Consider the following 42,226-nt stretch of genomic DNA (forward strand, 5'->3'; position numbering starts at 1 on the left):
ATAGATTTTTCTTTTTTTTTTAAAATTTAATATTCTCATGAAGGTATTTTATGAAAAATATTGAATATTTAAACTAATATATATAAATCATGATTCATAGGAGGAAAGCGCATGAGCCAAGAATTAATTTTACCGAAACGATTATTGATGGGTCCAGGACCTAGTGATGTTCATCCGCATGTTTTAAAAGCAATGGCAACCCCATTATTAGGACATTTGGACCCGACCTTTCTTAATATTATGAATGAAACCATGGAATTGATTCGCTATGTTTACGAAACAAAAAATCAAGTAACGATTGCGATGTCAGGTACTGGCAGTGCTGGTATGGAAACGGTATTTGTGAATCTGATTGAACCAGGAGACAAGGTCATTATTGGGGTTAATGGTTTATTTGGTCAGCGGATGGTTGATGTTGCAAAAAGAGCAGGGGCTGAAGTGATTCAAGTTCATGCAGAATGGGGAAGAATTATTAATCCAGCTGATATAGAAAAAGCTTTAAAGAATTATTCCCCTGTAAAAGCAGTAGCGGTGGTACACGCAGAAACATCTACAGGTGCAAACCAACCATTAGAAGAAATAGCAAAACTAGCGAAAGAATATGATGCTTTAATGATTGTTGACGCTGTTACTTCACTAGGTGGAACGAAAGTTGGGGTAGATAAGATTGGGATTGATGCGGTCTATAGCGGTACGCAAAAATGTCTTAGTGCTCCCCCAGGACTATCCCCAGTCAGTTTAAGTGATAAAGCGGTTGAAGTTCTAAAAAGCAGGAAAACAAAAGTACAAAGCTGGTACCTTGATTTGTCAATGATCCAGGCTTATTGGGGACAAGAACGTTTTTATCATCATACGGCACCGATCTCGATGATTTATGCACTTCATGAGGCATTAAGATTGATTAAAGAAGAAGGCTTAGAAGCTACCTTTAAACGTCATGAACAAAACGGACGTGCTTTGCAAGCGGGAATTGAGGCGATGGGATTGGAGTTATTTGCGCAAGAAGGTTATCGCTTACCTATGCTCACCTCAGTCAATATTCCCGATGGTGCTGATGATATGAAAGTACGCAATTTATTACTCGAGCGTTATGGGCTTGAAATCGGAGGAGGTTTAGGACCCACAAAGAATAAAATTTGGCGTGTAGGCCTCATGGGATATTCTTCTCAAAGAAGTAATGTCATTCAGTTCTTAACGGCATTGGAGTCAATCTTATCCGAGTTAAAAATTAAGATCAATGAAGGGGAAGCTGTAAAAGTTGCCGAGAATTACTTAAATAATCATGAATAGTATCGCTTCACCATAGAGTAAAAAACAGGTTTGAGCCCTAATTTTTGCAATGCTTGAATTACAGGTTGAGTAAATCTCAAAACATTAAGGTAGGTCATTAATATTTCCTCTCCTTACACACCTTTACTTCTTTGCATACTTTAAAAATAAATTAGAAACGCTATTAAAAAGAAAAGAGGTGAGTAAAAATGAATTTTCATAGAGCAGAGGAAATTCTTCAAGCGGAAGAAACGATAGAGGTCTTTTATGATGATCAATCTGTTTGGATTAATAGCCTTGATTCTCAAACAGGAACTGCTGAAGTAACAGATATGGATAATCATCGTTTAAAGGTTCCTGTTGATGAACTTACTGAGGGTAAAGTGATATCGTAAGAAACTGAGAAAACCATCAAAGTATCAAAAAACCATGAACAAGGGTGAACATTTCCTATCGGTCATGGTTTTTTCATTCTATGATATATTATCAAATTATTTTTTTTATCTGCTTATCAGATACTTGCAAGAGATCAGATACAATCGACAAGTCACCAATTGGATAAATGTGAACACCTTGAACGATCCCCTTTATCTCCTCAATTAATTTTTGTGCTATCTCTATTCCTGCCTTTCTACCCCCCTGTTCTACTTTGGCAATCATCTCCGATGAAATATGGATACCTGGTACTTTTTCATTTAGATAATAAGCCATTTTCACACTCTTTATAGGAAGAATGCCAAAAATGACATGAACTGGTAGGTCTCTTATTTTCTCTAAAAATCGTTCTACTTGGGAAAGTTCATAAACAGGCTGAGTTTGAACAAATTCCACTCCAGACTCAATCTTTCTTTTTAGTTTTTCCACTTCAAGCTCTAGGTCATCATTACCAGGGTTTGCAGCACCGCCGATAAAGAAATCAGTTGCGCTGTTTAAAGGATTGCCTGATAAGTCCTTTCCTTGGTTGAGTTGATAGGCAATGTTGGCTAATCCTGTCGAGTCGACTTCAAAGACTCCTTTTGCTTGTGGGTGATCTCCTCTAGCTGGTGAATCTCCTGTTAAGGTGAGGATGTTTCTAACACCTAAAGCTGCAGCACCTAATAGTTCTGATTGCAGTCCTATGATATTGCGGTCACGACAAGTTAAATGGAATATCGCCTCTATCCCCATATCCTGTTGAATCACATGTGCTAAAGCAATGGGACTCATTCGTAGTGTAGCCATGGGGCTATCTGCAATATTTACCGCATCCACAATCCCCCTCAAAAAGGTAGCCTTCTCTAAAACAGGCATTGGATTTGCTCCTTTGGGCGGTTCTAATTCTACTGTGGTGACAAATTTCCCTAACGTTAATTTTTCTTTTAATCCATGAATTTGATAGATACTCATTATGATCTTCCCCCTAGCTTTATTCCTTCTTCTTCCACCCTTTCTTCATGATGACAACTTAATGCAGGATAATAGATCATTTTTGTGCGATGGTTTACGTTTTGTTTCAATGCTAAAATTTGTTCCTCATTCCCCTTTACCAGATGGCCTACCAAAAATCCCTTTTGTACAGAGATGGTTTCTCTTTTTATCATTTCTAATTCAAATTGGTGTAGCTTTACTTGCCAAAACATTTGATCTGCACTAGTCATTGGATGATGTTGCTCATGAATGATTAACCAAAATGGATTTTCTATTGATTCTGTAACCGTGGCCGTTGTTTCTATTTCCTTTTTATGGTGATAGGAATAGGTTGGATGTTGAAGAACGTCTACTAAATCCTCTACAATTGCACTAGCTGTAGGAAGAGAGCCTGCTCCTGGACCTTGTAAAAATAAGCGGCCAACAACATCAGTTTCAATGATGATCGCATTATCTACCCCTTCAACACTATACAATGGATTAGACTCTGCTAAACAGGTTGGTTCTACTCGGACATTCCAGCCTGTATCTGACTTATAAAGTGATGCAACTAGTTTCATTCGTAAGCCTAGTTCTTCAACAAGAGCCAATTGTTCCAGCGTAACCTCCGAGACACCAATCTTTTTCACTGAAGTCCAGTTTGGTCGTTCAGGAAAGATGATGTCACTTAAAACCATTAATTTATAAAAAGTATCCCAGCCCTCAATATCATTTGTAGGATCTGCTTCTGCAAAACCTGCAGCTTGTGCTTCCTTTAACGCCTGTTTGAAGGAAATTCGTTTTTTCCTCATTTGACTCAGAATATAATTCGAAGTCCCGTTTATAATCCCTTGGATTTTTGTAATTTGATTCACTTGAAGCAATTGTTTAATCGTCCGAATAATAGGAATTCCACCAGCTACACTAGCTTCAAAGGCTAACATTACCCCATATTGTTTCGCGATTTCCTTTAATTCAGCTCCATTAAATGCCATTAATTCTTTATTTGCTGTAATCACATGACAACCTTTTGAGAGTGCCTGAATGATATATTGATAGGCAGGATCTCTTCCCCCTATCATTTCAATGACTACGTCTAATTTAGGTAATTGTAAAATATCCTGATAATTCGTTGTAACGAGAATAGAATCCCTCATCTCCAAAACTCGTTTCTTCTCTATATCCTGAATCAAAATCGCAACGACTTCAACAGACTTGCCTAAGATATGTTGTAATTGTTTTTGATGGGAAATGATCGTTTGATATACACCAGTTCCCACCGTACCCAAACCTAGTAAGGCTACCTTAATCGATTCCATATAAACCCTCCTTTACAATCGATCCCCATTTATCAAATTCGACTAAAAAACCATCATGGCCATAAATCGTATCGATCTCATAAAAATTTGCATGACCTCCTAATTGACGATAGGCCTCTGTTAGCTCCTTTAAACTTTCTGGCGGATAAAGCAAATCCCCTTTATAGGCAATTGCGATCATAGGGACTTTTAATAATTTCAAGGCTTCTTTCCATCCTCCACGGCCACGACCGATGTCATGACTATCCATCGCCTTAAGTAAATATAGATAGCTATTGGCATCAAAACGTTTTGTTAATTTATCTCCTTGATAACTAAGATAAGATTCTATTTCAAACGTAATTTCATCGTGGGAATTCCCCCACTCATTACGAAGGCTCCTCTGAAAACGTTGATTATACAACTCTTGTGAACGATAAGTAATCATTCCTAACATACGTGCAAGACTTAATCCATGATCAGGTTTATCTTCCAATGGATAATTTCCATGATTCCATTTAGGGTCATAAATAATAGCAAAGCGGGACATAGCATTAAAAGCGATGGCATAGTCACTTAAATAAGAAGTCGCAGCAAGGGGAAATAGCTTATCCATAAAGGTAGGGTAAAGAATTCCCCATTCCAAAACTTGCATTCCACCTAATGACCCTCCAATCACTGCATGCACATGATCAATACCCATTTTCCTTAATGCTTTGTATTGAGCATGAACCATATCCCTGATGGTAACAAAGGGAAATGAAGCACGATAAATCTCTTTATTGTCAGGGTTTATACTTAAAGGACCTGTTGTACCATTACATCCACCAATCACGTTTGTCGTAATCACTTGATACTCATTCGTATCAATCCATTGATAGGGGCCAATCATCCCAGACCACCAACCAGATGTCCCATCATTTCCATAAGCAAATTGATTTCCTGTCAAACCATGACACACTAATATAACAGGTGCACCAATGGAGCCTACCCTCTCATAAGCTATATGAGCTTGTGGTAAAATCGTTCCAGATTCAAGCATTAAATCTCCAATTTCTATTTTTCCATACTCATAATGAAGATTGATCTCTGCCACCGCCATCCTTACTCCTCCTCTTCATCCATTCAAATCCCCTAAAAAAGTAAAATCCCCTTCCTAAGAAGAGGGATTAAAAAACCATCTCTTCAAGAAGAGATGGTGATCGCCGCTCTTCTTATCTATCAGAACATGAATGTTCTGCAGGAATTGGCACCGCGTTTTATTTAAACCGGTTGCCGGGCTTCATAGGGCCAGTCCCTCCGCCTCTCTGGATAAGAATTTCCTTTATTAAATTAAATGATTAATACAAGAATACAATGCATTAAAACAGATTGTCAAGGGATTTTTTTTAAATGATTCCTTTGTTTTAATCACCTATTCTGCACAGGTTAAATATATTGTTATGGAAGCCTATATATGCGGGGTGAATCAATGGCTGTAATAAAAGCTAATTCAAAAGACGTGAAACTGTTGGCTAGATTAATGAGGGCTGAAGCTGAAGGTGAAGGGAAGCTTGGCATGCTAATGGTCGGTAATGTTGGAGTTAACCGTGTACGTGCTAGTTGTTTAGACTTTAAAAACATTCGGACAGTTAAGCAGATGGTTTTTCAATCTCCTGGTGGATTTGAAGCGGTTCAAAAATCTTATTTCTATCAAAGAGCCAGAACACAGGATATCCACCTAGCAAGAAAAGTGATTAGAGGTAATAAATACCATCCAGCCACTCGAGCATTATGGTTTTTTGAACCACTAGGTCCGTGCCCAAGAACATGGTATAACCAACCCAATGCGGGGCGCTATAAAGACCATTGTTTTTTTCACCCTACTTACAGTAATTGCCCTTCCGTTTACCGAACTTATTAAAGAGGAGTTGAATTTCGATGTATCCTTACAATCCATACTATTATGATTCATATTTAATCAATCCCTATGATATGAATATGCCCGATTACATGCAACCAATGGTACCACAACAACCAATGGTACCAATTCCACCATCACCTGAAACAGGAATCGATGTGCCTGGTCTTTTACCAGCAGAACAATCTTATATTGAAAATATTTTAAGACTTAATTTGGGAAAAATTGCAACGATTTATATGACTTTTGAAAACAATAAAGAATGGAATGCCAAAGTATTTAAAGGTAGTGTGGAAGCTGCAGGTCGCGATCATATTATTATTAGCGATCCACAAACTGGAAGACGTTATCTTTTATTGATGGTTAATCTTGATTATATCACTTTCGATGAAGAACTAAACTATGTTCCTCCAACTGTCAGATTATAGCCTTTTAAAACAGAAGGGACACCTTTAACGTGTTCCTTTTATTTTTGCATCGGCTCTAGTTCTCTTGCAATTTCTTCTTTCTCTTTTTTGGATAAGATAAGGCTAACCATTGAACTTCCATTTATTATAAAAAACAAGCCCCATATCGCTACAGGGCTCATGTGCTCAAAATTTGTTTTTACTGTAATTTGGCTAACACTTCTTGCTCTACATATTCCTTAATTTCTTCAGCTGTTTCCATTTGTAATACTTTTTGTGCCACATTTTTCATTTCAGACACATTCAACTTACGGATCAGGGATCGTGCAGGTAGGACGGAAGAAGCACTCATGCTAAATTCATCTAAGCCCATTCCTAAAAGAATTGGAATCGCTGTAAGATGCCCTGCCATTTCTCCACACATTCCAGCCCATTTACCTTCTTTATGAGCAGCTTGAATCACCATATGGATCAAACGTAATACAGCAGGGTTGAATGGTTGATACAAATAGGAGACTTGTTCGTTCATTCGATCCGCTGCCATCGTGTATTGAATCAAATCATTGGTTCCAATACTAAAGAAATCCACTTCTTTAGCTAATTGATCTGCGATAATGGCGGCTGCAGGAATCTCAATCATCATTCCTACTTCCATTTCTGGATTAAAAGGAACCTTTTCATTGATTAATTCTTGTTTTACTTCTTCTAAAACCTGATTGGCTTGGCGAAGCTCTTGAAGTGAAGCAATCATGGGATACATCAATTTAATATTGCCAAATACACTTGCCCGAAGAATTGCCCTAAGTTGGGTTTTGAAAATATCGGTTCGGTCCAAGCATAAGCGGATCGCCCGATAACCCAAAAACGGATTCATTTCCTTTGGTAGGTTAAGATAAGGTAACTCCTTATCCCCGCCAATATCTAAGGATCTGATCACAACAGGGCTTTCTTGACTAAACATTTCAGCTACAGTTTTATAAGCTGCAAACTGTTCTTCTTCAGAGGGTAAATCACTTCTACCCATGTAGAGGAATTCGGTACGAAATAAACCAATCCCTTCTGCTCCATTTTCTAAAGCGCCTTTACCATCTTGAGGGTTGCCGATATTTGCTACGATTTCAACTTGATGTCCGTCTGCAGTAATCGAAGCCTCATTTTTTAAGGTTTTTAGTTCAGCTAAATGCGCTTCATACTGTTCTTTTTTTGTTCTGTATTCCATAACCAGATCATTTTCAGGATTGATATAAACGATTCCCTCATTTCCATCAATAATGACATAATCCTCTTGATTGGTCTTTTCAAGAATATCCTTTAATCCTACTACAGCTGGAATCTCCATCGATCTTGCCATAATTGCTGAGTGAGAGGTTCTTCCTCCAATATTCGTAGCAAAGCCTGCTACCATTTCACGATTTAATTGGGCAGTATCTGATGGTGTTAAGTCATGAGCAATCAAGATGACCGGCTCTGCAAACTCATCTAAAGACATTTCTTTAATCCCTAATAACCGTTTTAAGACCCTACTGCTTACATCACGAATATCTGCAGCACGCTCTCTCATATATTCGTTATCCATACTTTCAAAGATCATAATAAATTGATCTGTAATCTCTTGTAATGCTGCTTCTGCATTGATTAAATCGGTCTTAATTTTGTCTTTTACAGCACCAATATACTCTGGGTCTTGTAGCACAAGAATATGCGCTGAAAAAATTTCTGCTTCCTTTTCCCCTAATTTTTGCAGCGCCTTTTTCTTAATTAGTTCCAATTCGTCAATCGCTAGTTTTACTTTTTCTTCAAAACGGTTGATTTCTTGCTCCACTTGCTCTGCTTGAAGGGAATGCTTCTTTACTTCAATCTTGTCTTCTTTCAAAAGAAAGGCTGGCCCCATCGCAATACCTGAGGATGCTGCAATGCCTGTCCAATTCATTTATACAAACCCCCTTATCCCATGATTAAAAGAAAAATGATTACTCAAGGACAGATTCTAGAATCTCACCAATTGCATTTAGTGCCTCTTCTTCTTTTTCTCCACTGGTTACCACGGTTACTTGGTCTCCTTGTCTAATTCCTAAGGACATCACGCCCATAATACTTTTTGCATTTACGGTTTTATCCCCTTTAACTAAGGTGATTTCTCCAGGGAATGAACTTGCTTTTTGTACTAATAATGTAGCTGGTCTTGCATGAAGACCAGCTGGGTTTTTGATTGTAAATACTTTTTCCATAATGAAATTCCCCCTATTTAATCATCTATCTAAATAAAACTTTAATCTTTCTTATCGATGATTGCAACCTCTGTTTCCTTGGCAACAGCTTTTCCCTTATTCACCTTTAATACCTGGTTCTCTTGTAAATTTGTGAAAACAATTGGTGTAATCGTTGAAGTTGCATGTTTTTCAATATACGACAGGTCAACCTTTAATAATGACGTACCTACTTCAACTTCATCCCCTTCATTTACTAATAATTCAAATCCTTTTCCCTCAAGTTTCACGGTATCGATTCCCACATGAATCAAAACTTCTAATCCACTATGAGAGACTAAACCAATCGCATGTTTGGTTGGGAATGCATTTACCACTTTTCCTTTAATCGGTGAAACGATTTCCCCTTTTTCCGGTTTCATAGCGAAGCCATCCCCCATCATTTTCCCTGCAAAAACTTGATCAGGCACTTCAGTGATGTCAATCACTTCACCTGTTAGAGGAGCAACGATAAATTCAACACCATCGACTACTGTTTCAATATCACTTGTTGTAGATGGAGCTGCTTTCACATCCTTAATCTCCTCAGGACTTTTTCCATTGATGACAGCTTTGATTTGCTCTTTTAATTGATCTGATTTTGGGCCAAAGATGGCTTGAATATTATTTCCTACTTCTAGAACACCTGCAGCACCAAGCTGTTTAAGGAGATCTTTATTTACTTTACTGATATCATGAACAGATACCCGTAAGCGTGTAATACATGCATCTAAATTAGCTATATTTTCTTTTCCTCCAAGTCCTTTCAAAACACCTACGGCTAAATTACCAGCCTTTTCAGTGCCTTGAACTTGTTCCTCATCTAATTCGCGACCAGGCGTTCTTAAATTCCAAATGCGAATCGCAAAGCGGAAGCCGAAGTAGTATATAACAGAAAATACTAAACCAACAGGAATAACTAACCACCAATTTGTTCGGTTAGGTAATACACCAAATAAAATATAGTCAATCACTCCACCTGAGAAGGTCATCCCAATCTTTACATTTAAAATATGCATAATCATAAATGACAAACCAGCAAAAACTGCATGAACTGCAAATAATGCAGGAGCCACAAAAAGAAAAGTAAACTCAATTGGCTCTGTAATCCCTGTTAAAAAAGAGGTTAAAGCTGCAGAAGCTAAAATTCCTCCAACTAATTTGCGTTTTTCAGGACGAGCTTCATGATACATCGCTAACGCAGCAGCAGGAAGTCCAAACATCATAAATGGGAATTTTCCTGTCATAAAAGTACCTGCCGTTAATGGAACCCCATCCTTTAACTGAGCAAAGAAGATCGATTGGTCACCACGAATCACTTGACCCGCTTTATTCACATATTCACCAAATTCAAACCAGAAAGGTGAGTAGAAAATGTGATGCAAACCAAATGGAATGAGCGAACGTTCAATTAAGCCAAAGATAAAGGCAGCTAAGGTTCTATTCGTATCAATCATGCTATAAGAAAATGTATTTAATGCATGTTGAATGGGCGGCCAGATAAAAATCATCAGAATCCCTAATAGAAGTGCTGATCCAGCGGTTACGATCGGTACAAAACGCTTACCAGCAAAGAACCCTAAAAACTGTGGCAACTCGATATTGTAATACTTTTTGTACAGATAGGAAGCTAAAATACCAACAATGATCCCCCCAAACACCCCTGTTTGTAAGGTTGGGATTCCCACAACCATGGCATAGGACTTATCTGCAGCAACCATATCTGGCGTTACACCTAAGATGACACCCATCGTAATATTCATGATTAAGAAACCAATGATTGCGGCAAGTCCTGCTACCCCTTCACCTCCAGCTAATCCTACGGCAACTCCTACCGCAAACAACAACGATAAATTTCCAAAGATGATTCCCCCAGCTTCTTCCATCACTTTTGCAACTAATTGAAATGTCGGATTCGATAAAAAAGTAAGCCTTTGCACTAATGCTGGGTTTTGGAATGCATTACCAAAAGCAAGCAATATTCCCGCTGCAGGCAGGATGGCAACTGGAAGCATCAGCGATTTTCCTACTTGTTGTAGGATACCAAATATTTTTTTAAACATAAAATCAACCTCCAATAGTAATTTAAACACAAAAAAGACATGAGAAATTACCAACTTATACAACTTAGGATGTCGCATAAATCGGAAATTTACTCATGCCTGATCGAATCAGTTACACGATTCTTTACTTTGTATTCATTTTCTGATAGATTCGCTCAATATGTAGCGTAAGATAACTTACTTCTGCTTCTGGTATCTGTGCCTTTAATTCATTCTGCATGATTTTAACGAGTTGCCAACTAAGATTATAGCATATGGGATATTCTTTCCGCAATAAGGTAGTTAATGGATGATCTTGGTCAAGAAATTGGTTTCTCTCTGTCCTCTCAATCGCAAAACGAAGATGAGTGATTAATCTTGCATAATCTATGGAATCTCGATCAATTTTAATTTCCAATTCGTTTTCTATCACTTGTATCAATTTACCAATAAGGGAAGAAAATTGGTTCATCTTGGAAACGCTTTGCTTTGTTTTTGCACTGTGCAAATGGAGGGTAATAAACCCGATCTCATCATCAGGAATTTCCATTTTTAAAAGTTTACTTAACATGTTCACTCCATCTTGAGCCAAAGCATATTCCTCAGGATAAAGGCTACGAACTTCATGTAAAAATGGATTTTGGATTTGTATCCCTTGTTTTAAACGTTTAATCGCAAACGAAATATGATCAATAAAAGAGACAAGAAATTGTTCAGTAAGCTTAACTTCTAATCGGTCCTCTATATATTGAATATAATCGTTAATGGCATGGATAATCTCTTCTTCAGTTTCGGTAAAAATCCGTAACATCGTTTCTCGATTGTTATCGGAAGAGAGAACAAATATTTTTTCTATTGATGAGTCGTAGGGAATCCATTCTCCCTTTTTTCTATTAAAACCAATCCCTTTACCTAGGAGGACAACCTCTTTCTGAAATTCATCTACTGCTAAAACCGTATTATTATTTAATGTTCGTTTAACCAGATAACTTTTTCCTTCATTCATGAGATTCATCCTTGTCTTCGTGCTATATAATAAATATACATGATATGAAAACGTTTTACCAGAAAGAAAAAGCTATCCTCATCATTTATCGGATAGCAATGTTCCATATAGCAATTAAACTGCAGTTGGATGGTTTGCTTTGAACGAGTTATTCTCCATGTTTGCCTCGTTTGCTTTGTTTTCCTCTTTACGTTGGTTCGTGTATCGAACCCAAAAGATCACTACGATAAAATATCCTAAATACGCTAATAACTCTTCAATCGATGGGTGGTGGGAATAACCAAACATGGCTTTCATAAAGATTCCTACTTGGCCACTGATTAGTGGTTGTTTTCCTGTGTCTCTAATATACTGTGCGGCATCGATTGGATGTTCAGGCATGAAGCCAATAATATTATATACTTCAGGCATTGCACTACCCATGATTCCTAAATCTTGCATCATGCCAATACCTTGGACTAACAATCCAGCAGCAATCATCATAATCAATATACCAGTAATTTTGAAAAAGGTTTTTAATGGGAAACGGACAAGTCCTTTAAACATTAAATAAGCAATGACCGCAGAAAGAATTAAACCAAACAAGGCGCCTTTACTTTCAATGGCTCTAGTAATATCTCCCCCTGTTATAGCTGCAAAGAAGAAGACTGTTTCTACTCCCTCACGGAGAACAACTAAATAAGCATGTGTCACCATGCCAATGACACTACCAGTTGTGACGATTTGCGAAAGTTTATCTTGTGTCTTAGTATGCACGTCTCTATTGTTTTCATTCATCCAAAAAATCATTTGCGTTAAAAGAACGCTTGAGACTAACATAATTCCTAACTTCATATAATTTTGACTTCCCATTGATGTAAATCCAGTCAAAACTACCTGAAAGATTAATGCCATTAATAAGCTTGAAATAACTGCGCCAAATGCACCAGTCCAAACCCATTTATTATATTTTGCTCGGTCCATTTTTTTTAAATAAGTAATGATGATCCCTATAATGAGAAAAGCTTCTAACCCTTCCCTAAAGGTGATTAAAAATGCCTGAAAATCCATTCTCCTTTTCCCCCTTAAGACAATCTAATAGATTCGTTCCCATCATAAGTATATGGCTATTTTCACTATTATGATATTGTTATCTTTATTATGACGATAATGATAATCATTATCATTTGTAAATATTTTATTGCAAATCATTCTCATTGTCAATGCTTTAATTTTTCATATAACTCTGGCAATGCTTCATATAAGACGATCTGATAGTAAGTAGGATAAAGAAATGAATCTGCTTCGGTTTGAAAAACAGGTTTTAAATAAGGTGCGTACTTTCCCTTCTGTTCTCCGAAACCATCTAAAACAGCATTCGTCACCAAAATACGCCGATTCTCCCCATAAATAAGGATTTGATTTTCAAAATCTGCTGGATTCCTTAAACGAATGGTTTGAAAATCAGGATATAAATATTGAATCACCCTTTGCTCTTCCCAGGTAAAAATCGTTGTTTGTTCAGGATGATAGGATTGGTTGATTTGATTCGCCAGTTGTACCATCGGCGGTTTTTCAACTGCATACTGTTCTACTAATGGAATCGATGTAATCATCGTAACGAAAGCTAATCCTAAAAATATCAGTTTAGAAAGCCGACCTATTTTCCCTAGACTCCATACAAAACCTATCAATATGAATGGGATCAAGATTGCAACATGCCGCGGTTTATCTAAATTTTGCCCAATAAAAGCCCAAAGAATATAAGGGATTGTACTAAGTAAATAGAGTAGGCAACGGTAGGATTTCATCGATTGAAAGTGAAAGTATTTTGGAAAAAGCCGAATCTTTTTACTTACTTTTAAAAAGTGATAAACGATCCATAGCAATCCTCCAAATAGAAAAAAGGAAATAATCCAACTTTTCCCCCCAAGGCTTACCCAAATCAGTTTGATAATGCTTTCAACTCGATCTAGATAACGTGGGCTAGTTAATACAGTTCCTCCCCAATCGGTAAAATGTCCAGAAGTAAAAGCAATTCCTAACCTCAAGTAAGGAAGAAGTCCCCCTTCTGTATAAGCCACTGGAAAAAACCATAATGCTAATCCGAAAAAAAGTGATAAGGCCATCAATACAGTATGCCTTAATAAAGTTCTCCATTTGATCCTTTGTTGAAGATCAAAGCTAGACATGAGAAGTGGTAGCAAAAGGACTGCGACAAAAGGAAAATAAGAGATTCTTACGCCCATGGCTAATCCATAAACAAATGAAGCGATGATTCCTGTACGCAGATACTCGGATTGAGTTAAGGATTGATTGAAGGTACGGGAGATAATCCACAATACGACCCAAATCATCATCATCCCCAAACTATCTGACATCGGTTGTTCAGCCATTAGCCATAGCAGTGGATTAACGGCAGAAAGGATTGTAGTAAAAAGAGCGATCTTTTTCCCTAGCCAATTCTTTATCGTGAAATAGATAAGAGGTATCATGATGATTCCAGCGATAGCACTTACCAGACTTAGTGAAATAATGGGTTCACTCACCAACTTGTTCATCCATTTTGTAGGTAAAAGGTATAAAGGGTACCCTGGAAAATGAGGCTGCATGTTGTAGATATCATATCTAACAACACCTAACGCAAAATCGACCGTATCCCAACTATCAGGATAGCGGCCGATATAAAGCAAACGGGGGATTGCAATAACACCCAAAGCAAAAAAGATCAACCATTTTTCCCCTTTTATCATTTAGTTCGTTTTTTCCCTTTCCTTGTAAAAAGGAGTAGAGCTCCTACAATCACGAATAAAATAATTAACAATGGAACCCAGTTAGCCCATGTTGTCGTGCCACCCTTTACCTCAATATCTGTTTGTCCAGTTCCCTTTGTATGTCCTTGATATCCTGCTTCTGTTTGGAAAAAATCCTTAATCTCATTTAAAATCAGATCCCGATTGGAATCAAACTTTGCCCGATCTGATGAAACTTTTCCTACTCCAAATAATCCAGGATTACCAAGGGAAGCTAAGGCTTCATCAAAAGCATTACGTATCTTTTGGTCTAATTCTGGATCTGCTTTTATAACTTCTGGGGATAAGGCTTCATAGTTAGCAAACGCTTTAGCTAATAATACCTTTGCTTGAGCATAATCATCAAATATTTCCCCCATATTGGTAAATCGTCTTTCAATGTTACGAACGATCACAACCTTCATCTCATAAATCACTAGATTTGCATCCTTGTCATCAATTCCTTTTTGAATCCGATCCACCTGCTCTTGGCCAAACTCTTTTACCATTTCTGGTTTAATTTCATTCAATTTGTTTTGAACTGCTGCAAAATCCTTCGTTTCTTTACTCAATGCTGCTAACATATCTGTATAAGCTGATGCTATTGCATCTTCATTAGGACTACCATAAGAATAGGCATTGACATTTGTAGGAATGAATGTTGCTACTAGCATGAGCATCATGAGTAAAGAAGCAACCATGTTACTAGTTTTCATCATTTTTAACCCCCACTCGAAATGATAAAATCTTCCTTTTCTATTTTAATTGATAATGATTATTATCGTCAAAGAAATTTAACTATTTTTTGACCATTGATGCGCATCCTTGATAATTTTTACTTTTTGTACAGGTCTACTCATTTCTTTGAAAATGGCTGGAATCACTTTCGTCAAATAAGCTTTAAATTTAATGAATGACTTTCCTTTTTGTCTTACTTGATATTGAATTGGAATTTCTTTAAGCCTAAAACCCTTTCGAACCAAATTCAAAGTTAGGACTTGAGCATAGTTGTAATCATGAATGATTTCCGCATGCTCCATTGCTTGCTTGGAAAAAGCTCTCATCCCTGATTGGCCATCATAAATCCATTTTCTTAATAATAAGGACTGTAAAAAGGTAAAGGTGTAATTACCTAAACGTCGATGTAGCTTCATGCCCTTAATTTGTCCTAAAAAGCGTGACCCTATGATATAATCTGCCTCCCCTTTAAAAAGAGGTTCTAAAAGATCAGGGATCTGTTCAGGGGGATATTCATTATCTGAATCAATATAAACGCCGATATCAGCCCCTAAACAGAGAGCTTTTTCTAGCCCTTTTCTTACTGCTGCTCCTAACCCTTGATTGCTTGAGAACGAAAAAATATAATCAGCACCAGCCCTTTTTGCAACAGAGACGGTTTGGTCTTCTGACCCATCATCAATCACTAGTACTTTCACATCTATTCTTGAATCAAAATTTCGAGGAATTCTAGCAATAACTTCGCCAATTATTTCTTCTTCATTATGTGCCGGTAGAAATACGATTACTCTCTGCTTCTTCATTTATGTTCCCCTTTAACTCTTTGATTGCTTCCATTAGAACAGGACCTCTGCTATGTTCTGGGAATGGCGCACCTAATAAATAGGCGATGGTCGGAGCAACAGAGATTAAAGAATGTCGCTTATCCACTTGTTTCCCTTTTGCAATATTTGGCCCATGCATAAAGAATGGAACAAATCGTTCCCCTTCATCTAAATGGCCATGACCACCAATCCCATCTGATTGTCCATGATCAGCAGCAATAATGATCGTAGTATCTTCCATCATGCCTTTATCTTCTAACCAATGAACAAACTCTTCAATTAAATGGTCTGCTTCCTCAATTTTTTGCTTATATTCTTCATACAAAGAACCTCGACTATGCCCAGTTTGATCGGTACTAATCAGTTGAACTGCTAATAAATCAGGATTTTGCTCGCTCATTATTTTTTTTGCCCGTTCAATAATATTTCGATCTGCTACATCGTTATTCATGACTGCTGTCACACTTTCTACATCATCTGCCATTGCATCGATTAAATGAGCAATTCCTAGTAACCTGCCTTTTTTCCCAACCTTTCTGAGAGAATCAAAGACGCTCTCTACTTTAATTCCTAATTTCCATACCATATTCGATTTAATTCCATGCTCTTTTGGGTAAGTCCCTGTAAAGATAGAAGAAAAACAGACAACGGTTCTTGCAGGGTACACGGTTTCCATTTGTGTATATTCTGTTCCATTTAGTCGCAATTGATCGAGAAAAGGAGTATTGGCTTCAACAAAACGATCTTTTCTTGCCCCATCTACAATTATCATGATCACTTTCTTGGTTAAAGCTTGACTTGATTCTGTGAAAAATTGTTTGGTATATCCTTCCCTTTCCTTTGGTTTCCAATCAAACAAATAATGGTGTAAGAGCCAGCTAAATAAGAATACAAAACCACCAAAACCTAATAATCTAATCCAATCTAACTCGCCAATGGTATAACCCTGTTGCAATAAGGAATATTGGCGATCCCACAAGAATAACAACAATAAAAACTTCGGGATCTGTTCTTGAGCATTACCACTGGTAGAATCGCTATTTTTTAAAACTAACTTCCAAAAGCGTGTAAAATTTAACCAAGATGTACCGATTCGTAAATGGTAATAAAAAGTTCCCCAAAAAAAGATTGTAAAGAAAAAATAGAGTCCTAAAGCAAATAAAGAAAGGCCTATATTTAGCTGATTCCATAAAATGAGCGAAACAACAAAGGGAATCCATAAATAATTCCTTAGCATCAATGGGTAGTCATAAACATAGTAAATTACAAGTAGAGGCAAAATGGTTAACATGCTCAAAGCCATAGTGGACCAGAACGAACTAGTAGACCAATCGGGAATATGAAAGAGCAAAAAAGTCCCTACTACAAAAATAGGAGTAAAAGGTTTTCCCTCATTTAATAAATTCCATCCCCTTGCCGCAATAATCTCAAACCAGGATGCTTTTTTCATTCTGCATTTGCCCCTTTCTCGTTGATTTTTAGCCACTTCTTTAATTCGCTGATCCGAATCGGGTATTTAAATAAGACGTAAAGACCAACTAAATAAGAAAAAAAGAACTTAAATCCATGACTAACCAAAGCGATACTATAGGCTTCCTCCCATGATAAACCCACTCTTGAAAGAGCAAAGCTCATCATACTTTCATAATTGCCGATTCCACCTGGTGTAAAATGAAAGACCTGAGTAGAGATTGTTAAACTGTTAACCCAAATTGCATCAAGAAAAGATAGAGAAAGCCCCGAGGCCATCGTTACGCCAAACACAACGATCGTTTCAAAAAGCCAACTTAGCGTAATAAACAAAATGAGATAGATTCCTTTTGTTCCTGAAAAAGCCTGTTGAATCATCTGCCAATGTTTTCGCAAAATGTCTGAATTCATTCTTTTTGATAACCAATAAAAGAGAAGGAGTCCTAAGCTTAAACCGGTAAGCACAATCAGAAATAGGCCTATAGAAAGATCGAAACCAATAAATAATGCACCAACATTTACTATTAGACCCAAGATAAGCATATCTAGTAATCTCATTACCACGACTGAATGAAGAGTTTCATCAAACTGAACCTTTTTCTCTTTTATTAGCAATCCTACTCTTACTGCATCGCCTACTTTAAGTGGCAACAAATGATTGATAAAGAGACTATAGAATAAGGCATAAAGGTAAACAGATAGAGGAATGGATTGATTCAAATACCATTTCCATGCCAATGCCCGAAGAACAAAAGCCAGTCCATAAACAACAAACATGGCGATTAACCAAGTTGGATTGGTTATTAGTTGCTTACTAACCCTTCCAATAAGATCGACATCGAAATAACGCAATGTTAAAAAGGTAAAAAAGATTAAAAAGATAAAGCCTATGAGTCGAAAAAGTGTTCTTTTCATAAAATCTCTTGATGTTCCTTTGCCCAAGTAATGGTACGTGACAATCCCTCTACAATCGATGTAGTTGGTTGATAACCTAACTGTTCCTTTGCCTTGCTAATATCTGCCCAAGTCATTTTTACATCCCCTGTACGCCATGGCTTTTTTACGATTCTCAACTGTGGAAAATGCTTTTTAAATTCTTGTAATAGTTTGTTCATTGAGACTGGTTGACCAAAACCAAGATTATAAACTTCATTGGTTGCTGGTCTTTCTATTGCTTTTGTGATTCCGGCGATAATGTCATCAATATAGGTATAATCTCGGGCAGAATCGAGAGCAAATACCTCAATCTCCTCTCCCTGTAACAGTTTCTTGATAAATTTAGATATCGCCATGTCTGGTCGACCAAAAGGTCCATAAACTGTAAAAAAACGTAAGATCGTTAGTTGAAAACCATAAAGTTGTTGATAGACATGACAAAAAGCTTCACCACTTACTTTACTAGCTGCATAAGGGGAAATTACTTTGCCATTAGCCATTCCTTCAGATAAAGGTGTTCCCTCTTGATCACCGTAGACCGAAGAAGAGGAGGCAAAAATCACCTGTTTTACCCCTGTTTCACCAGCCCATTTTAAAAGATTTATAGTCGCTTTAATATTTGAATCTATGTATATTCCTGGATGTTCTATGGAATAAGCCACACCTGGCATCGCAGCCAGATGAACCACTACATCAAATGCATTCTGTTTAAAAAGCTCCTTAACAAAATTTTCATCTATTAAATTTTCTTGATAAAAATCTACCTTACCCATTCGTGTGACACGTTCTATCTGTTTTAATTTTCTCTCTTGAGAATAGTAAGAATTTAGCTCATCAACAATGATGATATGGTGATCTTTTTGTAATAGTTGGATCGCTAAATGATGGCCGATAAAACCAGCGCCGCCTGTTACTAAAATTTTCAATCCATCTCACCTCTAAAATAAACGTTTGTTCACATCAATGAAAAAGCCGCAAAAAGCGGCTTTTTCAAAAAAGATAAGAAAGTATAACTTTCTTCCACTTCTCCTTAATCTTTATTCATAGAAGGGCACGGATGACGGAGCGCGATGGAATATACAAACCCTTGTTACAACAATCTAATCACTACTTACTTGCTTTTTCAATCGCTTTGTTTAAGCTTTTCTCAATTTCGGTTAGAATATTTTTAGCTTCTTCTTGTTTTTGCGCCTTTGTAGCTTCAAGATGCTTTTGGGCTTGTTCATTTAAAGTATTGTAAGCTTCTTCTCCTAGAATTCGTTGAAGATCAGTATCAATCATATCAATAAACAGTGCTCCTTCAAGAGCTGTAATGACAGCTTTATCTTTGCCCCAATTCTCCTGGCTTTCTTCATATTCTTTAAGAGCAACCGTCGCAAAACCTCTTACAAAAGCATTATTGATGTCATTAGGATCTAATGCTTTCACATCTGTAGCAAGATCAAATTGGCTTTGAATAAATTCTGCTTCTTCCTTGGCGTTTTTCACTAAATATCCGTTTAAAGCTTGATAGAAGGCCCAGCCCTCTGCTTGTTCTGCTTTTGCTTCTTTTTCATCTTCTTGTGCTGCAATTTTGCTTGCATAACCATTAGGTAAGGCCCCTGTAGCTAAATAGAAAGTCTTCATCAATGTTTTATCAACAACTTGTTTTCCTAGTTGAAACCCTAATTGATCTCCTGCTTCTATTGCTTTGTCCATTTCAGCAAAGCCTGCATCAATTTTAGCAACTAATTGAGTTTGGTAAGCTGCATCACGTTTTTCAACTGTAGATTTTAGAATCGCATAAAATTCTTTTGCTTCCTTCATTTCTTCCTTAACCTTATCTTTATTATCCCAGTTTTCTGCTACTTCAGTGAATTCATGACGAATGGTAAAGAAGAAATTCTTTTGCATTAATTTGTCAAAGATTTGCTTTACAACAACCCCATCCATTGAGTTGTTTTTTCCAGCCTCTAAGGCTGCCATGATCTGTTGATCAGCAGACTCATTAAATTCAGCATCACGTTTTTGAACCAATGGTTGAAGTTCTTTTGTATAAAGGTCAATCACCTTTTGATAATCTACTGTTTGTCCTTCCTTTGCTTTTGCAAGTTCATCTACTGCTTCTTTATAGATCGTAGATACGGACACTTCTTTATTTTTTTCTTTTTGTGTCTCTGTTTGATTCGTTTGTTGTGGTTCTATGTTTTTTTGGCTAGTTTCTGTTGTACTACACCCCGCCAAAACACCACTTGCTGCAATAAGTCCTGCTAGAACTGCGATATGTAGCTTTTTCTTCATGATAACCCCCCTAATTGATAATGGTTTTCATTTCTCTCTAACTGAAATTATAAAGATAATGAGAATCATTGTCAACTATAATTTCTCCCGACGCCGAAATATTGAAACCCAGCTTCTATTAATGGGGCAATATCTAATAGATTGCGGCCATCAATTATAATTTTATCTTCCATTTTTTTAGCTAATTCGCCATAAGGAAGGGTTTTAAATTGCTTCCATTCTGTAACGAGAATAATAGCATGACTATGCTCAAAAATCTCTTCGATCTTTTTAATATATTTAATCTTCCATTTAGGATATGTCTTTCTAAAGTTATCGATGGCTATAGGATCATATACTTTGATAGCAGCACCTAATTCCAATAATTTTTCTATGATTTCAATTGAGATCGCCCCTCGAATATCATCGGTATTTGGCTTAAAGGAAAGGCCAAGGATGCCAATCTCTTTATTTTTTAAATCCCCTAACGCTTCCTTTAATTTAGAAATGACCCATTCCTTTTGCTTTTGATTGACATCGATTGTTGCTTTGACCAATGACATCTCGATACCTTTTTCTTTTCCTTGATTTAAAATGGCCGAGGTATCTTTAGGGAAACATCCCCCTCCCCAGCCAATTCCTGCTTTTAGATAGCTTGTTCCAATCCTTTGATCCAATCCAATTCCTTCGGCCACTTCTGTGATATCTGCACCTACTTTTTCAGCCAACCTTGCAATTTCATTGATGAAGGAAATTTTCATTGCTAAAAAGGCATTAGCCGCATATTTGATCAATTCTGCACTTTTAATTTCTGTTACAAACCATACCGGTTTAGGTTGATGATCTGGCTGTTGAATAGGCAACTTTAAGGATAAGGGAAATGTCTGATTTAGTATTGGTGAGTATAGCCTTTTTAATAAGTCTTGCACATGGGAAGAATCTGTGCCAATTACAATACGATCAGGGTATAGACTATCGTATACTGCTAACCCTTCTCGCAAAAATTCTGGGTTAGATGCAACATAGATTTCTTGGTTAATTTCCCGTTTTTTCAGTTCTTCTTCGATCCATTCTTTAACACGATAAGTCGTGCCAACAGGAACTGTAGATTTAATGATCACAATAGGTTGACTTCCATTGCTCCACTTTTGGCCTATACTTTTTGCAACTTTTTCAACTGACGTTAAATCAACGTCGCCATTTTCCTTCATTGGTGTCCCAACTGTAATGATAATCAACTCTGTCTTAGAGTTAAACGATCCCCATGAAGAAATAAAGGTAAGGTTGGGTCTAGCCACCTCCAGTAGCTCTCCCAACCCTTCTTCAAAAATAGGAACCTCACCTTGTTTCAGTTTCTCTATCTTATCCTTATTAATATCTAAGAGGGTAACATCATTTCCCAAAGAAGCGAAAATCGCAGCTGTTGTAAGACCTACATACCCTGCTCCAATCATTGTAATTCTCAATTTTTGTTCACCTTCTATTTAAACTGAACCTTCTTTTCTAGGTATTCCTTTAATTCAGCAATAGGAATTCGTTGTTGTTCCATGGTATCTCGATCTCGCACTGTAACCATCTGATCTTGCTTTGAATCAAAGTCGTAAGTAATACAAAACGGTGTACCAATTTCATCGTGGCGACGGTAACGTTTACCGATTGAACCTGAATCATCAAAATCAACCATGAAATATTTTGAAAGCTCTTCAAAGATACCTTTAGCCTCTTCCGATAGTTTTTTCGATAATGGCAGGATTGCAGCTTTGTATGGAGCAAGTGCTGGATGGAAGTGCATCACAGTACGTGTGGTTCCATCTTCAAGTTCTTCCTCATCATAAGCATCGATAAAGAAAGCTAATGCTACACGATCCGCTCCAAGAGAAGGTTCAATACAATAAGGAATGTAACGTTCATTGGTTTCTGGATCGATATAGTTGAAGTCTTCACCAGAATATTGCATATGCTGCTTCAAATCATAATCTGTACGGGAAGCAATACCCCATAATTCGCCCCAACCAAATGGAAACTTATATTCGAAATCGGTGGTTGCATTACTATAATGAGACAATTCTTCTTCTGAATGATCGCGCATCCGGATGTTTTCCTTTTTCATTCCTAGGCTGAGTAGCCATTTTTCTGCATATTGCTTCCAATAATCAAACCATTTTAATTCTTCACCTGGCTTGCAGAAAAACTCAAGCTCCATTTGTTCAAATTCACGTGTACGGAAGGTAAAATTCCCTGGAGTAATCTCGTTACGAAAGCTTTTACCGATTTGAGCGATACCAAAGGGAAGCTTTTTGCGCATGGTTCGCTGTACATTTTTAAAGTTCACAAAAATTCCTTGTGCTGTTTCTGGACGTAAGTATATTTCATTCGTACTTGTTTCTGTAACCCCTTGGTGGGTCTTAAACATTAAATTAAACTGACGGATATTGGTAAAATTATGACTTCCACACTCTGGACAAGCGATATCATGTTCTTTTATCAATTGTTCCATTCTCTCAAATGGTAATCCATCAACGACCATTTCGATTCCTTTTTCGTCTAAGGCATTTTCGATTAACTTATCCGCTCGATGCCTCGCTTTACAGTCCTTACAATCGATCATTGGATCATTAAAATTACCAAGGTGTCCAGAAGCTTCCCAGGTTCTCGGATTCATTAAAATAGCTGCATCAAGACCGACATTATAAGGGGATTCTTGCACGTATTTTTTCCACCATGCTCGTTTAATATTGTTTTTCAATTCGGTTCCTAGTGGACCATAGTCCCATGTATTCGCTAGTCCACCGTAAATTTCTGATCCTGGAAAAATAAAACCACGATGTTTAGCATGGGCGACAATTTGCTCCATTGTTACATTCATTTTCATTCGCTCCTTATCTATTACTATTCCAATTACTTTGAGGGGCTCCACGAAACGAAAAAACTCTCGCCTCTAGGCCACCAAGCCTAGGGACGAGAGTTGATATTCCCGCGGTTCCACCCTAGTTGATACACAGATGTGCATCCTCTTTTCAAAAGCAACTCCAGACTGCCGTTTCACTGAATCTTTTTGCCAGGCTTTCACCCTCCCTAGCTCGCTTTAAAAAAGGATTTCAGTTACTATTGTCCTTTCATCGTTACCATTTACATTATGCTTATTTTGATGTTAATCATACAAAATTTAAATAGAAGAGTCAAACCCATTTACGCAAATAGGTTCACATTATTTATGCTTTTCAAGTTTAAATGAGCTCTTTAATGATACGATACGATTGAAGACTAAGTTCTCGTTTGTTGTATATCTTGGATCGACATTAAAATATCCATGTCTAAAAAATTGGAACTTATCTTGAACTTTTGCTTCCTTCATATTTGGTTCAACAAATCCATGTACCACTTCTAAAGAATTAGCATTGATATGATCGAGGAAGGTTGTTCCTTCTTCTTGATCTTCTTCTAAAATCAATGGTTCATATAACCTAAATTCAGCTGATACCGCATGTTTAGCATCTACCCAGTGAATCGTACCTTTTACTTTCCTTCCCGTAAATCCAGTTCCACTTTTGGTTTCTGGATCATAAGTACAATGTAGCTCAATGACGTTGCCATTTTGATCTTTTATAACATCATTACACTTAATAAAGTATGCATGTTTTAGACGAACTTCATTTCCTGGGAATAATCGATAATATTTGTTTGGTGGATTTTCCATAAAATCATCTTGTTCAATATAAATCTCCCTAGAAAATGGAATCTGCCGATTACCCATCTCTGGATTTTCTGGATTATTCTCTGCTTCTAACATCTCTACCTGATCTTCTGGGTAGTTCGTGATAACTACTTTCAATGGTCTTAGCACACCCATTGTTCTTGGCGCTTTTAATTTTAGATCTTCTCTAACAAAATGTTCTAACATTTGAGCATCTACTTTACTATTTGCCTTAGCGACCCCAATCTCTCTAACAAAATTGCGAATCGATTCCGAAGTATATCCTCTTCTTCTAAGTCCAGAAATGGTAGGCATACGTGGATCATCCCAGCCATCCACAATCTTTTCATCAACTAAAAGCTTTAGTTTTCTTTTACTCATCACCGTATTGGTTAAGTTTAAACGAGCAAATTCAATTTGTTGTGGTTGATGCTCCATTTCTGTTTCTCTCACTACCCAATCGTATAAAGGACGATGGTCTTCAAACTCTAATGTACACAAAGAATGGGTAACTCCTTCAATCGCATCTTCGATAGGATGAGCATAGTCATACATTGGATAAATACACCACTTATCACCCGTATTGTGATGTGTAGCATGTGAAATACGATAAAGAACTGGATCCCTCAGATTTAAATTAGGCGAGGCCATATCAATCTTTGCCCTTAATACCTTTTCTCCATCTTTAAATTCGCCCTTGCGCATCCGTTCAAATAAATCCAAATTTTCATCAATAGAACGATTTCGATATGGACTTTCTTTTCCAGGCTCAGTAAGTGTTCCACGAGCTTGCCTTATTTCTTCTGCTGATAAATCATCTACATAAGCTAAACCTTTTTTAATCAAGATGATTGCTCGATTATACATTTCTTCGAAATAATCAGAGGCAAAAAAAAGTCCGTCCCATTCAAAACCAAGCCATTTTACATCTTCTTTAATTGCCTCAACGTATTCAGTATCCTCTTTTAAGGGGTTTGTATCATCAAACCGTAAGTTGGTCTTACCCTTAAATTCATCTGCTAATTCAAAATTTAATACGATCGATTTGGCATGGCCAATATGTAAATAGCCGTTAGGCTCTGGTGGAAACCTAGTGATGATTTGATCCCGCTTGCCAGTCTTCAAGTCTTCAACTACGATATTTCTTATGAAATTAGAAGGACTATTCTTTTCTTCCATTCTTCTCAACCTTTCTTATTCCATTGCATGGCATTCACATGTATATATATCACAAATCGCACAAAAAGCAAATATTTTCTATATATGTTTATCTATTATGTTACACTATTTTTTCCGATTTTTTCTTTCTTTATAAAAAAGGTTTGTTTATTCCATCGCGCTCCGTCATCCATGCCCTTCTATTAATAAAGATTACGGAAAGAAGGGCACTCTGAAGGCACACAAAGTGTACAAGTCGTGCTACACAGCTAAAGCTGCTAGTCACGCTATGTCGCAGCTTATGGAATATACAAACCCTTAAATGACAAATGGAAGAAAGTTATACTTTCTTAATCTTTGAGAAAGGAAAGGGGGACTTTAAAAAGCCCCCATTTCTTAACGTCTATTTTATATAAAATACTACAGATTCATATGCTCTTAATTTAAGTTGATCAAATCGATTCTCTGTATCTTGGTAGTTCGAGATAAGAATACTAGATTCTCCAGTTAGCTCTAAACCCTCAGGTAACTCAAAAACGGTTTCTTGCGAATAAAAATTATTTATCACTAAAAGTTTTTTATTATGATATGAACGAATATAGGCAAAAATTTGTGGATGATTTTCCAGAATTAATTGAAAATCGCCATAAGCAATGACATCATGCTCTTTTCGTAATTGTATTAACTTTTGGTAATGAAAAAAGATAGAGTCCTTATCAGTTAAAGCTTGATCCACATTGATCTCTTTGTAATTGGAAGCTACTCCAATCCACGGAATTCCAGAAGTAAACCCAGCATGTTCATTTGTATTCCATTGCATTGGTGTACGGGAATTATCACGCGATTTTTGTTTTAATATAGCCATGATTTCTTTATCGGATTTCCCCTGATTTTTTAATGAGTAATAAGCATTGATCGATTCTACATCGCGATACTGATCAATATCATCAAAATTGGGATTGGTCATTCCGATTTCTTCTCCCTGATAAATATAAGGGGTTCCTTGTAATAAATGTAGAGCCGTTGCTAACATCTTGGCTGATTCTTTATGATATTCCCGATCATTCCCAAAACGGGAGACAACTCTAGGTTGGTCATGGTTACACCAAAATAGCGCATTCCAACCACCCCCCTGACTCATCCCGTATTGCCATTCACTAAGAATTTTCTTTAGTTTAATAAAATCAAAATCAGCTTTTACCCATTTTTCGCCATTTGGGTAGTCCACTTTTAAATGGTGGAAGCTAAAAGTCATACTCAATTCTTTTTCTTCCGGATTCGTATACCTTACACAATTTTCAATAGAAGTAGAAGACATTTCCCCTACCGTTAACATCTCAGGATAGCGGGAAAAAGTTTTACGATTCATTTCCTTTAGAAACTCATGGATACGTGGTCCATCTGTATAATACTTCCGCCCATCGTCTATTGGGGTTTGATACGTATCATTTGGAAATGATTGATTTTTGGAAATAAGATTGATGACATCTAAACGGAAGCCATCTACCCCTTTATTTAACCAAAAATTCATCATTTGATAAATTTCTTCCCTGAGTTGAGGATTTTCCCAGTTTAAATCTGCTTGTGTCACATCAAAAAGATGCAAATAGTATTGCCCTGTCTTCTCATCATACTTCCATGCATTCCCACCAAACTTAGAACTCCAATTATTTGGCGGCTCACCATTTTCCCCATCTTTCCAGATATAAAAATTTCGATAGGGATTCTCTTTTGCAGAAGAAGCTTCTTTAAACCAGGTATGTTCTGTTGAAGTATGGTTAACTACAATATCCAAAATGATTTTGATGCCTTTTTCATGGGCTTTTTGTAATAATATCTCAAATGTTTCCATTGTCCCATAATCTGGGTTGATTCGATAATAATCACTAATGTCATATCCATTATCTTTTTGCGGAGATTCATAGATCGGGGTTAACCAAATCACATCTACTCCTAATTCTTTTAAATAATCTAATTTATCGATAATCCCCTGTAAGTCACCGATTCCATTTCCAGTTGTATCTTTAAAACTCTTTGGATAGATCTGATATACAACGGATTTTTTCCACCAAGGTTGTTCCAATATTAACACCACCGATATTCAATTATTTCTTAACTTTCCCATAGAGATAAGTGAGTACAAATGGAACGACTAAAGCGATACCCATACCTATAAAGAATGGCCCCCAATTTTGTGGGAAAATAGATAAGAATCCAGGTAGGCCACCAACCCCAATCGAGGAAGCCCTTACATCATTTATTGTAATTACCACTGCTGCAATGGCTGAACCGATCATCGCTGAAATGAATGGGTATTTATAGCGAATATTTACCCCAAACATCGCTGGTTCTGTAATTCCTAAATAAGCAGAAATCGCAGAGGTTAGAGATAAACCTTTTGTTTTTTCATCTTTAGAGACTAACATCATCGCCAATGCTGCAGAACCTTGAGAAATGTTAGATAATGCAAGAATTGGCCATAAGAAAGTTCCCCCTAAGTTGGAAATCAACTGTAAATCCACTGCTAAGAAAGTGTGATGCATTCCTGTAACTACTAATACGGAATAGAATCCACCATAGATTAATGCACCTAATACAGAAAATTTATCAAATATTGCTACAAAACCAGAAGTGATCGCATTTCCAATTGCAAAGGTAACAGGCCCAATCACGATAAATGATAAGAAACCAGTGATTAATAATGTGATTGGTGCAACTAATAATAATTTAAAAGCATCAGGAACACGCTTATTTAGAAATTGCTCTATTTTAGCTAAGATATAAGATGAGAATAATACAGGTAATACTTGACCTTGGTAACCAATTTTTTCAACATTAAAACCAAAGAGATTCCAATATGGTACAGCACCTTTTGCTACAGCCTCACCATAACCCCATGCATTTAATAGTGCTGGGTGCACAAGCATCAGACCAAGAACGATACCTAATAATTCACTACCACCAAACTTTTTAACCGCTGACCAGCCAATCAAACCTGGTAGAAAAACGAAAGCAGTATTTGCAATTAAATTAATCATATCTGCTAAGTCTTTCCATTGGGTATATACATCAACAAATGCTTGATCTGCAAAGAAAATCCCTTTTCCTGTCAACACATTATTGATTCCCATTAATAAACCGGCAGTTACAATCGCTGGCAAAATAGGAATGAAAATATCTGCTAAGATTTTAACTGCTCGTTGAAACGGATTTAGATTCTTTTCTGCCACATCTTTAATCTCTTGTTTTGTCGCACGTTCAATTCCAGCCACCTCAACAAATTGATCATATACTTTATTGACCAACCCTTGTCCTATTACTACTTGAAATTGTCCATTCGCTGAAAATGAACCTTTAACAAGATCAATATTTTCTAACATCGATTTATCTACTTTATTTTCATCTTTTAAAGCAAGTCTTAATCTCGTCACACAATGAGTAGCAGCGATAATATTGTCCTTACCACCAATGGCTTGAATAATTTGTTCAACAGACTCTTTTTTTATGTCCATAATTTCATCCTCCTGTAATCGTTTTCGTTATCCATCATAACTTGTATAAACAAGTTAGTCAATACTTGTATATACAAGTTCAAATATGTAATTTATGTCATTTTATTATTTTAATAAAGTTCAACTTTTATGTGGGACAAAAAAAGTCGCCCTAACGGCGACGAGCAAAATCAGAGAATACAAATCGATCTGGGCGATGATGTGACTCTGTATATTCAAATTGGGTTCCATCATTTAGATGAGCGAAGTTTTTAACAACTACCACGAAAGGGTAGCCTTTTATATCAAGGTTTTGCTTGTCTCTCATAGTTGCTGGTTCCACTTGAATCACTCTCCTTGCAAAACCAATTTTTAGTTTTAATATTTCTTCAATATATTGATAAATTGACTGTTCTGCAATTTCTTTTGTTAAATCTATAATCAAATCTTTTAGAAAGTAGTTTATGTCAAAAATAATTCGTTCTCCATCTAAATGACGGATTCGATAGATATAGTAGGCTTCTTTACCAATAGGGAGATTCGTCTTTTGATGAAGTGATTCATCAATAATTACTTCTTCAAACTTAGGGACTGTAGTGACAAATTTTTCCCCATTTCCTACACTTGCTTCTTTAAAGCTTACTAATCCCCCAAAGGAAAACGTGATTGTATCGTGGTCTAAAACAAAGACACCTTTCCCATGTAAGCTGTGAACTAAACCCTCTTCCGCTAGTAGGTCTAACGCCCTCCTGATCGTACCGCGACTCGTGTTATATTTTTTACATAAATCATGCTCAGAGGGAAGTTTTTCCCCTGGACTATACTGTCTTTCCACAATGGCGTTTCTTATCTCCTCATAGATTTCGATGTATCGTTTATTCATAAATCCTCCTACCTATCGTACCCGTGTTTACTCATATTATAGCAGACTTCACTAGGAAACAAAGAAGGGATAAATGGAGTAGTTTCTAAGGGAAATTGGACATTCTAACCACAGTGTCAACCCTTCTATTTTGTCACAGAAGGGTTTCTTGATCGCTTATTTTTCCATGATAAATAACCTTTTTTTGAATTAGAATCCCCGACTCACGGCTCAGTTTCTTAAGAAAGCTTTCTTCTCGCTTTGTCACGATAGAGATCACTGTACCTACTGCATTCATTCTTCCTGTTCTACCTGAACGATGAATATATTGTTTGGTATCATGGGGAAAGTCAAAATGGATGACATGATTCAATCCTTCTATGTCCAAACCTCTTGCTGCTACATCTGTCGCCAAAAGTAGTGCTACCTTTCCCTCCCGAAAATGCCGCAAGGCTTGTTGCCTCTCTCCTTTACTAGACTCTCCATTTAAAACTTCCGATGCAATTCCTTTATATTTTAATTTTGCTTGAACCTCAAACATTTTTTCCATGTCGTTGATAAATGCTAAAGCCTTTATTCCATCTATTCTCATGATTCGACGAAGGACATCAATCTTATCTCTAAGTTCACTTACAAAGTAGATGTGTTCTACATTAGATTCGCAATCTTTCTTCTTTTCAATTCGAATGACTTGAGGATCTTTCATCCATCTTTTTGCTAATTGTTCATTTTCTTTAGACAAGGTGGCTGAAAAGAATAAGAGTTGTCGTTCTTTTTGTGTTGCCTTTATGATACTTTGTACATTTTTAATATGATCTTGTACAATTAACATATCAAATTCATCTACCACGATCATTTTGACGTTATGCATTTTTAATTTTTTCATCTTGATCAGTTCTAGTAAACGCCCTGTGGTTCCCACTACAATCTGTGGATGCTTTTTTATTTTTTCAAGCTGGAGCTTTATATTAGCTCCACCTATAAAAGAGGCACTAGTGATTTCACTTCCTTGCGCCCACCTTTGAATTTCTTCATAAATCTGCATAACCAATTCTCTAGATGGTGCGATGATTATAGCCTGAGTTACCTTTTTCTCTAAATCAATCCTTTCTAACAAGGGTAAAAGATAAGTTATCGTTTTCCCGGTTCCTGTAGGAGATTCAGAGATTACATCCTTTCCTTCTAAAATCAATGGAACTGCCTTCTCTTGAATCATCGTTGGCTTTTGAAAACCTTTATGTTTCCAAGCTTCCTGTAAAAACGGTTGCAACCTTTGTAACACAGACCAATCGCCTATTCCTTTTGTGTTATTTTCCATTCGATAATTCCCTTTCTATTCGAAGTATTCACTTCACAGTATTTACAAATTATAATCGATTCATTGAAAAAAAGACAGAAATGTTGTCCAAAGAAACAACTTCTGCCTTTTTTTCATAATAAAGAAAGATTGAGTGTAGTCACTTTTGTAGGTGAAGTTTACTCTTTAACCCCTCCAGATGTTAATCCAGAGACAATTTGTTTCTGGAAGAAGAGAACCATGATCAATGTTGGGATGGTTACAATGGTCGTAGCTGCCGCAACCTCCCCCCAAAGAATTTCAAACTGGGTTCGTAAAAAGGAAATGGCCACTGGTACCGTGTGATATTCTTGGTTAGAGTTAAGCGTAATCGTTAATAAAAACTCATTCCAGGCTGCGATAAATACTATAATAGCTGTTGTAAACACACCGGGTGCTGCTAATGGAAAAACGATTCGCAATAACGTTTTTAATGGCCCTGCCCCATCAATTTTTGCTGATTCCTCTAAGGCAAGAGGAATATGGTTAAAATGTGTAACTAAAATCCAAACTGCCATTGGCAAGGTAATCGTTGAGTAGGGCAAAACCACAGCATAAGTGTTAGTCAAACCTAATTTTAGGAATAAATTATAGACTGGGCCAACGACGATCATCTGTGGAAACATCGACACAGCTAATATCAACCCCAACAACAAATTTTTACCTTTAAATTCAAAACGTGAGATCGCATAGGCAGCTAATGTTGCCACAGCAACGATATAGATTGTTGTTGTGGTAGCAACGATAAAGCTATTTTTAATTGCGGTCAATATGCCCTTTTCAAACAGGATCGTGATATAGTTTTGCAGTGTTGGGTCTTTTGCAATCACACGAAAAGCACCGTCACCAAAGATCTCACCTGATGTTTTAAAGGAGGTGATAAAGATCCAGAAAAATGGGAATACCATTGCAAACAAATAGAAAGCAACAAAAATGGAAACTATAATCATCATTTTACTCTTTGGTCTGCTCATCTTTATTCCCTCCTTTAGTTTTTCTCCATTAAATTTGTACCCAACACTTTTACATAAATCGTTGCAATAATCGCCACAATCACAAACATAACCATCACAATTACTGAACCATAGCCAAAGTTGGTCTGGGCAAACATGACTTTATATCCATAAATCGAGAGTGTTTCCGTTCCTCCGCCGGGTCCTCCACCTGTTAAAACATAGATTAAATCAAACACACGGAAGGCATCTAATGTACGAAACAGTAAAGCTACCAATATGGATGGCTTCAAAAGTGGAAGCGTAATGCGGAAAAAGGTCTGAATTTTATTCGCTCCATCAATGGAAGAAGCTTCATACAAAGATAATGGAATATTTTGTAGCCCTGCTAATAATAGTAAAGCCATATAAGGGGTCGTTTTCCATACATCTGCCAAAATAGTGGAGAACATTGCCCCGGAAATACTAAGCAGTAGTTCCCTAGAGTCGTCAACTAGTCCAATATTCTGGAAAAAATTCGCAACAATACCGCTACTACCATCATAAAGGTATCCCCACATTAAGGCGGCAACAGCAGTTGGAATCGCCCAGGGAATTAAAGACGTTGTTCGTATCAGTCCTTGACCTGATATGGCTTTATTCATAATCAATGCCAAGAGAAGGCCTAAAATGAATTCAAAAAAGACAGATATGATTGTAAAAATGATCGTATTGATAAGAGCTGTACCCATACGTTTATCTGATAAGATCTCTTTGTACCCTTTTAAACCAATAAAATTAGAAGGAATGATACTATTTTTTAAATCCTGCATGATTAAGGTTAGATTTTCGCCATTTGGTAATTGATATTTTTGAGTTAGGTCAGAAACGGTTGCGTTAATCTCATCATACAAAGATAAAATTTTCTCCTTTTCTGTCCCGTTAATCTTTTGTACCCCTTTTTTCCCTATAAATTCATTTTCAACTGTTTCTATTCTCTGAATCAATTGATCTACTTTATTTTGATCACTAACATCCGTAATAGAAGGCCGATCTTCTTCAAGAAAGAGCTTTACATACATTTGCGATTCTTGAAACATATCAAAGTTAAATCGTTCGCTTATATATAAACCTGATTTTTGTTGATCGTTTAGTTTATAGTCAAAAAAGGTATAAACAAATGATTGTAAGATTGGCCATAAAGAAAAAACAGCAATCAGCATGATTACAGGTAATGTAAATAAATACCCCTGTATTCCATTCTTTTTCATCAGGGTCACTCCCATTCCTTGTGCATTAGATATTGGAACATTCATTCTATAAGTATAAAGGAAATGGTTCCTTAAGCAGGGAAAGGCCCTAATCGGATTAGAGCCTTTTCCTACATTATGGTTATTTTTATTGATTATTGATTGATTGCATCTTGGATCGTCTTCACAATAGCATCTAGATCTTTGCCAGAACTTAGGTATTTATTTGCCTCTACTTGAATCGTATCTGAAACCTTAGAGTATTCAGGTGATACAGGACGAGCAATGGTGGTTGCTAATGCTTTTTTAAACCCTTCAAAGCCTAACATTTCATTTGCTGAAATAACTTCTTGATCCTCTAGTAAAGCATTATATCCAGGTAAATATCCACCTTTTGTAGACATGATTTTCTGCCCTTCAGGGCCAGCAGCAAACTTAATAAATTCCCATGCTCCGTCAACATTTTTAGAGTTCTTATTGATGCCTAAAAGCCAGCCACCAACAGAACCTCCATTTGGAAGTGGTGCAATCCCTACATCTTTCACATCGACTGTAACACCACTTTCTTTACCTTTAATACGACCAAATTGATATGGCCAGTTACGAGCAAACACTGCATTACCTTGTTCAAAGTTCGTATGTGTTTCACCCTCGGTATAGTTTAAAATATCTTTAGCGGCCCAAGGAGCATTTGTAAATGAGTACATTAACTCTAATCCGCCCTTAATATCTTGGAACGATTTTGTAAACTCTGTGACGTTAACTGTTAAGCCTTCATATTGTTTTGATTGATAAACAAAACCATATTTTGTATTCTTTTGACCAGTATATTTTTCTGCCATTTTACCTAAATCTTCATAAGTATAACTTCCACTTTCTAATTTTGCGGCATCTTCTTGACTCACAATATCTTTACGGAAATAAAGTAATCCTAAGTCTGGGAAGAATGGCAATGTGTATTGTTTTCCCTTATAGTTACCTGAAGCCATAGATCCTGCATTAAAATCTTCTTTCTTGAAGCCGCTATCTTTCATATTGACATCGATCGGTTGCAAATAACCTCCTCCAGCAAATTCACCAGCCCAAACTACATCCATAGAAAGAACGTCGTATTCACTAGAACCACTAGATAATGAGGTTAGCAATTGGTCGTGCATTTGCGCAGAATCATTCGTCATTTGTACCCATTCTACTTTATATTTATCTTGACTGTTGTTAAATTGATCAATGAGTGCTTGAGTAGCTGGAGTGTTATCATTTTGAGCAGCAAATTTTAGAACCACCTTTTCAGTAGTACCACTTGTTTCATTTGTTTGCTTTGTATCAGTTGCTCCCTCTTTGTTTTCAGTACTTGAATTACAGCCAACCAAAAACAAACTAAAAATTAATGTAACCGCTATCATAATAGACAGCCATTTTTTCATGAAATAAACCCCCTTCATTATCCTCTTATTTGTATTTACACTTGAATTTTATAAAAAATAACAATAAGATTATATTAAAATATTAAGAAATTTATCAAAATTTTAATATAAGTGGTGACAATCATGATGACCTCAATCAACAAATCGATCATTAACCAATACTTGATGACTAGAATAAAAAATCAACAAGAATTCTTTCTCCATCCACCTTATCTATTAGAACAGCAGCTATTAAACGCTATACAAGAAGGTAATTATACGAAGGCATATGGCGTACTAAATAAAATCAATTCACTAGAAAGGGCTAAATTAGCTCATCACCCTATTCGTTCTTTAAAAAATTCTCTTATCTGCTCCTGTACCCTTTTTACAAGGGCGATTATTCAAGGCGGAGTTCATCCAGAAACTGCATTTAACCTAAGCGATGTGTATATCTTAGAATTAGAAAGAGCAGATGATCCTAAGAGGCTGACTGAACTGGAGTATGAAATGGTCGCCCACTTTATTAACACCCTAAAAGAAGAGAAAAAAAATACATATAACCAAACAATCAATCGCGTCTTATCTTATATCCACGATAATATATTACAAGAGCTATCTCTTCACGAAATAGCTCTACAATTTAATCTAACTCCTAATTATTTATCTCAGTTATTTAAAAAGGAAGTTGGTACTTCCCTTATCGAATTTATTAACCAAAAAAAAATTGAGGAATCAAAATATTTCTTACTCTACACTGATAGCTCTATTTCTGATATTGCTTTGTTATTCCACTTTTGTAATCAAAGCTATTACTCTTCTCTCTTTAAAAAATATACTGGATTAACCCCTAAGAAATTCAGAAATATGAACAGCAACATAAGATAAACTGAGGAACAAAAAATCGAATTTGATAGAAAGACGACGTGGTCCAGATTTTTCGAATTCTTCATCTTGATTTACGCCAGGATTGGGATCAATCACTGATGAAAATCGTTTTTTATCTAAGTTTCGCTCAACTTGCCATTTCTATCTTTTCACTTGGAGTAAACGCAAAGCGACATCGGCGAAAAAGTGACCGATATAGTAAATCACTCATTACTATCATCATTTTAACCATTCTCATTCTACTTTTTACATTTAAAAATATGTAACCTTCTCATTCATGTTGGTTTCCTAGTATTTTTTGAACTTGCTTAAGGGTTGGTAAAGCAGTCATTGCTCCTTTTATCGAAGCTGCTAACCCTCCTGAAACACTAGCAAAACGGGCCATTTTCTCTGCATCTTCTGCTGTTATTTTCGTTAGTTCTCCTTCATATTCATTGAGCCAATATAATATGGCTGAGACAAAAGCATCACCAGCACCTGTGGTATCTACTGCATTCACCTTCATTGCTGGGACATGAATAATATTGTCATTTACAACAGTATAACTCCCTTTTTCGCCAAGCGTGATAAACACCAATGGAATTCTATATTTCTTTAGTTGCTGAATACCTGTGTTTATTTCATTCTCATCTGTGATAAATTCAAGTTCTTCCTCAGATATTTTTAACAGATCTACAGCAGGTAACATAGAGATAATCTCTTCCCTTGCCTGTTCTTTACTTTGCCATAACCCTAAGCGTAAATTCGGATCAAAAGAGACAATCAATCCTTTTTCCTTCGCTAGTTGTATAGCTTTTATGGTTGCGCTTTTTGCTGGTTCACGAGTTAAGGTAATAGACCCAAAATGGAAGATTTTTGATTCTTCAAATATCTCTTCGGAAATTTCACTGTCTTTTAAAAATAGATCAGCACTAGGTTTAATATAAAATTCGAAGCTTCGCTCCCCATTTTCAGCTAACGTCACCAATACTAATCCAGTATGTGCTTCATCGGTTAAGTACATTGAAGAAACATCTACACCATAGTAATGTAAAGTTTCTTTTAAAAACTTACCCAATGCATCGTTTCCCACTTTACCTAAAAATACAGACTTTACTCCTAAACGGGATAAGCCTACAGCTACATTTGCTGGTGCTCCTCCAGGATTCTTTTGATAGGTTGTATTGGTTTGATCAACAGGAATAAAATCAATTAGCGCTTCACCTAAACTAATAACACCTTTTTTCAACAGAACTTTCTCCTTTTCATCTTTTCTACTTAATTGTTTACCATTCTAATCTATTTTCATGATTCATCTTCAATTTTACCATTACTTTTTGGATGAGGATAAAAAGGCCAATACTAATCAACACATCTCCAATGCTAAACACAACAGGATGTGGATATGGAGCCGGTACATAAAAAATATCCCCTAAAAAACGAAAAGAGGTGTTGGTTGTCATCGCAATATGCTTTCCATACGTTCCAGCTAATAAGGAAGGAATATGTTCAGGAATTAACTCCTGTGCCGCCCGCATATCTACTGGCATTCTCCCTCCATTTGCTAACATAACGACCATATTGAGAATGATACCCATAAAAACCCATTTCGATCCATGGAGATTCTTATTTTGATAAAGAAATAGTAATAATAGAATGTAGCTTATAATCATTGCTACGAACAAAAATTTTGGATATAAGAACATAATAGGTAACTGAATGAATAGTGCAAGGATGATCAACCCAGGCGAATGGATATCTAGGTCTAGAAAATTTAAGACCCTTCCACCGCGAAGCTTCGCGATCAACACTCCGATGATTAAACTATCAATTAGCATTCAATCTTCCTCTCCCCTTATCTCCTACTTACCCATCTTTCTTGCAATGTATCATTTCAAGTCAATTTTTGTCAATTCTTTAATTTCCAATATCATTATAAAAAGCATGGGCAAAAACCCATGCTTTATACCATTATTTTGCAAATATTATTTGAAAACTCTACTGGATCCTTGATTGATAATCCTTCAATGAGAAGTGCTTGGTTGTACAATAGATTTGTATACAATTCAAACTTCTCTTTATCGTTTTCATAAGCTTTCTTTAAGGATTGGAATACTTGATGATTATGGTTGATTTCTAATATTTTCTCTGCTTTAATGTTTTGTTCACCTGGCATTTGACTTAATACTTTTTCCATTTCGATTGTAATTTCCCCATCGGTTGCAAAACATACAGGATGTGTTTTTAACCTTTTGGAAATTCGAACATCATTCACTTTATCTGCTAAGATTTTTTTCATTTGTTCGAAAAGATCTTTATTCTCCTTCTCTTCTTCTTCGGTTTTATTCTGGTTTTCCTCTGCTTCAATCCCTAGATCACCACTAGATACTGATTTAAATTCTTTCTCTTTATATGTCATCAACATTTTGATGGCAAACTCATCGATATCCTCGGTAAAATACAAAATTTCATATCCTTTTTCTGCCACTAACTCTATCTGAGGCAATTTTTCAATTTTTTCAACCATTTCTCCTGAAGCATAATAAATATATTTTTGATCTTCAGGCATTCTGGATACATATTCATCTAAGGTAACCATCTTCTTCTCTTTAGATGAGTAGAACATCAATAAATCCTGCAATACATCTTTATGACTTCCAAAATCACTATAAACCCCATATTTTAACTGTCTGCCAAAGGATTTATAAAAGGTTTCATAGTTATCCCGATCATCCTTTAACAAACTTTGTAAGTGGCTTGTGATTTTATTCTTGATGTTTTTGGCAATTAACTTTAATTGTCTATCATGTTGTAAAATCTCTCTGGATATATTCAAAGATAAATCTTCCGAATCGACCATTCCTTTAATAAAGCTATAATAGTCAGGAAGTAAGTCTGAGCATTTGCTCATGATCAATACACCATTGGAATAGAGCTCTAATCCCTTTTCATATTCCTTTGTATAATAATCAAAAGGTATTTTTTCTGGGATAAATAAAATAGCATTATATCTTACCGCACCATCGGCACTAATATGGATATGTGTTAGAGGTTTGTCAAAACCGTAGTGTTTTTCCCTATAAAAATTCTCGTAATCTTCTGGAGTAAGTTCGTTTTTATTCTTTCTCCAAATTGGAACCATGCTATTGATAACCTGTTCTTCTTGGTAATCCTCGTATTCTTTCTCGCTACCTTCTTTAGGTTTTGTTTTTGTTACATCCATTTTTATTGGGTAGCGAATGAAGTCAGAGTATTTTTTGATGATCGCTTTTAATCGATATTCTTCTAGATACTCGTCATAGTTCTCATCTTCTGTATTTTCTTTGATTTTCAAAATAACCTCTGTACCCACTAAATCTTTTTCATATGGCTCAATCGTGTATCCATCTGTACCTGTGGATTCCCATTTATAAGCTTCATCGCTTCCTAAAGCCTTACTTATTACAGTGACGACATCAGCTACCATAAATGCAGAATAAAATCCAACTCCAAATTGACCAATAATATCATAACCGTCTTTCAATTCGTTCTCGTTTTTAAATGATAAAGACCCACTCTTGGCAATGGTTCCAAGGTTATTTTCAAGCTCTTCTTTTGTCATTCCAATTCCAGTATCTAAGATTTTCAATATTCTATTTTCCTTGTCAGCAATCACTTTTATGTAGTAATTATCTTTATCAAAATGTAAAGAATCGTCAGTTAACGCTTTATAATATATTTTGTCAATTGCATCACTGGCATTAGAAATTAACTCCCTTAAAAAGATCTCCTTATGAGAATAGATGGAGTTAATCATCATTTCTAATAGCCTTTTTGATTCTGCTTTAAATTGTTTTTTTGCCATTCACATTTCTCCTTTCAATCTAAAACTACTTAAACACATAATGTAGTCATTATGATTGTACAGGTATCTATAATTACAGATCATCAACTTATTAGCACTCTTTTCGCTTGAGTGCTAATCACTATTTTAATAACACATACTGTCGTTTGAGTCAATATATTTAAGGATTTTTTTGTTTTTGAATAATACACAATTTTTTTGAGAAAATAATACTGTATTTTAACTTTCAGGAGGTAATCACAATGTCACTCATCCCATATGAACCATTTCGCCATCTTGAAAACGTAAGAAGGGAATTAGACCGTTTTTTCACCACAGATTTTCCAACCTTTTGGACAAGTTCCCAAGATTTTGGCACACCCAGAATTGATATTCATGAAACTGAAAATGAAATTGTAGCAACATGCGATATTCCAGGCTTAGAAAAGAAAGAAGATGTGAATATCGAAATTGACAATAACATGCTTCACATCAATGGAACGATTAACAGGGTTAACGAAATCAAGAAAGAAAATATGCATAGACAAGAACGTTTTGTTGGTCGTTTTCAACGTACTGTTACCTTACCTAGTCGTGTTTCTCAAGATGGTGTGAAAGCAACATACAAGAATGGTGTTCTAGAAATTCGTATGCCAAAATTACAAGCTGATAACAAAAAAAGAATTGATGTTGATTTCCATTAAATAATTTAGAGGCTACCTCATTTAAGTTGTTATTTAACGACCTTTTGAGATAGCCTCTCCATCATTGTTTGTCATCGCCACATTCTAATCCTCGTAATAAGATTTTGTTGCTTTAAAACCCCAGAACCATCTATTACAGACAGAACTAGGGTATATCTTATACATGTAATTTTCCTCTTATTCAATAATCTCAGTGTGAAAAAGGGCTTTTGCTTGATTAATAAAAACATCTCCTAATTTAGTAAAAGTAGCAACTCCACGTTTATGGATTACTGTTTTAAATTTATTTGAATTGGCTCCGGCTGTCGTTAAAAAAACACAAATGTCAGTTGCCACTCCAACTACATGAACTTTGTCAATCATTCTCTCTTTAAGTTTTTCAGATAAACCAGTATCAAAGAATGCATTGTAGTCTGCTTTTGGAATCATTAATAAGTTTGAATGCGATTCGTTCTTTTTAAACCAAGTCTTCAAATCACCATATAATTCGTGCCCCCAACTTCCTACTACATTATGTATAGGCCATAAATCAAAATGAGGGTCATTTTCATCGTGGGAATCCATAGCAATAACTACTGTTCCACCATTTGTTAAAAATTCCTCTGCTGTTGCATAATATAAGGTACTATTTCTTGGGCTGGTTTACCCGCTGTTAAGTTTCCATTGTCGTGAACAAAATCATTTGACATATCAACAATTACTAAGGCTTCATTTGTCATTTTAAAATCTCCCATCGATTTAATTATTAAAATACATGCAATCTACCGTGAACTACATCGCCATTGAAATGGCGAGCTTCCAGTTCTACGCTATGAACTGTTGTCCATTGAACGTATACACTGTTGGCGTGTCCAACACCACTACTGATTGAACATTTAGTTCTTTCAGATACTTTTTACTGATATTGATTGCTCCATTTACATCAGCATTGATTACAGTTTGACAATCACTGCACTCATATAGTCCTCTGTATTTCCGATTGGACTTTTTCGCATGATCTTTAGATGGTATTGGTTTACATACAGAACAAGTTTGTGATGTATATTCTTCTGTTATCTTTTCTACAGAAATTCCCCGTTCTTCTGCCTTATACGTAAGCATATGGATAAGTTTATGATATGGAAGATTATGAAACTTTTGATTCGTTTTCTTACCCATATCTGCCTGTTCTCGTATTCCTGTGATGTCACCTATCACAATTGTTTCAACTCCTTGTGTCACGGCTATTTTTATGACCCTCTTTGTCATGCAGTGTAGAATATGAAAAATTTGGTTTTTCTTTTTCTTGTATAGTTGCAGAACTCTTTTTGATTTTTTTGGATATTTCACGCCTTTGGCTGATTATTGAGCATCAGAAATAGCTTGATAATGCGCTATTTTCTTGTGAAAGTATCGTTCAACCGACAGCCATTGTCGTCCTGATATGATATGTGAATGTCCTAGATAGTCATAACAGGTTAAAGCATTAGCAATACCTATATCAATCGCCATGAATTTTGTGCCATTCTTTTTGGTTGGTATATCTTGATATTCTTGTGACAGTATGATTTTATATTCTCCGTCAACTAATGGCTTCACTTCAACCGTTTTTACTATCCCTATTTTAATGTGTTCAGGTATTGGGATATAAACCATACAATGTGATAGTTGACGTTATATACACAAGTTCTAGCATGTTTGAGATTTGATTTATTTTCCATACATTTAGTGTATAGAAAATGTCATTTAATATCAATGATTATGGAGAATTTTCACAATACACATAGTACGTAGACAATACAAAGAAGGCGGTCATTCATCTCTTCATTGAAATGAAGAGATGAATGACCGCTTTACCCTAAAATTGTTTGTATAGGTTTTCTTTTCTTGAAAATATTTATAATATTCAAGCTCACTAGCGTTGCATAAATATAGTCGAAATTTTCAGTAAATATATTTTTGTGAATTATAGCCAAAAGGACAAAACCTAAAGAAAAGGTGATTCTGTCCATTTGGTAAATATATACATTTAGTGCAAGAGTGACAGGAATCATACTTTTATTTATGTGCTAGATCGTTCGTCAAACCGACGTAACCAAATATATGCTGGCTTCCAAATCGCAGCCTTTAACCAGCGAGTGATTTGAAGTAAAGATTTCTTACTCTTCATCTCAA

Annotated in this window: 38 protein-coding genes and 1 riboswitch; of the genes, 6 read left to right on the forward strand and 32 right to left on the reverse strand. The window is 36.1% G+C overall.

Annotated elements, in window-relative coordinates:
• The first annotated feature begins 111 nt into the window (after positions 1–111).
• Both TEPIDINF_RS11380 and TEPIDINF_RS11385 read left to right on the forward strand, forming a co-directional pair.
• Complete coding sequence (locus tag TEPIDINF_RS11380) at positions 112–1,290, forward strand: pyridoxal-phosphate-dependent aminotransferase family protein (protein WP_421692023.1); 1,179 nt, start codon at positions 112–114, stop codon at positions 1,288–1,290.
• A 188-nt stretch (positions 1,291–1,478) separates the two neighbouring features.
• Positions 1,479–1,664 (forward strand): H-type small acid-soluble spore protein, encoded by a 186-nt coding sequence (locus TEPIDINF_RS11385; RefSeq protein ID WP_069798669.1) that lies wholly within the window; start codon positions 1,479–1,481, stop codon positions 1,662–1,664.
• Between the two features lie 91 nt (positions 1,665–1,755).
• On the opposite strand, the gene TEPIDINF_RS11390 is transcribed toward TEPIDINF_RS11385, so the two are convergent.
• The 3 genes from TEPIDINF_RS11390 to metX are packed head-to-tail and all read right to left on the reverse strand — an operon-like array spanning position 1,756 to position 5,055.
• Entirely contained in the window at positions 1,756–2,655 is a 900-nt protein-coding gene (locus TEPIDINF_RS11390; protein ID WP_421692024.1) for a methylenetetrahydrofolate reductase, read from the reverse strand.
• Positions 2,655–3,974 carry a homoserine dehydrogenase gene (locus TEPIDINF_RS11395; protein ID WP_421692025.1) on the reverse strand — a complete coding sequence of 440 codons (1,320 nt, stop codon included), beginning with the start codon at positions 3,972–3,974 and terminating at the stop codon, positions 2,655–2,657. Before TEPIDINF_RS11395 ends, TEPIDINF_RS11390 begins: the two co-directional genes overlap by 1 nt.
• Positions 3,961–5,055 carry a homoserine O-acetyltransferase MetX gene (metX, locus tag TEPIDINF_RS11400; RefSeq protein WP_421692026.1) on the reverse strand — a complete coding sequence of 365 codons (1,095 nt, stop codon included), beginning with the start codon at positions 5,053–5,055 and terminating at the stop codon, positions 3,961–3,963. The genes TEPIDINF_RS11395 and metX overlap by 14 nt, the downstream gene beginning before the upstream one ends.
• 109 nt (positions 5,056–5,164) lie before the next feature.
• Positions 5,165–5,271: riboswitch (SAM riboswitch) on the reverse strand.
• 153 nt (positions 5,272–5,424) lie between these two features.
• Here metX and TEPIDINF_RS11405 point away from each other — a divergent pair.
• Complete coding sequence (locus TEPIDINF_RS11405; protein WP_421692027.1) at positions 5,425–5,856, forward strand: cell wall hydrolase; 432 nt, start codon at positions 5,425–5,427, stop codon at positions 5,854–5,856.
• Between the two features lie 17 nt (positions 5,857–5,873).
• Positions 5,874–6,281 carry a spore coat protein GerQ gene (gerQ, locus tag TEPIDINF_RS11410; protein ID WP_068726762.1) on the forward strand — a complete coding sequence of 136 codons (408 nt, stop codon included), beginning with the start codon at positions 5,874–5,876 and terminating at the stop codon, positions 6,279–6,281.
• Between the two features lie 178 nt (positions 6,282–6,459).
• On the opposite strand, the gene ptsP is transcribed toward gerQ, so the two are convergent.
• The 22 genes from ptsP to TEPIDINF_RS11520 all read right to left on the reverse strand — a co-directional run bounded on the left by ptsP (position 6,460) and on the right by TEPIDINF_RS11520 (position 34,699).
• Positions 6,460–8,190 carry a phosphoenolpyruvate--protein phosphotransferase gene (gene ptsP, locus TEPIDINF_RS11415; RefSeq protein ID WP_421692028.1) on the reverse strand — a complete coding sequence of 577 codons (1,731 nt, stop codon included), beginning with the start codon at positions 8,188–8,190 and terminating at the stop codon, positions 6,460–6,462.
• 40 nt (positions 8,191–8,230) lie between these two features.
• Positions 8,231–8,488, reverse strand: a complete 258-nt coding sequence (locus TEPIDINF_RS11420; protein ID WP_068726767.1) for an HPr family phosphocarrier protein — start codon at positions 8,486–8,488, stop codon at positions 8,231–8,233.
• A 41-nt stretch (positions 8,489–8,529) separates the two neighbouring features.
• Positions 8,530–10,569: a glucose-specific PTS transporter subunit IIBC gene (gene ptsG, locus TEPIDINF_RS11425; RefSeq protein ID WP_421692029.1), complete on the reverse strand. Its 2,040-nt coding sequence runs from the start codon at positions 10,567–10,569 to the stop codon at positions 8,530–8,532.
• Between the two features lie 124 nt (positions 10,570–10,693).
• Positions 10,694–11,554: a glucose PTS transporter transcription antiterminator GlcT gene (gene glcT, locus TEPIDINF_RS11430; protein ID WP_421692030.1), complete on the reverse strand. Its 861-nt coding sequence runs from the start codon at positions 11,552–11,554 to the stop codon at positions 10,694–10,696.
• A 114-nt stretch (positions 11,555–11,668) separates the two neighbouring features.
• On the reverse strand, positions 11,669–12,604 hold the full coding sequence (locus tag TEPIDINF_RS11435; RefSeq protein ID WP_069799146.1) for an FTR1 family iron permease: 936 nt from the start codon (positions 12,602–12,604) through the stop codon (positions 11,669–11,671).
• A 149-nt stretch (positions 12,605–12,753) separates the two neighbouring features.
• A complete protein-coding gene (locus TEPIDINF_RS11440; RefSeq protein ID WP_421692031.1) occupies positions 12,754–14,265 on the reverse strand; it encodes a glycosyltransferase family 39 protein in 1,512 nt (503 codons plus the stop codon).
• 17 nt (positions 14,266–14,282) lie between these two features.
• Entirely contained in the window at positions 14,283–15,044 is a 762-nt protein-coding gene (locus tag TEPIDINF_RS11445; protein WP_421692032.1) for a hypothetical protein, read from the reverse strand.
• 75 nt (positions 15,045–15,119) lie between these two features.
• Positions 15,120–15,866 (reverse strand): glycosyltransferase family 2 protein, encoded by a 747-nt coding sequence (locus TEPIDINF_RS11450; RefSeq protein WP_069799138.1) that lies wholly within the window; start codon positions 15,864–15,866, stop codon positions 15,120–15,122.
• Entirely contained in the window at positions 15,826–17,337 is a 1,512-nt protein-coding gene (locus TEPIDINF_RS11455; RefSeq protein ID WP_421692033.1) for an alkaline phosphatase family protein, read from the reverse strand. The genes TEPIDINF_RS11450 and TEPIDINF_RS11455 overlap by 41 nt, the downstream gene beginning before the upstream one ends.
• On the reverse strand, positions 17,334–18,272 hold the full coding sequence (locus TEPIDINF_RS11460) for a lysylphosphatidylglycerol synthase transmembrane domain-containing protein (protein WP_421692034.1): 939 nt from the start codon (positions 18,270–18,272) through the stop codon (positions 17,334–17,336). The genes TEPIDINF_RS11455 and TEPIDINF_RS11460 overlap by 4 nt, the downstream gene beginning before the upstream one ends.
• Positions 18,269–19,219 carry an NAD-dependent epimerase/dehydratase family protein gene (locus TEPIDINF_RS11465; protein ID WP_421692035.1) on the reverse strand — a complete coding sequence of 317 codons (951 nt, stop codon included), beginning with the start codon at positions 19,217–19,219 and terminating at the stop codon, positions 18,269–18,271. Before TEPIDINF_RS11465 ends, TEPIDINF_RS11460 begins: the two co-directional genes overlap by 4 nt.
• A 181-nt stretch (positions 19,220–19,400) precedes the next feature.
• Positions 19,401–20,573 carry a hypothetical protein gene (locus tag TEPIDINF_RS11470; protein WP_421692036.1) on the reverse strand — a complete coding sequence of 391 codons (1,173 nt, stop codon included), beginning with the start codon at positions 20,571–20,573 and terminating at the stop codon, positions 19,401–19,403.
• 71 nt (positions 20,574–20,644) lie between these two features.
• The gene (locus TEPIDINF_RS11475; RefSeq protein ID WP_421692167.1) at positions 20,645–22,036 is read right to left on the reverse strand and encodes a UDP-glucose dehydrogenase family protein; all 1,392 of its coding nucleotides are present in this window, start codon (positions 22,034–22,036) and stop codon (positions 20,645–20,647) included.
• Entirely contained in the window at positions 22,033–23,418 is a 1,386-nt protein-coding gene (locus TEPIDINF_RS11480; protein ID WP_069799127.1) for a glycine--tRNA ligase, read from the reverse strand. Before TEPIDINF_RS11480 ends, TEPIDINF_RS11475 begins: the two co-directional genes overlap by 4 nt.
• Before the next feature lie 342 nt (positions 23,419–23,760).
• On the reverse strand, positions 23,761–25,425 hold the full coding sequence (locus TEPIDINF_RS11485) for a glutamine--tRNA ligase/YqeY domain fusion protein (protein WP_421692037.1): 1,665 nt from the start codon (positions 25,423–25,425) through the stop codon (positions 23,761–23,763).
• A gap of 382 nt (positions 25,426–25,807) precedes the next feature.
• Positions 25,808–27,487 (reverse strand): alpha,alpha-phosphotrehalase, encoded by a 1,680-nt coding sequence (treC, locus tag TEPIDINF_RS11490; RefSeq protein ID WP_421692038.1) that lies wholly within the window; start codon positions 27,485–27,487, stop codon positions 25,808–25,810.
• Positions 27,488–27,509: 22 nt separating this feature from the next.
• A complete protein-coding gene (treP, locus tag TEPIDINF_RS11495; RefSeq protein ID WP_068726804.1) occupies positions 27,510–28,916 on the reverse strand; it encodes a PTS system trehalose-specific EIIBC component in 1,407 nt (468 codons plus the stop codon).
• Between the two features lie 151 nt (positions 28,917–29,067).
• Positions 29,068–29,778, reverse strand: a complete 711-nt coding sequence (treR, locus tag TEPIDINF_RS11500; RefSeq protein WP_068726806.1) for a trehalose operon repressor — start codon at positions 29,776–29,778, stop codon at positions 29,068–29,070.
• Positions 29,779–29,911: 133 nt separating this feature from the next.
• Positions 29,912–31,075, reverse strand: a complete 1,164-nt coding sequence (locus tag TEPIDINF_RS11505; RefSeq protein ID WP_069799121.1) for a DEAD/DEAH box helicase — start codon at positions 31,073–31,075, stop codon at positions 29,912–29,914.
• Positions 31,076–31,233: 158 nt separating this feature from the next.
• The gene (locus TEPIDINF_RS11510; protein WP_068726810.1) at positions 31,234–32,067 is read right to left on the reverse strand and encodes a carbohydrate ABC transporter permease; all 834 of its coding nucleotides are present in this window, start codon (positions 32,065–32,067) and stop codon (positions 31,234–31,236) included.
• 14 nt (positions 32,068–32,081) lie between these two features.
• A complete protein-coding gene (locus TEPIDINF_RS11515) occupies positions 32,082–33,296 on the reverse strand; it encodes a carbohydrate ABC transporter permease (protein WP_068726813.1) in 1,215 nt (404 codons plus the stop codon).
• A 134-nt stretch (positions 33,297–33,430) separates the two neighbouring features.
• Positions 33,431–34,699 (reverse strand): extracellular solute-binding protein, encoded by a 1,269-nt coding sequence (locus tag TEPIDINF_RS11520; RefSeq protein ID WP_068726816.1) that lies wholly within the window; start codon positions 34,697–34,699, stop codon positions 33,431–33,433.
• A 123-nt stretch (positions 34,700–34,822) separates the two neighbouring features.
• On the opposite strand from TEPIDINF_RS11520, the gene TEPIDINF_RS11525 reads away from it, so the two are divergent.
• Complete coding sequence (locus TEPIDINF_RS11525; protein ID WP_069799115.1) at positions 34,823–35,566, forward strand: AraC family transcriptional regulator; 744 nt, start codon at positions 34,823–34,825, stop codon at positions 35,564–35,566.
• Between the two features lie 271 nt (positions 35,567–35,837).
• Here TEPIDINF_RS11525 and TEPIDINF_RS11530 read toward each other — a convergent pair whose 3' ends face one another.
• The 3 genes from TEPIDINF_RS11530 to htpG form a co-directional block, all read right to left on the reverse strand.
• Positions 35,838–36,794 (reverse strand): aminoimidazole riboside kinase, encoded by a 957-nt coding sequence (locus TEPIDINF_RS11530; protein WP_421692039.1) that lies wholly within the window; start codon positions 36,792–36,794, stop codon positions 35,838–35,840.
• Between the two features lie 37 nt (positions 36,795–36,831).
• Positions 36,832–37,383 carry a DUF5317 domain-containing protein gene (locus tag TEPIDINF_RS11535; protein WP_421692040.1) on the reverse strand — a complete coding sequence of 184 codons (552 nt, stop codon included), beginning with the start codon at positions 37,381–37,383 and terminating at the stop codon, positions 36,832–36,834.
• Between the two features lie 125 nt (positions 37,384–37,508).
• Positions 37,509–39,389: a molecular chaperone HtpG gene (gene htpG, locus TEPIDINF_RS11540; protein ID WP_421692041.1), complete on the reverse strand. Its 1,881-nt coding sequence runs from the start codon at positions 39,387–39,389 to the stop codon at positions 37,509–37,511.
• Between the two features lie 242 nt (positions 39,390–39,631).
• On the opposite strand from htpG, the gene TEPIDINF_RS11545 reads away from it, so the two are divergent.
• Entirely contained in the window at positions 39,632–40,072 is a 441-nt protein-coding gene (locus tag TEPIDINF_RS11545; RefSeq protein WP_069799091.1) for an Hsp20/alpha crystallin family protein, read from the forward strand.
• A gap of 177 nt (positions 40,073–40,249) precedes the next feature.
• Here TEPIDINF_RS11545 and TEPIDINF_RS11550 read toward each other — a convergent pair whose 3' ends face one another.
• The 4 genes from TEPIDINF_RS11550 to TEPIDINF_RS11565 all read right to left on the reverse strand — a co-directional run bounded on the left by TEPIDINF_RS11550 (position 40,250) and on the right by TEPIDINF_RS11565 (position 41,707).
• The gene (locus TEPIDINF_RS11550) at positions 40,250–40,636 is read right to left on the reverse strand and encodes a cysteine hydrolase family protein (RefSeq protein ID WP_421692042.1); all 387 of its coding nucleotides are present in this window, start codon (positions 40,634–40,636) and stop codon (positions 40,250–40,252) included.
• A 26-nt stretch (positions 40,637–40,662) separates the two neighbouring features.
• Positions 40,663–40,791 carry a hypothetical protein gene (locus TEPIDINF_RS11555; protein ID WP_421692043.1) on the reverse strand — a complete coding sequence of 43 codons (129 nt, stop codon included), beginning with the start codon at positions 40,789–40,791 and terminating at the stop codon, positions 40,663–40,665.
• Between the two features lie 85 nt (positions 40,792–40,876).
• The gene (locus TEPIDINF_RS11560; protein ID WP_421692044.1) at positions 40,877–41,401 is read right to left on the reverse strand and encodes an RNA-guided endonuclease InsQ/TnpB family protein; all 525 of its coding nucleotides are present in this window, start codon (positions 41,399–41,401) and stop codon (positions 40,877–40,879) included.
• 12 nt (positions 41,402–41,413) lie between these two features.
• Positions 41,414–41,707 (reverse strand): transposase, encoded by a 294-nt coding sequence (locus tag TEPIDINF_RS11565; RefSeq protein WP_421692045.1) that lies wholly within the window; start codon positions 41,705–41,707, stop codon positions 41,414–41,416.
• Between the last annotated feature and the right edge of the window lie 519 nt (positions 41,708–42,226).

This window comes from Tepidibacillus infernus, from assembly GCF_048898065.1.
In the GTDB taxonomy this organism is placed as follows: Bacteria; Bacillota; Bacilli; order Tepidibacillales; family Tepidibacillaceae; genus Tepidibacillus_B; species Tepidibacillus_B infernus.

Bases quoted from the DNA above. Each gene is read 5' to 3' on its own strand.
- TEPIDINF_RS11380 (WP_421692023.1), top strand. From the start codon at position 112: ATGAGCCAAGAATTAATTTTACCGAAACGATTATTGATGGGTCCAGGA.
- TEPIDINF_RS11385 (WP_069798669.1), top strand. From the start codon at position 1,479: ATGAATTTTCATAGAGCAGAGGAAATTCTTCAAGCGGAAGAAACGATA.
- TEPIDINF_RS11390 (WP_421692024.1), bottom strand. From the start codon at position 2,655: ATGAGTATCTATCAAATTCATGGATTAAAAGAAAAATTAACGTTAGGG.
- TEPIDINF_RS11395 (WP_421692025.1), bottom strand. From the start codon at position 3,974: ATGGAATCGATTAAGGTAGCCTTACTAGGTTTGGGTACGGTGGGAACT.
- metX (WP_421692026.1), bottom strand. From the start codon at position 5,055: ATGGCGGTGGCAGAGATCAATCTTCATTATGAGTATGGAAAAATAGAA.
- TEPIDINF_RS11405 (WP_421692027.1), top strand. From the start codon at position 5,425: ATGGCTGTAATAAAAGCTAATTCAAAAGACGTGAAACTGTTGGCTAGA.
- gerQ (WP_068726762.1), top strand. From the start codon at position 5,874: ATGTATCCTTACAATCCATACTATTATGATTCATATTTAATCAATCCC.
- ptsP (WP_421692028.1), bottom strand. From the start codon at position 8,190: ATGAATTGGACAGGCATTGCAGCATCCTCAGGTATTGCGATGGGGCCA.
- TEPIDINF_RS11420 (WP_068726767.1), bottom strand. From the start codon at position 8,488: ATGGAAAAAGTATTTACAATCAAAAACCCAGCTGGTCTTCATGCAAGA.
- ptsG (WP_421692029.1), bottom strand. From the start codon at position 10,569: ATGTTTAAAAAAATATTTGGTATCCTACAACAAGTAGGAAAATCGCTG.
- glcT (WP_421692030.1), bottom strand. From the start codon at position 11,554: ATGAATGAAGGAAAAAGTTATCTGGTTAAACGAACATTAAATAATAAT.
- TEPIDINF_RS11435 (WP_069799146.1), bottom strand. From the start codon at position 12,604: ATGGATTTTCAGGCATTTTTAATCACCTTTAGGGAAGGGTTAGAAGCT.
- TEPIDINF_RS11445 (WP_421692032.1), bottom strand. From the start codon at position 15,044: ATGATGAAAACTAGTAACATGGTTGCTTCTTTACTCATGATGCTCATG.
- TEPIDINF_RS11450 (WP_069799138.1), bottom strand. From the start codon at position 15,866: ATGAAGAAGCAGAGAGTAATCGTATTTCTACCGGCACATAATGAAGAA.
- TEPIDINF_RS11455 (WP_421692033.1), bottom strand. From the start codon at position 17,337: ATGAAAAAAGCATCCTGGTTTGAGATTATTGCGGCAAGGGGATGGAAT.
- TEPIDINF_RS11460 (WP_421692034.1), bottom strand. From the start codon at position 18,272: ATGAAAAGAACACTTTTTCGACTCATAGGCTTTATCTTTTTAATCTTT.
- TEPIDINF_RS11470 (WP_421692036.1), bottom strand. From the start codon at position 20,573: ATGAAGAAAAAGCTACATATCGCAGTTCTAGCAGGACTTATTGCAGCA.
- TEPIDINF_RS11480 (WP_069799127.1), bottom strand. From the start codon at position 23,418: ATGAATGTAACAATGGAGCAAATTGTCGCCCATGCTAAACATCGTGGT.
- TEPIDINF_RS11485 (WP_421692037.1), bottom strand. From the start codon at position 25,425: ATGGAAGAAAAGAATAGTCCTTCTAATTTCATAAGAAATATCGTAGTT.
- treP (WP_068726804.1), bottom strand. From the start codon at position 28,916: ATGGACATAAAAAAAGAGTCTGTTGAACAAATTATTCAAGCCATTGGT.
- treR (WP_068726806.1), bottom strand. From the start codon at position 29,778: ATGAATAAACGATACATCGAAATCTATGAGGAGATAAGAAACGCCATT.
- TEPIDINF_RS11505 (WP_069799121.1), bottom strand. From the start codon at position 31,075: ATGGAAAATAACACAAAAGGAATAGGCGATTGGTCTGTGTTACAAAGG.
- TEPIDINF_RS11510 (WP_068726810.1), bottom strand. From the start codon at position 32,067: ATGAGCAGACCAAAGAGTAAAATGATGATTATAGTTTCCATTTTTGTT.
- TEPIDINF_RS11515 (WP_068726813.1), bottom strand. From the start codon at position 33,296: ATGAAAAAGAATGGAATACAGGGGTATTTATTTACATTACCTGTAATC.
- TEPIDINF_RS11520 (WP_068726816.1), bottom strand. From the start codon at position 34,699: ATGAAAAAATGGCTGTCTATTATGATAGCGGTTACATTAATTTTTAGT.
- TEPIDINF_RS11525 (WP_069799115.1), top strand. From the start codon at position 34,823: ATGATGACCTCAATCAACAAATCGATCATTAACCAATACTTGATGACT.
- TEPIDINF_RS11535 (WP_421692040.1), bottom strand. From the start codon at position 37,383: ATGCTAATTGATAGTTTAATCATCGGAGTGTTGATCGCGAAGCTTCGC.
- htpG (WP_421692041.1), bottom strand. From the start codon at position 39,389: ATGGCAAAAAAACAATTTAAAGCAGAATCAAAAAGGCTATTAGAAATG.
- TEPIDINF_RS11545 (WP_069799091.1), top strand. From the start codon at position 39,632: ATGTCACTCATCCCATATGAACCATTTCGCCATCTTGAAAACGTAAGA.
- TEPIDINF_RS11550 (WP_421692042.1), bottom strand. From the start codon at position 40,636: ATGGATTCCCACGATGAAAATGACCCTCATTTTGATTTATGGCCTATA.
- TEPIDINF_RS11555 (WP_421692043.1), bottom strand. From the start codon at position 40,791: ATGACAAATGAAGCCTTAGTAATTGTTGATATGTCAAATGATTTTGTT.
- TEPIDINF_RS11565 (WP_421692045.1), bottom strand. From the start codon at position 41,707: ATGGTTTATATCCCAATACCTGAACACATTAAAATAGGGATAGTAAAA.